This window comes from Herbaspirillum sp. GCM10030257 (assembly GCF_042666555.1).
Lineage (GTDB): Bacteria > Pseudomonadota > Gammaproteobacteria > Burkholderiales > Burkholderiaceae_D > Noviherbaspirillum.
The window spans coordinates 341,133-393,860 of record NZ_JBHTDH010000004.1 but is presented as its reverse complement, the minus strand read 5'-3'; the positions used below and the strand labels follow the sequence as shown (position 1 = coordinate 393,860).

General features: G+C 54.9%; 73 protein-coding genes and 1 pseudogene (1 of these 74 cut by a window edge). 22 read left to right on the top strand and 52 right to left on the bottom strand.

Annotated elements, in window-relative coordinates; translation table 11 throughout:
• Positions 1-1,187, bottom strand: partial view of an acetate--CoA ligase gene (acs, locus tag ACFQUU_RS08905; protein WP_382245705.1) — the 5' portion only. 796 nt of this gene lie to the left of the window's left edge; only the first 1,187 of its 1,983 coding nucleotides appear in the window; the start codon lies at positions 1,185-1,187; its stop codon lies off the left edge, out of view.
• 302 nt (positions 1,188-1,489) lie between these two features.
• On the opposite strand from acs, the gene ACFQUU_RS08900 reads away from it, so the two are divergent.
• The 7 genes from ACFQUU_RS08900 to ACFQUU_RS08870 all read left to right on the top strand — a co-directional run bounded on the left by ACFQUU_RS08900 (position 1,490) and on the right by ACFQUU_RS08870 (position 7,467).
• Positions 1,490-2,110, top strand: a complete 621-nt coding sequence (locus ACFQUU_RS08900) for a TIGR00645 family protein (protein ID WP_382245702.1) — start codon at positions 1,490-1,492, stop codon at positions 2,108-2,110.
• Between the two features lie 17 nt (positions 2,111-2,127).
• On the top strand, positions 2,128-3,666 hold the full coding sequence (locus tag ACFQUU_RS08895) for a fumarate hydratase (protein WP_382245699.1): 1,539 nt from the start codon (positions 2,128-2,130) through the stop codon (positions 3,664-3,666).
• 49 nt (positions 3,667-3,715) lie between these two features.
• Entirely contained in the window at positions 3,716-4,534 is an 819-nt protein-coding gene (gene murI / locus ACFQUU_RS08890; protein WP_382245760.1) for a glutamate racemase, read from the top strand.
• A gap of 655 nt (positions 4,535-5,189) precedes the next feature.
• Positions 5,190-5,645, top strand: a complete 456-nt coding sequence (locus ACFQUU_RS08885) for a hypothetical protein (RefSeq protein ID WP_382245696.1) — start codon at positions 5,190-5,192, stop codon at positions 5,643-5,645.
• Between the two features lie 410 nt (positions 5,646-6,055).
• Positions 6,056-6,490 carry a hypothetical protein gene (locus ACFQUU_RS08880; protein ID WP_382245693.1) on the top strand — a complete coding sequence of 145 codons (435 nt, stop codon included), beginning with the start codon at positions 6,056-6,058 and terminating at the stop codon, positions 6,488-6,490.
• A gap of 41 nt (positions 6,491-6,531) precedes the next feature.
• Complete coding sequence (locus ACFQUU_RS08875; protein ID WP_382245690.1) at positions 6,532-7,053, top strand: HD domain-containing protein; 522 nt, start codon at positions 6,532-6,534, stop codon at positions 7,051-7,053.
• An 18-nt stretch (positions 7,054-7,071) separates the two neighbouring features.
• The gene (locus ACFQUU_RS08870; protein WP_382245687.1) at positions 7,072-7,467 is read left to right on the top strand and encodes a hypothetical protein; all 396 of its coding nucleotides are present in this window, start codon (positions 7,072-7,074) and stop codon (positions 7,465-7,467) included.
• A gap of 36 nt (positions 7,468-7,503) precedes the next feature.
• On the opposite strand, the gene ACFQUU_RS08865 is transcribed toward ACFQUU_RS08870, so the two are convergent.
• Both ACFQUU_RS08865 and ACFQUU_RS08860 read right to left on the bottom strand, forming a co-directional pair.
• On the bottom strand, positions 7,504-7,854 hold the full coding sequence (locus ACFQUU_RS08865) for a hypothetical protein (protein ID WP_382245684.1): 351 nt from the start codon (positions 7,852-7,854) through the stop codon (positions 7,504-7,506).
• Between the two features lie 97 nt (positions 7,855-7,951).
• Positions 7,952-8,347, bottom strand: a complete 396-nt coding sequence (locus ACFQUU_RS08860; RefSeq protein ID WP_382245681.1) for a hypothetical protein — start codon at positions 8,345-8,347, stop codon at positions 7,952-7,954.
• 80 nt (positions 8,348-8,427) lie between these two features.
• Between ACFQUU_RS08860 and ACFQUU_RS08855 the strand changes: the two genes are divergently transcribed.
• Positions 8,428-8,739, top strand: a complete 312-nt coding sequence (locus ACFQUU_RS08855) for a DUF2471 family protein (protein ID WP_382245678.1) — start codon at positions 8,428-8,430, stop codon at positions 8,737-8,739.
• A gap of 12 nt (positions 8,740-8,751) precedes the next feature.
• On the top strand, positions 8,752-9,015 hold the full coding sequence (locus ACFQUU_RS08850; protein ID WP_382245675.1) for a hypothetical protein: 264 nt from the start codon (positions 8,752-8,754) through the stop codon (positions 9,013-9,015).
• 76 nt (positions 9,016-9,091) lie between these two features.
• Here the strand turns inward: ACFQUU_RS08850 and ACFQUU_RS08845 are convergent, their stop codons facing one another.
• The 47 genes and pseudogenes from ACFQUU_RS08845 to ACFQUU_RS08615 form a co-directional block, all read right to left on the bottom strand.
• Entirely contained in the window at positions 9,092-9,361 is a 270-nt protein-coding gene (locus tag ACFQUU_RS08845; protein WP_382245672.1) for a hypothetical protein, read from the bottom strand.
• A 645-nt stretch (positions 9,362-10,006) separates the two neighbouring features.
• Positions 10,007-10,411, bottom strand: coding sequence for a DUF1353 domain-containing protein (locus ACFQUU_RS08840; protein WP_382245669.1), 405 nt, complete (start codon positions 10,409-10,411; stop codon positions 10,007-10,009).
• A complete protein-coding gene (locus ACFQUU_RS08835; protein WP_382245666.1) occupies positions 10,408-10,551 on the bottom strand; it encodes a hypothetical protein in 144 nt (47 codons plus the stop codon). The genes ACFQUU_RS08840 and ACFQUU_RS08835 overlap by 4 nt, the downstream gene beginning before the upstream one ends.
• Complete coding sequence (locus ACFQUU_RS08830) at positions 10,551-10,973, bottom strand: glycoside hydrolase family protein (protein ID WP_382245663.1); 423 nt, start codon at positions 10,971-10,973, stop codon at positions 10,551-10,553. Before ACFQUU_RS08830 ends, ACFQUU_RS08835 begins: the two co-directional genes overlap by 1 nt.
• Positions 10,970-11,140, bottom strand: a complete 171-nt coding sequence (locus ACFQUU_RS08825) for a hypothetical protein (RefSeq protein ID WP_382245660.1) — start codon at positions 11,138-11,140, stop codon at positions 10,970-10,972. Before ACFQUU_RS08825 ends, ACFQUU_RS08830 begins: the two co-directional genes overlap by 4 nt.
• 54 nt (positions 11,141-11,194) lie before the next feature.
• Positions 11,195-11,818, bottom strand: a complete 624-nt coding sequence (locus tag ACFQUU_RS08820; RefSeq protein WP_382245657.1) for a hypothetical protein — start codon at positions 11,816-11,818, stop codon at positions 11,195-11,197.
• Between the two features lie 12 nt (positions 11,819-11,830).
• On the bottom strand, positions 11,831-13,063 hold the full coding sequence (locus tag ACFQUU_RS08815; protein WP_382245654.1) for a hypothetical protein: 1,233 nt from the start codon (positions 13,061-13,063) through the stop codon (positions 11,831-11,833).
• Complete coding sequence (locus tag ACFQUU_RS08810) at positions 13,063-13,557, bottom strand: hypothetical protein (protein ID WP_382245651.1); 495 nt, start codon at positions 13,555-13,557, stop codon at positions 13,063-13,065. Before ACFQUU_RS08810 ends, ACFQUU_RS08815 begins: the two co-directional genes overlap by 1 nt.
• 10 nt (positions 13,558-13,567) lie before the next feature.
• Positions 13,568-14,017 (bottom strand): hypothetical protein, encoded by a 450-nt coding sequence (locus ACFQUU_RS08805; protein WP_382245648.1) that lies wholly within the window; start codon positions 14,015-14,017, stop codon positions 13,568-13,570.
• Entirely contained in the window at positions 14,017-14,874 is an 858-nt protein-coding gene (locus tag ACFQUU_RS08800; protein WP_382245645.1) for a hypothetical protein, read from the bottom strand. The genes ACFQUU_RS08805 and ACFQUU_RS08800 overlap by 1 nt, the downstream gene beginning before the upstream one ends.
• Before the next feature lie 16 nt (positions 14,875-14,890).
• Positions 14,891-16,411, bottom strand: coding sequence for a hypothetical protein (locus ACFQUU_RS08795; protein WP_382245643.1), 1,521 nt, complete (start codon positions 16,409-16,411; stop codon positions 14,891-14,893).
• Positions 16,408-20,703: a hypothetical protein gene (locus ACFQUU_RS08790; protein WP_382245640.1), complete on the bottom strand. Its 4,296-nt coding sequence runs from the start codon at positions 20,701-20,703 to the stop codon at positions 16,408-16,410. Before ACFQUU_RS08790 ends, ACFQUU_RS08795 begins: the two co-directional genes overlap by 4 nt.
• Before the next feature lie 37 nt (positions 20,704-20,740).
• Complete coding sequence (locus tag ACFQUU_RS08785; RefSeq protein ID WP_382245637.1) at positions 20,741-21,052, bottom strand: hypothetical protein; 312 nt, start codon at positions 21,050-21,052, stop codon at positions 20,741-20,743.
• Positions 21,053-21,129: 77 nt separating this feature from the next.
• A complete protein-coding gene (locus ACFQUU_RS08780) occupies positions 21,130-21,363 on the bottom strand; it encodes a hypothetical protein (protein WP_382245634.1) in 234 nt (77 codons plus the stop codon).
• 168 nt (positions 21,364-21,531) lie between these two features.
• The gene (locus ACFQUU_RS08775; RefSeq protein WP_382245630.1) at positions 21,532-22,464 is read right to left on the bottom strand and encodes a phage tail tube protein; all 933 of its coding nucleotides are present in this window, start codon (positions 22,462-22,464) and stop codon (positions 21,532-21,534) included.
• Positions 22,465-22,469: 5 nt separating this feature from the next.
• Positions 22,470-22,643 (bottom strand): hypothetical protein, encoded by a 174-nt coding sequence (locus ACFQUU_RS08770; protein WP_382245627.1) that lies wholly within the window; start codon positions 22,641-22,643, stop codon positions 22,470-22,472.
• Positions 22,644-22,699: 56 nt separating this feature from the next.
• Complete coding sequence (locus ACFQUU_RS08765) at positions 22,700-23,047, bottom strand: hypothetical protein (RefSeq protein ID WP_382245624.1); 348 nt, start codon at positions 23,045-23,047, stop codon at positions 22,700-22,702.
• On the bottom strand, positions 23,044-23,607 hold the full coding sequence (locus tag ACFQUU_RS08760; protein ID WP_382245621.1) for an HK97-gp10 family putative phage morphogenesis protein: 564 nt from the start codon (positions 23,605-23,607) through the stop codon (positions 23,044-23,046). The genes ACFQUU_RS08765 and ACFQUU_RS08760 overlap by 4 nt, the downstream gene beginning before the upstream one ends.
• Positions 23,600-23,935, bottom strand: a complete 336-nt coding sequence (locus ACFQUU_RS08755) for a phage head closure protein (protein WP_382245618.1) — start codon at positions 23,933-23,935, stop codon at positions 23,600-23,602. The genes ACFQUU_RS08760 and ACFQUU_RS08755 overlap by 8 nt, the downstream gene beginning before the upstream one ends.
• Entirely contained in the window at positions 23,936-24,490 is a 555-nt protein-coding gene (locus ACFQUU_RS08750; RefSeq protein WP_382245615.1) for a hypothetical protein, read from the bottom strand.
• 3 nt (positions 24,491-24,493) lie between these two features.
• Complete coding sequence (locus ACFQUU_RS08745) at positions 24,494-24,712, bottom strand: hypothetical protein (RefSeq protein WP_382245612.1); 219 nt, start codon at positions 24,710-24,712, stop codon at positions 24,494-24,496.
• Positions 24,713-24,791: 79 nt separating this feature from the next.
• On the bottom strand, positions 24,792-26,111 hold the full coding sequence (locus ACFQUU_RS08740; protein WP_382245609.1) for a phage major capsid protein: 1,320 nt from the start codon (positions 26,109-26,111) through the stop codon (positions 24,792-24,794).
• A gap of 62 nt (positions 26,112-26,173) precedes the next feature.
• Positions 26,174-27,133, bottom strand: a complete 960-nt coding sequence (locus ACFQUU_RS08735; protein ID WP_382245606.1) for a S49 family peptidase — start codon at positions 27,131-27,133, stop codon at positions 26,174-26,176.
• On the bottom strand, positions 27,130-28,365 hold the full coding sequence (locus ACFQUU_RS08730) for a phage portal protein (protein ID WP_382245603.1): 1,236 nt from the start codon (positions 28,363-28,365) through the stop codon (positions 27,130-27,132). Before ACFQUU_RS08730 ends, ACFQUU_RS08735 begins: the two co-directional genes overlap by 4 nt.
• A 3-nt stretch (positions 28,366-28,368) precedes the next feature.
• Positions 28,369-28,530: a hypothetical protein gene (locus ACFQUU_RS08725; protein WP_199724753.1), complete on the bottom strand. Its 162-nt coding sequence runs from the start codon at positions 28,528-28,530 to the stop codon at positions 28,369-28,371.
• Entirely contained in the window at positions 28,527-30,242 is a 1,716-nt protein-coding gene (locus tag ACFQUU_RS08720; RefSeq protein WP_382245599.1) for a terminase large subunit, read from the bottom strand. Before ACFQUU_RS08720 ends, ACFQUU_RS08725 begins: the two co-directional genes overlap by 4 nt.
• Positions 30,235-30,714: a phage terminase small subunit P27 family gene (locus tag ACFQUU_RS08715; RefSeq protein ID WP_382245596.1), complete on the bottom strand. Its 480-nt coding sequence runs from the start codon at positions 30,712-30,714 to the stop codon at positions 30,235-30,237. Before ACFQUU_RS08715 ends, ACFQUU_RS08720 begins: the two co-directional genes overlap by 8 nt.
• Positions 30,715-31,766: 1,052 nt before the next feature.
• Positions 31,767-32,342 (bottom strand): hypothetical protein, encoded by a 576-nt coding sequence (locus tag ACFQUU_RS08710; protein WP_382245593.1) that lies wholly within the window; start codon positions 32,340-32,342, stop codon positions 31,767-31,769.
• A 79-nt stretch (positions 32,343-32,421) separates the two neighbouring features.
• Positions 32,422-32,613, bottom strand: a complete 192-nt coding sequence (locus ACFQUU_RS08705; protein WP_382245590.1) for a hypothetical protein — start codon at positions 32,611-32,613, stop codon at positions 32,422-32,424.
• Positions 32,614-32,694: 81 nt separating this feature from the next.
• Positions 32,695-32,898: a hypothetical protein gene (locus ACFQUU_RS08700; RefSeq protein WP_382245587.1), complete on the bottom strand. Its 204-nt coding sequence runs from the start codon at positions 32,896-32,898 to the stop codon at positions 32,695-32,697.
• Positions 32,899-33,450 (bottom strand): YfbR-like 5'-deoxynucleotidase, encoded by a 552-nt coding sequence (locus ACFQUU_RS08695; protein WP_382245584.1) that lies wholly within the window; start codon positions 33,448-33,450, stop codon positions 32,899-32,901.
• On the bottom strand, positions 33,450-33,830 hold the full coding sequence (locus ACFQUU_RS08690) for a VRR-NUC domain-containing protein (RefSeq protein ID WP_382245581.1): 381 nt from the start codon (positions 33,828-33,830) through the stop codon (positions 33,450-33,452). Before ACFQUU_RS08690 ends, ACFQUU_RS08695 begins: the two co-directional genes overlap by 1 nt.
• 422 nt (positions 33,831-34,252) lie before the next feature.
• Positions 34,253-34,555: a hypothetical protein gene (locus tag ACFQUU_RS08685; protein ID WP_382245578.1), complete on the bottom strand. Its 303-nt coding sequence runs from the start codon at positions 34,553-34,555 to the stop codon at positions 34,253-34,255.
• 39 nt (positions 34,556-34,594) lie between these two features.
• Positions 34,595-34,822 (bottom strand): hypothetical protein, encoded by a 228-nt coding sequence (locus tag ACFQUU_RS08680; RefSeq protein ID WP_382245575.1) that lies wholly within the window; start codon positions 34,820-34,822, stop codon positions 34,595-34,597.
• Positions 34,823-34,895: 73 nt separating this feature from the next.
• Complete coding sequence (locus ACFQUU_RS08675; protein WP_382245766.1) at positions 34,896-35,579, bottom strand: hypothetical protein; 684 nt, start codon at positions 35,577-35,579, stop codon at positions 34,896-34,898.
• 84 nt (positions 35,580-35,663) lie between these two features.
• A pseudogene (locus ACFQUU_RS08670) lies at positions 35,664-35,897 on the bottom strand (YdaU family protein); the annotation flags it as partial.
• Between the two features lie 136 nt (positions 35,898-36,033).
• A complete protein-coding gene (locus tag ACFQUU_RS08665) occupies positions 36,034-36,594 on the bottom strand; it encodes an HNH endonuclease (RefSeq protein ID WP_382245572.1) in 561 nt (186 codons plus the stop codon).
• Positions 36,582-37,046: a nuclease domain-containing protein gene (locus ACFQUU_RS08660; protein WP_382245569.1), complete on the bottom strand. Its 465-nt coding sequence runs from the start codon at positions 37,044-37,046 to the stop codon at positions 36,582-36,584. Before ACFQUU_RS08660 ends, ACFQUU_RS08665 begins: the two co-directional genes overlap by 13 nt.
• Positions 37,043-39,640, bottom strand: coding sequence for a DNA methyltransferase (locus ACFQUU_RS08655; protein ID WP_382245566.1), 2,598 nt, complete (start codon positions 39,638-39,640; stop codon positions 37,043-37,045). Before ACFQUU_RS08655 ends, ACFQUU_RS08660 begins: the two co-directional genes overlap by 4 nt.
• 147 nt (positions 39,641-39,787) lie before the next feature.
• Entirely contained in the window at positions 39,788-40,087 is a 300-nt protein-coding gene (locus tag ACFQUU_RS08650) for a hypothetical protein (protein ID WP_382245563.1), read from the bottom strand.
• Positions 40,088-40,089: 2 nt separating this feature from the next.
• The gene (locus ACFQUU_RS08645; protein ID WP_382245560.1) at positions 40,090-41,139 is read right to left on the bottom strand and encodes a hypothetical protein; all 1,050 of its coding nucleotides are present in this window, start codon (positions 41,137-41,139) and stop codon (positions 40,090-40,092) included.
• An 18-nt stretch (positions 41,140-41,157) separates the two neighbouring features.
• Entirely contained in the window at positions 41,158-41,499 is a 342-nt protein-coding gene (locus tag ACFQUU_RS08640) for a hypothetical protein (protein ID WP_382245557.1), read from the bottom strand.
• On the bottom strand, positions 41,496-41,789 hold the full coding sequence (locus ACFQUU_RS08635; protein ID WP_382245554.1) for a hypothetical protein: 294 nt from the start codon (positions 41,787-41,789) through the stop codon (positions 41,496-41,498). The genes ACFQUU_RS08640 and ACFQUU_RS08635 overlap by 4 nt, the downstream gene beginning before the upstream one ends.
• A complete protein-coding gene (locus tag ACFQUU_RS08630) occupies positions 41,786-42,193 on the bottom strand; it encodes a hypothetical protein (protein WP_382245551.1) in 408 nt (135 codons plus the stop codon). The genes ACFQUU_RS08635 and ACFQUU_RS08630 overlap by 4 nt, the downstream gene beginning before the upstream one ends.
• Entirely contained in the window at positions 42,190-42,390 is a 201-nt protein-coding gene (locus ACFQUU_RS08625) for a hypothetical protein (protein ID WP_382245548.1), read from the bottom strand. Before ACFQUU_RS08625 ends, ACFQUU_RS08630 begins: the two co-directional genes overlap by 4 nt.
• Positions 42,391-42,742: 352 nt before the next feature.
• The gene (locus ACFQUU_RS08620) at positions 42,743-43,186 is read right to left on the bottom strand and encodes a phage regulatory CII family protein (protein ID WP_382245545.1); all 444 of its coding nucleotides are present in this window, start codon (positions 43,184-43,186) and stop codon (positions 42,743-42,745) included.
• A 207-nt stretch (positions 43,187-43,393) separates the two neighbouring features.
• The gene (locus ACFQUU_RS08615) at positions 43,394-43,696 is read right to left on the bottom strand and encodes a helix-turn-helix domain-containing protein (RefSeq protein ID WP_382245542.1); all 303 of its coding nucleotides are present in this window, start codon (positions 43,694-43,696) and stop codon (positions 43,394-43,396) included.
• Positions 43,697-43,767: 71 nt separating this feature from the next.
• Between ACFQUU_RS08615 and ACFQUU_RS08610 the strand changes: the two genes are divergently transcribed.
• The 4 genes from ACFQUU_RS08610 to ACFQUU_RS08595 all read left to right on the top strand — a co-directional run bounded on the left by ACFQUU_RS08610 (position 43,768) and on the right by ACFQUU_RS08595 (position 46,537).
• Complete coding sequence (locus ACFQUU_RS08610) at positions 43,768-44,196, top strand: helix-turn-helix transcriptional regulator (protein ID WP_382245540.1); 429 nt, start codon at positions 43,768-43,770, stop codon at positions 44,194-44,196.
• 506 nt (positions 44,197-44,702) lie between these two features.
• Positions 44,703-45,131: a PH domain-containing protein gene (locus tag ACFQUU_RS08605; protein WP_382245537.1), complete on the top strand. Its 429-nt coding sequence runs from the start codon at positions 44,703-44,705 to the stop codon at positions 45,129-45,131.
• Positions 45,132-45,259: 128 nt separating this feature from the next.
• The gene (locus ACFQUU_RS08600; protein ID WP_382245534.1) at positions 45,260-45,574 is read left to right on the top strand and encodes a hypothetical protein; all 315 of its coding nucleotides are present in this window, start codon (positions 45,260-45,262) and stop codon (positions 45,572-45,574) included.
• Positions 45,575-45,646: 72 nt separating this feature from the next.
• Entirely contained in the window at positions 45,647-46,537 is an 891-nt protein-coding gene (locus ACFQUU_RS08595; RefSeq protein ID WP_382245531.1) for a hypothetical protein, read from the top strand.
• A 58-nt stretch (positions 46,538-46,595) separates the two neighbouring features.
• Here the strand turns inward: ACFQUU_RS08595 and ACFQUU_RS08590 are convergent, their stop codons facing one another.
• Positions 46,596-46,847, bottom strand: coding sequence for a hypothetical protein (locus tag ACFQUU_RS08590; protein ID WP_382245528.1), 252 nt, complete (start codon positions 46,845-46,847; stop codon positions 46,596-46,598).
• A 412-nt stretch (positions 46,848-47,259) separates the two neighbouring features.
• Here ACFQUU_RS08590 and ACFQUU_RS08585 point away from each other — a divergent pair, with 412 nt between their 5' ends.
• The gene (locus ACFQUU_RS08585) at positions 47,260-47,490 is read left to right on the top strand and encodes a hypothetical protein (RefSeq protein ID WP_382245525.1); all 231 of its coding nucleotides are present in this window, start codon (positions 47,260-47,262) and stop codon (positions 47,488-47,490) included.
• On the opposite strand, the gene ACFQUU_RS08580 is transcribed toward ACFQUU_RS08585, so the two are convergent.
• The gene (locus ACFQUU_RS08580; RefSeq protein WP_382245523.1) at positions 47,468-47,722 is read right to left on the bottom strand and encodes a hypothetical protein; all 255 of its coding nucleotides are present in this window, start codon (positions 47,720-47,722) and stop codon (positions 47,468-47,470) included. The two genes, ACFQUU_RS08585 and ACFQUU_RS08580, sit on opposite strands and share 23 nt — an antisense overlap.
• 231 nt (positions 47,723-47,953) lie before the next feature.
• Here ACFQUU_RS08580 and ACFQUU_RS08575 point away from each other — a divergent pair, with 231 nt between their 5' ends.
• The 8 genes from ACFQUU_RS08575 to ACFQUU_RS08540 all read left to right on the top strand — a co-directional run bounded on the left by ACFQUU_RS08575 (position 47,954) and on the right by ACFQUU_RS08540 (position 52,727).
• The gene (locus ACFQUU_RS08575) at positions 47,954-48,202 is read left to right on the top strand and encodes a hypothetical protein (RefSeq protein WP_382245520.1); all 249 of its coding nucleotides are present in this window, start codon (positions 47,954-47,956) and stop codon (positions 48,200-48,202) included.
• Positions 48,203-48,316: 114 nt separating this feature from the next.
• Positions 48,317-48,454, top strand: coding sequence for a hypothetical protein (locus ACFQUU_RS08570; protein ID WP_382245517.1), 138 nt, complete (start codon positions 48,317-48,319; stop codon positions 48,452-48,454).
• Positions 48,451-48,675: a hypothetical protein gene (locus ACFQUU_RS08565; RefSeq protein ID WP_382245515.1), complete on the top strand. Its 225-nt coding sequence runs from the start codon at positions 48,451-48,453 to the stop codon at positions 48,673-48,675. Before ACFQUU_RS08570 ends, ACFQUU_RS08565 begins: the two co-directional genes overlap by 4 nt.
• Before the next feature lie 93 nt (positions 48,676-48,768).
• Positions 48,769-49,035: a hypothetical protein gene (locus ACFQUU_RS08560; protein WP_382245512.1), complete on the top strand. Its 267-nt coding sequence runs from the start codon at positions 48,769-48,771 to the stop codon at positions 49,033-49,035.
• A gap of 12 nt (positions 49,036-49,047) precedes the next feature.
• A complete protein-coding gene (locus ACFQUU_RS08555; protein ID WP_382245510.1) occupies positions 49,048-49,953 on the top strand; it encodes a recombination-associated protein RdgC in 906 nt (301 codons plus the stop codon).
• Positions 49,954-49,984: 31 nt separating this feature from the next.
• The gene (locus ACFQUU_RS08550) at positions 49,985-51,901 is read left to right on the top strand and encodes a DNA cytosine methyltransferase (protein ID WP_382245507.1); all 1,917 of its coding nucleotides are present in this window, start codon (positions 49,985-49,987) and stop codon (positions 51,899-51,901) included.
• Positions 51,898-52,563, top strand: coding sequence for a hypothetical protein (locus ACFQUU_RS08545; protein ID WP_382245504.1), 666 nt, complete (start codon positions 51,898-51,900; stop codon positions 52,561-52,563). Before ACFQUU_RS08550 ends, ACFQUU_RS08545 begins: the two co-directional genes overlap by 4 nt.
• On the top strand, positions 52,560-52,727 hold the full coding sequence (locus tag ACFQUU_RS08540) for a hypothetical protein (protein WP_382245501.1): 168 nt from the start codon (positions 52,560-52,562) through the stop codon (positions 52,725-52,727). Before ACFQUU_RS08545 ends, ACFQUU_RS08540 begins: the two co-directional genes overlap by 4 nt.
• The last annotated feature ends 1 nt before the right edge of the window (position 52,728 follow it).

Sequence of the window (52,728 nt, the reverse complement as noted above, 5' to 3'; positions counted from 1 at the left end):
ACCGAGCCGAGCAGGCGCAGCGAGGACAAGTCGTATCGCTTCGGATGCACATCGGCATCGGCGTCAGCCGCCTTGATCAGCGATCGGATCGCCGTTGGGGCCGTATAGAAGATGGTGACCCGGTGTTTCTGGATCATGTCCCAGAAGCGGCCGGCGTTCGGGTAAGTCGGCACCCCTTCGAATACAATTTGCGTGGCGCCGACGGCCAGCGGACCATAGGTAATGTAGGTGTGGCCGGTGACCCAGCCGATGTCGGCGGTACACCAGAAAATGTCGGTGGGCTTGATGTCGAAAGTCCACTTCATGGTCAGCATGGCCCACAACAGGTAGCCGCCGGAGGCGTGCTGGACACCTTTGGGCTTGCCGGTGGAACCGGAGGTATAAAGGATGAACAGCGGATGCTCGGCATCGACCCATTCGGGCTCGCAGTCGCTAGCCTGATTGGAAATGACGTCATGCAACCAGAGATCGCGACCTGCGACGACATTGATGTTGGCGCCGGTACGTTTGTAAATCACAACGTTTTTCAGGTGCTCGCAGCCGCCCATGCCGATCGCTTCATCAACGATGGACTTCAGCGGAAGTTGTTTACCCCCGCGTACCTGTTCGTCGGCGGTAATCACCGCGATGGCGCCGGCGTCGATGATGCGTTCCTGCAGTGACTTCGCGGAGAAGCCGCCGAAGACCACGGAATGTGTTGCACCAATACGTGCGCACGCTTGCATGGCAACGATGCCCTCAATGGACATCGGCATGTAAATCACAACGCGATCGCCCTTTTTGATGCCCAACGATTTCAAACCATTGGCAAACTGGCAGACGCGCTCGTGCAGTTCCTTATAAGTAACCTTGGTGATCTGGCCGCCGTCCGCTTCGAAGATAATCGCTGTCTTGCCCGCATTGCCGTTTTGCAAATTGCGGTCGAGGCAGTTGTAGGAGACGTTGAGTTCTCCGTCTTCAAACCATTTATAGAACGGGGCATTGGTCTCGTTTAACGTCTTGGTGAAAGGCTTATGCCACTGGAGGTTTTCGTTTGCCAACTTCGCCCAAAAGCCTTCATAGTCTTTTTCTGCAGCGGCGCACATGGCCCGATAGGCATCCATCCCGGAGATGTTGGCGTTCTTAACAAACTCTGCGGGAGGGTTGAAAATGCGATTTTCTACTTTGAGGGTTTCGATGTCTGCCATGGAGGTCTCCCGCGTGATGTTAGTTTGTTACGAAGGTAAGCTGCTACGCTTACTTAAGCCTTACACTGAGTATTCAGCCTGGTTTCAGGCCTGCGCGGCTTTGGTGGAATGGCATCTCTGCCGACCAAACACCGGGCTCGGCAAAAGCGCGCACAGGGCACTGATTGACAAGCTATACATCATTTTTTCAATCATGCCATAGCCAGCCGCCTTGTCATAGTTGCATCGAAGGATAGCGAGAGCGGAATCGTTGACGCGTGTAAAATGCTGGGGTTTTGTTTCATTTAAAAATCATCGGAAACATGAACCACCTCGACCAAGAAACTTCAAAAGCGTCTCGTCCCATCCGCCCCCTGCCCAACCTGATTTTCATGAGCCGGTGGCTGCAACTGCCACTCTATCTTGGACTGATCCTGGCCCAAGGTGTTTATGTCTATCACTTCTGGGTCGAACTGGTTGACCTGATCGGTGCCGCAATGGGTAATCAGGCAGCACTTGAACATATTCTGAACGCGGTTGCCATTGACGGCGCCGTGCGCCCGACCAAGCTGAACGAAAGCACCATCATGCTGGTGGTGCTGGGATTGATCGATGTCGTCATGATTTCCAACTTGCTGATCATGGTAATCGTCGGCGGTTATGAAACCTTTGTGTCACGGATGAACCTGGAAAGTCACCCGGACCAGCCGGAATGGCTGTCGCACGTGAATGCCTCGGTGCTGAAGGTCAAGCTCGCTACCGCCATCATCGGTATCTCGTCGATCCATTTGCTGAAAACATTTATCAATGCCGGAGCGTATGACCCCAAGACGCTGCTTGCGCAGACCGGTATTCATATTACGTTCCTGCTGTCGGCTATAGCCATTGCCTACAGCGACCGCATCATGGCCGGCACCACTACCCATCATAAGAATTCACACTGACCTTAGCTCACACCATCATGACTACCATCAAGCAAGAAGACCTGATCGAGTCGGTTGCCGCCGCGCTCCAGTACATCAGCTATTACCATCCCGTGGATTACATCCAGCACCTGGCGCGCGCTTATGAAAGCGAGCAAAGCGCGGCAGCGAAGGATGCGATCGCTCAGATCCTGACCAACTCGCGCATGTGCGCGGAAGGTCGTCGTCCGCTGTGCCAGGATACCGGTATCGTCAACGTCTTCCTGAAGATCGGCATGGACGTACGCTTCGAAGGCTTCAAGGGCTCGATCACCGATGCCGTCAATGAAGGCGTGCGCCGCGGTTACAACCATCCGGATAACGTACTGCGCGCTTCGGTTGTCGCGGACCCGCAGTTCGAACGCAAGAACACCAAGGACAACACTCCGGCCGTCGTGCACATGGAACTGGTGCCCGGCAATACCGTCGACGTGCAGGTCGCGGCCAAGGGCGGCGGCTCGGAGAACAAATCCAAATTCGTCATGCTCAATCCCTCCGACTCGATTGTCGACTGGGTACTCAAGACCGTGCCGACCATGGGCGCCGGCTGGTGCCCGCCGGGCATGCTTGGCATCGGTATCGGCGGTACCGCCGAGCGTGCAATGCTGATGGCAAAGCAGGTGTTGATGGAAGACATCGACATGTACGAACTGAAGAAGCGCGGTCCGCAGAACAAGACCGAAGAATTGCGTATCGAACTGTGCGACAAGATCAACGCGCTCGGCATCGGTGCACAAGGTCTCGGCGGCCTGACCACTGTGCTGGACGTCAAGATCATGATGCATCCGACGCACGCAGCATCCAAGCCGGTTGCCATGATTCCAAACTGCGCGGCGACCCGTCATGCCCATTTTGTACTCGACGGTTCCGGCCCCGCATACATTGAACCACCGTCACTTTCCGAGTGGCCGAACGTCCAGTGGACACCGGACGCAGAGCAGTCCAAAATCGTCAACCTCGACACGCTGACCAAGGAAGAAGTCGCGTCCTGGAAACCTGGCCAGACCCTGCTCCTGAACGGCAAGATGCTGACCGGCCGCGATGCGGCGCATAAGCGTATTCAGGACATGCTGGCCAAGGGCGAACCACTGCCTGTCGACTTCACCAACCGCGTGATCTACTACGTCGGCCCGGTCGATCCGGTACGCGACGAAGTAGTTGGTCCGGCAGGCCCGACTACCGCGACCCGCATGGACAAGTTCACAGACATGATGCTCGAGAAAACCGGTCTGATCTCCATGATCGGCAAGGCCGAGCGTGGTCCTGTAGCGATCGAGTCGATCAAAAACCACAAGTCGGCTTACCTGATGGCGGTCGGTGGCGCTGCCTACCTTGTGTCGAAAGCGATCAGGGGCGCCAAGGTCGTGGGCTTCGCCGATCTCGGCATGGAAGCGATCTACGAGTTTGAAGTGAAAGACATGCCAGTCACAGTGGCTGTCGACTCCAACGGCATTTCGGTGCACAACACTGGCCCGAAGGAATGGCAGGAGCGTATTTCGACCGGCAAGCTCGCCAGCATCCCGGTCACGGTGGCGTAAGCAAACCGGTATCAAACCAGTGAACGTCACTTCTCAAGCGACGAACCTGATGGGGGCCGATGCCCCCATCGGCGTTTTTGATTCAGGTATCGGTGGCTTGTCGGTCCTGAAATATATTCACGCCAGTCTGCCCAACGAACAGCTTTTGTATTTTGCCGATTCCGGATTTGCACCCTATGGTGGCCGGCCGGAATCCGAAATCGTTGCGCGCTCGCTGGCGATTGCGGAATTCCTCATGCAGTACGGCGCCAAGGCGCTCGTGGTGGCGTGCAACACCGCGACCGCAGCGGCAATCAAGGCGATCCGTGAGCTCTACCCTTCCTTGCCTGTTGTGGGCGTCGAACCCGGACTCAAACCTGCCGCCGCGCTGACCAGGACAGGCACCGTCGGCGTCATGGCTACTAAAGGCACACTGTCGAGCACCAAGTTCAACCTGCTGCGCGAGCAGATCACCGCCGCGACCAACGTCGCATTCCTGCCCCAGGCGTGTATCGGGCTGGCGGATCAGGTCGAAAAAGGTGAATTGCACTCAGCGGCGACCGCCGCACTGGTACGCGGCTATCTGCAACCCCTGCTTGAGCAAGGTGCAGATACGCTGGTGCTTGGCTGTACCCACTATCCTTTTGTGCAGCCCTTGATCGAAGAATTGATTGCCCATATCACGTCAAAGCCCGTCACCATTGTCGATACCGGCGAACCGGTCGCCCGGCAACTGGTGCGTTTGCTGACTGAGAAAGGCTTGTTGCGGCAAGAAGGCGTCGGGACGATCACCGGATTTACGACTGGTAGCCAGACAGCGCTGGAAAGTGCATTTGCCAAACTGTTGGGATTGCATCCGCCGGTGACGCCGATTGCGGCAAGTGCCTAGAAACTAGCCTGAATCAAGGATTTGCGGTAATACAGAAGGCAAAAAGCCCGGCTTCAACTCATCTACAAGGGCTCCCTCTGCATACGGAAGCCAACAGCATGAGAGAGCGATGCTTCGCAATCCCTCATGGCTTACTCTTTCCAGAGTGGACCTGTGAGGCTGCGATGCAGGATGACTGCCTGGCTGCAGTGATCAACTGGGCCAGTCTGCGGGTGCTGTCATGACCTACGTAAGGATGGCGAGCAGCACCATGAATAACCCTACATCCGCTAAGCCCCACTTACCGCATTCGAATTCATGTCCAACCAAACGAGCCACCTCTTGGTTTGTAACGCTAACTTAAGTGTTCGTCATTTCTTCAGGAACGTTAGGTAACGCATGCCTAGTTGAATAACCAATTCGATATGGATTAGGCATGGTTACAACACGCCAAAAACTTTTTGAGTATCAATATTTTATTTATTCATGAGCTAGCCATAACGCCAAGCTAAGATTCGACCGCTCTAAATCAGAATGACTGGGTAGGTGTGCGACGTTGGCACATCAAGTAAGGTCTTGCGACTGGCGCGCTGGCTGCCGACACCTCCGAGCTAAAACTGTCGAGCTTGTCACATAGGGATGAATGCCCCTGGCTCCATCATTAATATCAATTGAAATGAAAAATAAACTTATCCTTATCGCGCTGGTAACAGCCTTGTCCGCATGTGGCGGCGGAGGCGGCGGCGATGACGCAACAGCATCCTCAAGATCCCAACCTGCGCCGATTGTAGCTGCACCTGGTGACATGACCAAGTACGCTGGCACATGGACATCAACGTGCATCGTCGAGGGCCAAGGTTCGGCACGAATGACACTCATACTTGGAGTCAACGACAAATCAGCAACTGGTCGCCTGGTGACGGACGGCTACAACGGGTCAGTCTGCGGCGGGCAATCCGCACAGCTGAGCATTCCCTTTAGTGCAACCTACGTAGAAATGGTTGGCGCCGCTGAAAAGCTGGCAGTGGCAGAAAGTGGCGGCACGTCTACTATGCTTGCCACCTTCTCCGCAGATGGACGCGCCCTCACGATTTACGATGGTGCCGACACCTTCACATTTACCAAGCAGTAATTGCAATGCGGGCAGGCAGGGGCTACGGCTGGAGGCATCTCTTCAGAGAGTCCCAGCCACTTTAGCCAGGACCATTCAAGCGGAACTAGAACGCCCATCTTGATCAATTGACCACCAGAAAGCAAAAAGCCCAGTCGCATGAACTGGGCTAAGTGCTTGAATTCTTTGGGGTGGCTGACGGGACTCGAACCCGCGACAACAGGAATCACAATCCCAGCCTCAACTCGCCGCTAGGCCGCATCACTCCTACATTTCACGTTCCTGATTTTCCAACGAAGCAATAGTTATCCACAACGGATTACGGTGCTTTCAGACGAGCCGTTGGAAAATTCTAGCACCATACGAGGCACCTCAAGAGGCACTCCGACCTGCCTTATATTGGCATTTCCGAATCAATAAATGGATGGGAAATGAGCACAGGAACCTGCGACACAGACCTCGACGAACTTGCGCGCCTGGCTGACGCGGCCACGCCCGGACCGTGGAAATGGTGGACAAGCAACAGCGTAGTTCGCCTCTCTGGCGCCGACGGCAAAGACGGGGGAGTACTGTCGGCCGTAATGCTCACGAACGGCCCGGCTATTCTATGTAGCCCAGCCAATCAGGCCTTCATCGCCGCGGCCGATCCGCTCGTGGTCGGCTCCCTGGTGGAGCGCATCCAAGATCTGCAGCGGCTGCTCGACGGTGAGCGATTGGAAAATTCACGCCTTGAAAGCGAACTGGCCAGCCTTCGGCCTGCGGAGCCAGCAGATTCTCCTTCCGGCGGCTATTTCATGATCCCGCCCAAAGCACATAGCTGGGATGGATCCGGAGAGCGTTGCGCTGACTGCGGCGACAAAGATTAGATGGCCGGCCCAGTATGCACCCCTCCGAACGAGGATTGGGCATGAATTCACCTTCCGCAATAGCATTTGCCGCCATGGCATTCGCCCGCGAGGTGCACAAGAAACAGGTGCGCAAGTACACTGGCAATCCCTATGCGGACCACCTTGCGGAAGTGGCCGGCATCGTAGCCACAGTTACGGACGCGTTCACCAGCGAGGATGCACAGATCGTAATTGCCACTGCGTGGCTGCATGACTGCATCGAGGACCAGGACGTAAAGCCAGATTTACTGTGGCAGCAATTTGGCCATAAGGTTGGGCTGGGCGTGCAAGCGCTGTCGGACCTTGAGGAAGGCAATCGCGCCACGCGTAAGCGCCTGTCACGCGAACGCCTGGCGCTAGCTCCTGATTGGATACAGACCATCAAATGCGCTGACCTTATCAGCAACACCTCCAGCATCGTGATGCACGACCCAAAGTTCGCAGAAACCTACCTGCAGGAAAAGCGCGATCTGCTTGCAGTGATGACAAAAGCCGATAGGCGGATCTGGAATCTCGCAGTGAAACAGGTCTCAGAGCATTGACTACTTAAGGGGATAGGAATGGACATCAAACACTGGATTTACTTTGGCTGCCATCGCCAAGTCGGGCACTATCTGTTCCTGCCCGGCATGCGGCCTCGTTATGATCGCCAGTTGGACAAGCTCACTCACTTCGATGGCAAGTTGCCTCCACAGGGAGACGCGACTCCGTACGTTGCGGCAGTCTCCCGACTGGGCGGATGGGGATTGTCTGCTCTGGCGTTCTGGGATTACTCGGTCGACAACCGAGGAGGCAGCAATAGCGTGTTCTACGCACCGTCGTTGACAATCACGCCTGAAGAACTGATGGCCGGCGCAAAGCAGCACTTCCCAGAAGTGTGGGCGCGACTGCCAGAAGTCCGCCTTGCCGTTGCTCCCCCGCTCGCAGGAAATCCGCCCTCCGCATTAGGAGCGTGAGCCGTTTCAGCTAAGGGCGGAGGAATATAAGCACGCTTATGTGCAACCTTTGACAAGATTTTGCACCGCCATCGTTGGCGCTATCTTGGCCATTCCGGCGAGATAGAAATCTGCTTTAGAGCCGTTCTCAGTAGATTTAAGTTTGACTACCGCATATCGCGAATCCTCGCCCATAACCTCTACTTCAACATCGTGAGCATCAAATTCGGTTACCTTGCTCTTTAGCGTCAGTACCGTATTGTCATTGGCATTTCGAGCTATACAAACGGCAGCTCTTTTAACTGCCTGTGAACTTTGAACCGTTTGCGCCGGGGCTTTTGAAACAATGTCTTGATAACTTGCACAACCTGTAAGCAATACCAAGGCACCGAACATTAATGCTCTCATTTCGATAATCCGATAATTGACAAATGGAAAGGTTATCAACAGCTCAATAGGACGTCAAACGTATTGCTCTCGATTTTGGCTTCAGAATAAAAGCCGTTTATTCTGAAGGCGCAATATCAGTCCCTCGATAGCCCGTATGCCCAGGCTGCCCTGTGTGAATATGCGCTCCGCTTGATCGAGCACCGTCGACCATAGTGGGTCGCAGTATCCAGCTCTGCACGTAGAAACCATCATCCGTTCGCTCGTAGCCGTGCACTTCCATGTATCCAGTGGATGCGTGCACGATGACCGGGTCGAATAGCTCAACCACGTCTTTGTGGTCACCCATGGGAATGAAGAACTTGGCCACCCTGGCGAATCTGAGAATGCCGGATGACGGATTAGGCTCACATGCCTGCACCAGCATGTCGCCCCGCTCCGGATCGGTTTTTAAAACGCGGTCCTTGGAAAGTGGCTTACCCCTGCTGAAGGCTAGATTGAGGAAGAATTCCATACAACCAAATATTTAAACGTTGCAACACGTTTACGGTATCATCGAATACTGTTTATATATACAGTATTTTTAAGGTTTCTATGGAAGACTTCTCTTGGGCGGAAATAAACGCCATACGGAGCCGACTGAAACTCATCATTGATGACATCGTGCTGGAACACCGCGTCGCCGGCGACATCCTTACGTGGAATTTGATGCATGAGATCGAGGAAAAGGCATTCGAACACATCAAGGCCTCTAGAGATCTCGACGCAAGCTACGCAGGGATGCTTAAGTCCTCGCGGCTGAGAGTGTATAAGCGAACAGACGACCCGGTGGATTTTGGCGAATCAAACGCCATACCAACAGCGTTTATGCTCATCCACCAGGCCTTTACACGGGTTGATGCATGAACTGGAATCTGGATGATGGACGACATTGAAAAATTTATAGCGGCTCAGCGCGAAGCCCAGTTTCTTGATGCGATGTCGAGACTTCCTGTCGAAGAGCAGGTTGCTTTTCAACAGCTGATGGAATGGATCGTGCAACGCCCGAAGGATGCCGAGCCATTGACATTTGAATTGATGGGCGAGCTGCTCGAGGATATAAAGCGAGAGAACACGCGGCGCCGACTCGGGGGCAAGGTTGGCAAGATCATCCCTTTCAAACGGCCATCGCAGAAAGCGTGACGTCGATCTCATGCAATACCGAGACCGACGTCAAAGCCTAGAAATCGCCAAGTCGAAGCGAGGCGACCTTCAAACGTTAATGCGCTCCCCTTGTGACGATCGGCCAAAGGGCTTTGATGGTATCAACCAGATCGGACTGAATCCACGCAAGCTTAGCCTGGGTATTCGGACTGGCATATGCTAGAACTTCTGGATTCGCGATGAAGTCGGTCAGTCCAGAAAGTTGGTCCAAGCTTTTACTGGCAAGATCTTTTGCAGTTAAACGACTGTCGAGCCCGACACAGACGCCAGCTTGAATACTGAACTTGTATGCTCGTGAACACCTGCACATGTTATGATTTTCCATGAGTTTCTACCTAAATTGACTTGGGTTAGGGACTAAACCCCGCGGCTGCCTGGACGCTCCGTGGGGTTTTTCTTTGTGCATTGATTGCACGCAATCAATATACATGGTCGCTTATCTACGCATCAACCCCAGTACGGAAGTCACTTTAGGCGTCCAAAATGGGCTATTTAGTACCTAAAAGTATTCATTCGCAGTCCTAAAAGGTATTTTTCCGTACTCACGATATATATCATCTTGCGATCACAAAACTATCATCTTGCAATTGCAAAACAACTGAATTGCGATTCGAGGGGCGGCAAAAAAACAGAACTATCCTTTTAAAATCAATAGGATGATTAAAGAAGGCGGAAAAGTTTCATCTGATGCAACAATGGTTTGCAATATATCTTAAAAACCACTGTATAAACAGTCAGTTACGATGAGTATAGCTACCGTAGCTACCATGCAAAGTTGCGATCAATACAACAAAAGAGGTAAAAATATTTTGGTCTAGGGGCGACTTTGTTGTTTATAAACAACGTTTCTGTGGCTAAGGATTCGTCCCTTGTATCGTTATAAACTCCTGACACGCCGTTCCCGCCGCAAATGCTACCTCAACACGCAGTTTCAGCGCGCCACGATCTCGCCCAGTGTTTTTACGACCGGTCAGCCGACGTAGAAGTCTTCCGAATCCAGCTGTAAAGGCTTAGGTTTTTTCCAGTGCAGCCAGCCGAACATACGCACCCCGAACCACATCGGGCCACGGCGCCAGCCGGCGACCCCTGACACCTTCATGGCTTCGGCCAGCACGTTATCCGCCATCTTTCGGCTGACCTTCTGCGTGGTGTAAAGATAGTCATGCACAACCGCGGCGGCATCGCCCACGCCACCAAACAGCATGTAGGCAAGTGGCAACCTGGGGACCGACGCAAGGTCGGTCTCGAACCCAGCAGGCACGACGAAAATGCGCTTGGCCACGTCAGATTCGTATTCCAGTGGCGCATCAAGCCTCTTGCGCTCACCATCTGCACTGTAGCCCAAGTGCAAATCCGTCAAGAAGCGGGCCGTCATTTTGCAGACTCGACGGGTTTATTTGCGCGCTCCAGGTCGGCGAGCACGTTATCGGTGGCGTAGCTGGCTGCCCATTGAAATCGGAGATTGGCGCAGCCCGCGAGCAGCAGGACGAGTGCAAGTGTGATTAGCTTTTTCATCAACCTTCCTCCATCATTTTTGCCAGACGTTCGGACCTTGCGCCAACCTGCTTTGCCCACGCCGAATCGCGCATTCCCTTTGCCGCAGCCTTGTAGTCGCCGCGCTGCATTGACGCCAAGGTGTTTCGGAACGACAGCAGGCCACGTGTCGAATTACCGATACCCATGTTGAAGCACATATTTGCCAATACGCGCTGCCGTCGCTCGGACATCGTCCGCCACCAAGGAAGCGCCGCGTCCAGCTGAGTGCAGACGCGATCAATATCATTCTTGAGTAGGTAGCGGGCCTCGTCCGCACTGATGCCGACGTCATCAAGGTTTCTGCCGATGCCGATGGTTAGCTTGCCAGCGGTGCAGTGATACGGCTTCAGCTTCAATGCTTCGTCGACAATTAATTCCGACGTGAGATTTTCTATATTCATTTGTGCCAACCTTGCGAAGTCAGCATCCAATAGGCCAACGCTGCCAACCCAGCCGAGCAGATGCCGCCCAGCGTCCATTTGCCCAGAGTGGCGAATTGTTTATCCAGCCACTCTGAAATTGCCTCTTTCAGGATTTCCTTCTGAAGGTCTTTGTCGATGTTTGGCATTCCAGGCCTTATTGTTGAGGGCATAAAAAAACCCGCCGAAGCGGGTTGGATGGGTTACAGCGGGTCTTGCGTCGGTGGATGTGGCAGCTCAGCGAGCAGCTCGGCTTCGGTAGGCACTCCTCGTTCGCCGGCCTTGACCGCATTAAGGATGCCGGCAGCGGCCACCCATACAAGCGAGCGCCATGCACGCAGCGCCCTGCCCTCATTCATGAACCGCTCGACGGCCGGCTCCTCTGCGTACGAGATAGCGTGCAGGATCGGCGACACCTCCGGACGGTTGGGATCACCGTAGCCAAAGGACTTGGCGACGGCGTCGAGATGACGCTGCACGATACCGTCGTATTGTCTGATCAAGGCCGCCTCCTGTTGCGCACGCTCAGCAGCTCGCTGGGCAAGCTCGTCCTCGGTCAGAGGGCGGAGGCCTTGGGTGAACCGCACGAAATATTCGTCGGTGTTGATTTCAAGGATTTGGTCGATGCCGTCTGGTGCTTGCGTCGACGGGTCGAATGCCGGCACCTCGAACCGCTCGTCGCTATACCAGGCGAAGCCCATCGTAAGTTCGTTTTGCCCCTCGTATTGCGTCAACGTCTTGAGTACGTCGGGGTCGGTATTTACGCCGGGCGGTACCGGCTCGCGGTCGGCCGTCGGTGGGTCAGTGAGAAAACAGATTCTGAACATGGTTTGCCCTCGTTAGGTTTCGACGGTGACGCCGCCGTACAGGTTTTGAACGCTCAATTTTTGCCCAACTGTCGAGGCCGAAACCGCCGAGGCGATCGAGGTCGCCGTTTTGGCGGGGGTGCCTTTCGTACCAGTACGAGACATTGAGCCATAGGACCCGAACGACTTTGAGCCCGCCGACGGGTCGGCCGCAAGGAACCCGAACGATACGTACGCGCCCATGCAATGAATCATGCCAGTTACTGGGTCGTAATCTATGCCGTTCGCGTAGGCGTACCCGCCGTTACTAAAGGAAATCGAATAGACTTGCTCCCAACCGTCTTTGGTAAGCTTGTAAACGTACCCGCCGCCCGGACTGGGGGCGTTACTCGACCCGTACGCGGAAAATGACCATGCGTTTTTACCGTCCGAGCATAAATGCGAATAATTACTCGTGGGCGATACGTTCGCGTTCGAAGTCCACCACGTTGTTAAGTCCAAGTCGTACACATAGAAAAATAGCGTTGCGCTATCCATGTACGTAATAAACAAAGCCTCGGCAGTTGCAAACATGCGCGTCGTGTAGCTACTCGCGGCGCGATGCGTGCCAATTTGCTTAAGAATATTGCCGTTCGCGGGGTCAATCTCAAGCAAATAGCTATCGAATAGCAGGTAAAGGCGGCCTGCAGGGGTACAGACGATTTTGTTTATAGAACTCCCGCCGCTGTATTGCTTTGTCCATTTCAGTACCGGCGACGCGCCGCCCGGCGTCGGTAACTCAAACGCGTCAACGGTAAACGTCGAGTAGTTATCCGCAATGAACGCCACGCCATTGTAATACGCGGCCGTAACGTTGGTATCCGCGTACGACGGATCGCGTTTGACCCCTCGACGCAATACCGTATCCTCAATGACAAAAGAACCGGTATAACTTCCGCTATTCCCGTTCGTCAAGGCAATTAACGCGCCGTTTTCGTTGCGCAACTCTCTTGGAGTGCCCTCAAGCTTATACGGCTTTGCAGAACCGCCAACGAGTGACGATACCCCGCAAAGCGTCAAACCGCTCGTCCAACTTTGGTTACTAACAAAGCCGATTAGGCCAGTGCCGGAAAACGCGCAACCGCAGTTCGATTGGACATATGTGCTTAACGCGACGTTGTGATTTGCGAAGTAAAACTTCATTGCCGACGCGACGGCCGCCGCGGCCGCCGTAGCGGGTTTGCGCCGTAGCGTATTGGCGACGGTTTCAAGGTCTTGATTCGCCATTATGCGAACCTCTTGTACTCTTGCAATTCGCCGGTAACGACAACGCTAGTCGCGGTCGCAACGCCGATGTAAATCTGCGTACCTGGTGCAAGACGTCGCGGATCATCGACAGTCGCCCAGGTCGCACCAGCTGACTGGAATTTCGCAGGGACTGGCGCGGTGGTCGTGTTGATCGTTTGCGCTTTAATGGTAGCTGTCGCACGCAAGCGCTTTGTCGCACCACCGTCGTTAGACGTGAACAGATATACGATAACGTCCGACGCAATGGTGGCAATGACCGCTGCCTGGATGTCATTAAGGACCGCACCCTCGGCGCCGACCGTATAGTTCAGAAGGGCATTGGCGGCTACCCCGGCCGAGTAATCGCGGGATTGCAGTTGGTACACGGTCGCCGGGGTTGACGCACTGAGCGTACAGGCGACCGCACCAGCGATGACCTCAAGGTTCACGATTTCTTGTAACTGTGGCCGTGTATAAAGTTTTGCTGCTGGCATAGTGCCTCCCTTAGTAGAAATTAGCTGTGTGCAGATCGGCGAGTGCCTGTTCCGCCGTGTAAAGCGTTCCGTTTGCCGCTGGAGCAGTAAGGACAACTGTTGATGCAGTAGGAACATTCGTATCGACCTCGATACGGACCTGCTTCGTCGCGTCGGCACTTCCCTTCACGATCGGGTTCGTATCGATGAAAGCCGCAGCTCCGCCGGCAGTCGACGCAGCAGCCTGTGCGGCGTTCTTGAACGTTTCCGCCTGATCGCGCAAGGCCTGCGTTTGATCGCGATAGCCCAGAGCTTCAGCAGCTTTGTTCTTCAGGAAGATGGCAATCGCGACGATCTGAGCAAGTGCCGGCACTAGGCGTGTGCGGTATCCGCCATTGCCCAAGCCGATGTTCGGATCACTTGTATCGGCTACCGTGGAGCCATCGCCACCGACCGCTGGGTCAAAGGTCACTTGGGACATTACTGAATCTCCTTTATCTGAAAGGATGTGGAATTGACGTTGTGATACGGGTTTTCAATCGGGCTCAGTTCACGCAAGCGACCGATGAACCGGCGCCGGATGGCATGCACGGTGTCATCCGGGTCGTGGATCCAGAGGACTTCCTTGTCAATGCCGGCCCGCCGCAGCAGCTCGAACGCGATCGCAAGGCCCTCGTCCTCGTCCATCCAGTTGAGGGAGAAGCGCGCCACTCGGAACGGCTTCCTGGCATCGAAGACCTCGCCTCCCGAATACAGATCCTGTACCTGCGTCTTGGTCTCCCACCCGACGGAACCATTGCGTGACATGTTGTTGACCGGCTGCCATACCGGGCCGATAAACAAGCGGCCGAACTCGGCATAGCCGGCAGGATTGGTCTGATCGTCAATCTCGATATGCCACCGACGCACAGCGAGATTGATTGGCAACAGGTGCACCAGGGTGCGCGTATAGCCTTCAATTTCCTCTGGCGTGTACTTGCCGGACCAGAAAGAATCCTCTTCCCATTCTTTGGTGCCGTATGGATAGACTTCTGGCCAGACGTCCGACCAGCCCGAGTCATAGGCTAGTGCTCCAGGCGCATAGGAGCCGCCGGGATCGTTGGTGCCGCGGATCCGGTACTTGGCGTCCAGCGAGAAGTTATGGTTGACGAAGGCCAGCGCACGCGTATTGACCGCGGTGCCCTGGTCGATGTCGAACTGGGTATTGGCCGGGAGCAGGTTCGTTGAACGCGCCACCTTGCCAAGCGTCCGGTCCTTGATATTTGTGATCGGCAGTGTTGCAACCCATCCGCCACCGGAAAGCGCCGCCGAGTCCGCACGGTTCGGAAATCCGATCATGCAATTTGCCATGCCATCAGCCCCATAAAGTCAGAAGTGCCTGCTTGTTGCCCAGCTCAATCCGGATCCCGAGCACGCGGAACAGTCGGCCAGCGGCCATGCCGAAGCGCGGCATCTTCATTTGCACCAAATCCATGATCCGTAACGGGTTTGCCGACAAGTAGGAAATTGGTACCGGCACCTCAAAAATGTCCCGGCGCACCTTGTAGAGCGCCAGCAAGCGTGCCGCCTCGGCCTGCGCATCGGCTGCCGAGGTTAGAAGCGTCTCGAATTCGGCCTCTCCGGCGAGTGTCCATTGCGTCTTGATTGCTGCGTCTTCCGTCTTTTCCGCCCGGGCTTCTTCCGCCAGGTAAGCGCGCCGGTCAGCTGCCACGCCTCCTGCCAAGTCAGAGCCCTGAACGTTCCATATCCGGGAATGTCTGACCGTCGCGCGCCATATCGGCACGCCGTTGTCACGCGGGGCCTGCCGCTGGACATCGCGCTTATAGTCGTACAGCTCCAATGTCGCCACCGGTGCGCCCGCAGGAGTTGATAACCGCCCCATCCGGAGCAGTCCGGTCGAGTCGAACGCATAGTAGGCACCAATGCTCGCCGCAACCTGGTCCATTGCTTCACGAAACGTGGTCTCGCCGTCTAGCCAGATCCCGACCACCGCCGAATTCAAGGCATCCAGCGCGGTTACATCCGCAGCGGATACCTCACCGGCCGTCAAGCCAGCCGACAAAGCAAGCTGCTGCAGGATCTGCCCTGCAGTCCGCGCCGCTGCGGTGGCGCCCTGCGTCAGGTCTGCGGTGATCAGGCCCGCCGGGTTGGAGCCAAGACGGATGTAGCCGCCTGCCGCCCATGCTCGATACTGGCCAGCCGCCGGTGCGTTCGCTTCCATGTCAGCCTGCGATGCGTACGCCGCTCCTGCAGTCAGCACCAAGCCACGGTCATACACTGCGTCGACAGTCGCCGCAACGCCGACTTCATAGATCAGTCGTAACGTGTTGACCAACGGTGGCGCAACGTTGAACACCTTTCCGTATGCGCGTGGCTTACGGCGCCCTTTCAGGTCCGTGGCCAGGCCTTCCAAACCGTTCGGAAGCGCATTGTTCCCAGCGTACTGGTTTGAGAGGACAGGTTTGTCGAGAATGAATTGCTTGTCCCTCAGGCGAACGATGATGGTTTCGAACGAGGCATCGATCGATTCCACTGTCCCGGAAAGAATCAGGGCAAAGCCAGCCGGATATGCCGCACCGGGCTCGCCTGAGCGGATCTTCACTGGCCGCCCGTCGAACGAATAGTTGATCCAGTCATCGAGCACGCCATCTGCATTGGCAATGACAATCTCGCCCGTTTCCAGCTTGGTACCACCACCGGTCCGACCATCGGAGAACGCATTGACGCCAAGCCGGCCCGCATCAATCAGGCGCGGAACAAATGCCTGATTTGCCGGTGTATCGGTTGGCGTCGTAGCAAGATCCGTGTCTGACAGATAAAACGTCTGCAACGTGCCTGCAGCGTCGATTGCTGCTGTCAATTCGATTCGAATCATGCTCCTACCTTTGCGAGTTGGCGCGAGACGGTATCCAGCTTCGTCTTTACGTCGTCCAGTTTGCCGGCTTCCAGCTGGGCCACAGCACTGCGCTGAGAATTGGCAGCCTGCAGCTCGGTTTTTACTTCGGTCATGGTCTTGTTCAATTGCGCCAAGGCCAAGGCCTGCCGCTGCTTGTTAGCCACGGAGACAACTTCTTCTCCCCTGTGCAGTTCAGACACGAATCCATCGAACGGAACACTGTCGATGCCGCCATAGTTGCTTCCATGAAGCCGGTTGTAGTCGGTTACGGAATTCGAGAAGGTCTGCTCGACTTCCGCATAGCTTTTCGTTGCCAGTTGTCCTGCCCAAAATGAACGCCCTTCGTCATCGATCTGACTGCCGGTCTTCCCTGCAAGTGTTGCGTACAGGTTTTCGACAATCGAATTAATGGCCGATGCGGGCGATCCGCCAGCTACGGTGCCGCCTGCATTAATAACGCCCTGGCTTGCCGCCGCCTTGGAATTGAGAGCCGTAAGATACTGACCTACCGCATCCTTCACCGACAACACGGACGTGTTCAGCACACCAAGCGCGGCAAGCTGGTTCCTCATCTCTGTGAGCTGGTCACGCGCAGTTTGTGCCTGGTCTTCAGCAGAGTCTGCAGCGTTTCCGATTGCGGCTTGCACCAGCGCGAAATCGGCGACGTACTGTTCCGAACTCGCGTAATACTCCCGAGAGATCTCAAGAAAATCTTGCGAAGCACCCTGCAGCTCTGCCATCGCCTCTTCGTCGCCCTGCTTTGCACGCGCCGCTACAGACTGGAAGTTCTCCTTCGCAGCCTGGTAACGCTGCTCCGGCGATAACGTCGTCAGGTTGCCAATAAGAAGCTGGGCCTTGAATACTTTTAGCGACTTGGCAAAGCCGTCGAACTTGTCGGCAGTCTGCTCAAGCACACCAGATTCGCGATCGTAGGCCGAAAGCAGGTTGTCTCGCGACTTGTCCAGATTCTCGATTGCCAACGCTTCGGCATCTTTGGCGTCCTGAAGCTTATTGATGCGCTCCTGAATCGGACGCAGCGATGCCTCCATTGCATCGATCTCAAGATTGCGTTCGATCTTCGTCGCTTCTGCCGCGTTTCCGGACAGACGCAACCATTGAGCCTCTTTGGAAGAAGTGGCGCGTGCCTTTGCTATTGCGTCGTCGGCATTTTTCTTTGCCTGCGCCGCCGCATCCTTCGAACCCGCTTCCCAGAAATCGAACAGCTGGTCTGCATAGCCTTCGATGCTGAGCAGTTGACGAAGCCGTTCTTTCCCGGACTCACTCGGATCCTTCATCGCGTCACGAACCGATTGCGTGAACTGTTCGCGCGTCGTATCGCCCGACATGCCAAGTCCTGCATATACGCCCGAGACCTTATTGGAAACTGGCACCAGGCGCTCGGCATCTGTCAGGTAGTTATTCGCGAACGAACTTAGCGAACCGAGCAGGTTTTGCGCGCCGCCGACCGACTTAATCAGTAAGGCGATCGATTCATCGGAAACGTCCGCGAATTCGGTGAACAACTCGCCAAGCATTTCGATTGCCGATTGCGTGCCGTTAATTTGCTCGACGACCGAAGCAATGTTCTCGATCGCCGGTGTGTCGCCAATCGCATCAAGCATCGATTGCGCCCACGCTGGCAGATCCATTGCGTCAAGCGCGCCCATGATCGATGACCCAAGGTCTTTCAAGTATGCTTTGCGGCCCTCTTCGCCATCGCCATACTCACGCGGCGCCCAGCGGCTTTGTCGGTCGGAATCCCAATCAAGAACGGTATTCCCGTTTAATGCGATCTTTAACGCACCCCATGCGCCATCCTTCGAAGTATCGTCAGCGAATGCAGTCGCGGCGGAATAGCCGACTTGCTTGCCGAAAGACTTCGCCGTGCCATCCAGAACCGCGACGATGTTCTTCGCGATCGATGTCGAAGCATCATTCGCCGCTTCAGTCGTATCGATACGCATGAAGCCAAGCCCCCGCGCGTCGACCGTCGAAGCTCCGGACGATGCCGAATAAGAGCCGGCGCCGCCAGTGTGAATCGTGCCGGAATCATCCAGCGCGCTAACAATCGCCATGATCGCACCGACGCCCAGCGCAATGGGGCCAAGCGCACCGGCAATCATGCCCAGGCCGGACGCGAAGCCAGCGGCGGTTCCGGTTCCGATCAGCGAAGCGCCCGCCGACAGCGCACCAGTGAATGTCGTTGCGCCAGTGACCCAGCCGGCACCACCCATGACGGCGCCAGCCAAGCCGCCAGAACCGAACAAGCCAGCAGCACTTGCGCCCGACGAGAGAAGACTTCCAGCGCCGCCAGCAGCAGATCCTCCGCCTCCAGTTGCGGCGGAAGCGCCGCTAGCCAGGGTGCCTGCAATCGGCATCATAAGACCCTGAATCGTCGGACGAAGAATCGTCGTCTTGAACATGTTGATAAGGGTGTCGCGGAAGTTCTCGGCGATACTTTTTCCGGACTCGAAGCCGCGCATCAGCGCATCGGTCAATGACTGTTCAATTTTGTCGGCAGCTTTTTGATACTCCTTCGCCGCTTCGTCCGCTTCCTTTTTCGTCGCCGCTTGAACCTGCTTCCGTTCCTGCGAGTCGCGCAGTTCTTTATTCTTCAGTATTAGCGCTTCGACATGTTGAATTTCATAATCGTACGCACCAGCCAGTTCAAGTGCGGCTTTCCGCCCTTCCAGCTTGGCGATGGTGGTCGCCGTAATTTCAGAAGGCAGCTTTTGGAAGGCGGCGGTTTCCTCGTTCGTTTTATCGATCTGTGCCTGAATGGCGACAATATCTTTTTCACGCGATGCCAGCGTTTCGGCGTCAATCCTTTCTTGTTCTTTTCGCGATTCCGCACGACGGTCCGTCAGGATCATTTCTTCCATACGAACAGCAAGCGCTTGCCTTTCTGCGGTCGTAAGTTTCAGCTTCCCATCGCGCAATTCGACAAGCGTTTTCGTCGCGAATTTCTCGCTTTCTGTCAATTTTGTGACTGACGCATCTTCAGCGGAGATCGCGGCGATGCGTTCATTAATAGCAATGGTCAGTTTCTGGAAATCGGATAGCTGCTCCTTTGCGGCCTTCGCTGCACTTCCGCCGGAAATGTTTGGCGCATCATTGTCACCGCCGTTTCTTCCGTTTTTAACTTGTTCAGCCTTTTCGGCAAGCGTCTTTTTTACTTCAGCAAGCTTCGCTTCGAAGCGCGATGAAAACAACTCACGATCAAGCAAATCTTCCATATCTTTCGACCAGGCCTCACCGATCGCCTTCGCGCCAGCTAGGTCGCCGGAGAGAATTGCTGCGACTTGAGCGGCAGCAGCGCCAATGGTTTTTCCGATACCTTCGAACAGGCGAGAAACGCCCATTGCGCCATCCATGACGAACGCCAGGAATCGCCCAGCACCTTCCGCCCAGGAGGCAATAGATCCATCCTTATTCAGATTTTGCGCGGCTTGATTCAGGGAATCAGTCGACGTCAGCGAATCGATCATCGCGCCGGTAAGCGCGTTCAATGTCGGAAGCGCGGCTTCGGACAATTGGTTAAAAGTGCCTTCGACGATCGACCCAAGCCGATCCAAGTTATCGCCAAAGTCAGCAGCGGCAATGATCGCTTCGTCCGAAACTACCAGGCCGAATTTGCGGGCTTCTTCCGCAGCTTCGCGCATAGCCTTGCCGCCGCCGTTCAGCATCGGAATCAAATCGGCTCCAGACTTGCCAAAAAGCTCTATCGCCAGCGCAGTTTTTCCCGCACCATTTTTCATTCCCTCGAACTTGTCGGCAATATCCGCCATCACTTCGCCGGAATCGCGCAGCTTGCCGTTTGAATCGGTTGCCGAAACGCCGATTCCCTTAAACTTTTTTTGCGCTTCCTCGGATCCACCCGCAGCTTCAGCCATCAAAACGGATAACTTCTTCGCGCCGGTCGCCAAGCCATCAAGGCTGGAATCCGACATTTTCGCCATATACGAAAATTCTTGAAGCTTATCGCGGGCGATGCCTAACCTTTGCGATAGGTTCTCAATCGCATCCATGCGCTGGATCGATTGATTAACCTGATCGATTGCCGATCCTATGGTCAGGTATGCAGCAGCGGCAGACGCGGCGCCAGTGACGACGCCGCCGACGAATCCGCCGACCGCCGATGTCACCATGTCAAAGTGCTTTTGCGCGTTCTGGGCGAATTTCAACGCTTCCTGATCCGCCTTGTTCAGGCCCTGCGTGTATTGCGCATACTCGAGAGCAAGCTTAACAACGAGAGAACCAAGAGCCGACATATCAGTACCTAAAAAAATGGCCCGCCGAAGCGAGCCGTCATCGCGCTTGACTGAAAACGTCTAGCGCCTCTAATTCCATCATCAAAAGGTCATCCCACAAGGCTGTTCGATCCTTCCTGGGAAGGTGGCGGATCTTCATCAAGCGCTCGGCTTCCGACCATTGCAGACCGACTCGCTTAACTCGTCCGCTTGGCAAAACGACCAAGTCCCACTTCGTGCGCAGATCCCGGAAGAAGAGGAATGTCCGCCAGTTTTCTTCGAAGACACCGAAATCCTCATCTTCTGCCGGCTTATCAGCATTCTTTTCTGCCGCCTGTATTACTTCCTCTGGTGCACCAAGCTGCCTCAACCCGTCGACAACATTCGCATCGACCTTGGCGACCGAGGCCGGCTGCCTTTCGCCCGCCCAGATTCGAACAGCCTGTTTCAGTTTCCCCGCTTCGCACCGTAGATCGATTCCCAGAAGCCCTTGACCAGCGCCTCAAACGCTTGAGGAATGACGTACAAGGCTTTCTTCGTCGCTACGTTGAATGGAACCTGGTCACCGTTCTCGTCGATCAGGTCATTCCACCCGGCCAACACTCGCTCCATTACTTCCTTGTGTGTTTTCCCGCGCAGTTCGTCCAACTCGTCCAGATCGACATAATTGAATTCGGCCATGAACGATTCGTTGGTCCGCTTACCGTTTGGGCCCGGCATGTCGAACTTGATCAGATGTTTGTATGTTGGTTTAACGGCAATGCAAAAGGCCATGGTTTTATTCCCTGAAGAACGTTGGAGATACGGAAGCGCCCGCCGAAGCGAGCTCCTTCCATGAGTTTTAGGCGCTTACTTCGCGACGATAATTAACTCGTCGTTGCCGACATTGGGATTGAATGCCAGCGTCGTATTGAGCATCAGGATGCCTTCGCTGTCCTGATACTGCGGATTGCTGATCTGCACTTTTGGTCCGCTGATCTCGATGATGCGACCAGGTGTTGCGCCGATCGTCATCGCTAACGGTGCCTCGGTGCCTGCAATCGTCGTTTGGAACCAGTTCTTCGCTGCGAGCGACGGCATTTCAAACGACGCGCTGCCGGACGGTTTGCGATCGGTGATATAGACGCCTTCCTGATTGACCAGGCTGCGGAAGATCACTTGGTTGGCAATGTCGATGTCAAACGATTGCATTGCCGCTGATACGCCGTGCAAGGTCCATGTCGGCACATTGGTCTTGTTGATCGCGAGCGGCATGGTGAAGCCGGAATAATCAGCATCCGTCGGCATTGGTGAGTCCGCGCCGTTGGAATACAGACCGACGAATTTGAACTTAAATGCCGGGATGCCCTTCGCCGACAGTGCCAATGCAACAGAACCGCGCGCCCCTGTCAGCTTGTGCAGGATGCCGTCGACATAGGCCCAGATCGTCGCCGACTCCTGTCCTGCAGTGATCGGGGCATAGGTCACTGATTCATCAGCGACAATGGTTTCGCTAAACGCGCAGGCGCGCAGCAAGGGGCCCCATTTTGGCGCATCGCCGGGAGTGCCTGAGCTGGCGATTTCCACTTCGAGTTCGATTTCCGAGTGGTTTGCAACGTTAATGCTTCCACTATTGCCTAGGAAGGGGCGTACGAGTGAGCGCTCGACGAATTCGCCAACCAGCGGTTGCGGCGTGATGCCGCGGCACAGAATGGCATTGGCTGCAGCCGTCGGGCCTGCATCAGTACCGTAGACAGTCTCGGGCTTGATTACGACCAGCATGTTGCGCATGAGTTTTGACATGATGACTATTCCTTTTCAGTCGGGGTTTCTTCAGGTTGCGGGACGGGAGTACGCTTGCCGGTTGCCGGGTCCAGGATGTAGCTCCCGCCCTTCCCGGCGAATTCGTCTGTCGCGATGACCTCGGACACGTGCTTTTTCGGCTTTGGCTCGGCTCGCTGTTCTGTGGCTTTTTTACTCATAGCTCTGAAAATGAAAAAGGCCAGCGCGTGGCTGGCCATGGTTTAGCGGAATTGGATCACTCTCGGCGCATCCGGATCCGGAAGTCTTGGTAATACACGTAAACGTTCGGATCACCTTCATAATCCGAGTCGCCTTCGCCTTCGGCGGCCATGTAGCCAGGCAGCGCCTCGATAGCCGCCATGATCTGCGGACGTAGCAAATCCAGTTCTTCGACGGTCTTGGCAAGGCTAAAAACGCTCACCACATGCTGGTCGTACCCTGCGCCTGCGCACCAGCCTTTTTCTTCTTCGGTCGCCACTTCGAACACAATCGCTGGCCATGTCGGTCGCTTTGGCAGTTCCACCGCCCATGAATTCGCCAACACCGGGGTTAAAGCTGCGGTGATCAGTTCTTTGATCGTCATTCCTTGTTCGCCCTCTTGATTACCGCTGCGAGCGGCTTGCCCATGGCCGTCAGTGCCGCATCTTTATTTCTTTCCAAAGCCGGCGCCAGAAAAGGCGTGGCATGCGTTCCCGGATGGCTCACCTTGCGCGCAAACTGTGTCGGCCGCGGGACCTGCGTCCATGCCAGCAACTTGCCACCCTTCGTCGGCGTGATGACGTGGGGCTTTGCGCCCACCTCGAGGATGACCCAGTACCAAGGGTCATTCACATAGCGCGTTTGTACACGACCATTCGATCCAACAACCAGCTTCTTTTCCGCTTTTCTTCCTAGTGCACGGCCGTGGCGGACACCCAAGTTGTATTGTTCGATACCTTCCGGAGTCCGCTCGCGCTTCATAACGATGTTATTCAGGAGCGCACCGGTGCGCCGCAGGCCAGCCGCAGCTGCGATCCGCTTTGCATCTTCGCGTACGACTTTCGCGCCAGCGGCAGTCATACGGCGGGCAGTGCGCTTTTGCATGTCGTCGCGAAGCTCCCCGAAAGCAGCCGAGAGCTTCGAGGCGTCGATGCGGTCAGCCATCGTTAGCACCGGTGTCGCAGGTCAGAACCAAAATGTCATGGTCATCATTCAGGTCCTTGACATGCTTGATGTTGTAAAACTTGCCTTTGTACAGGACCCGCATCGTCTCATCGACGCCGGGGCGGTACCGAATAATAAATTCGGTGCGGGCCTCTGCCACTTCGCCGCCATGTTCGGTTCCGCGGCGCTCGGTTCCAGACAGTGGCGTAACCTTCGCCCAGATGTCTTTTTTCCAATCCATCCAAGTGTCAACAGCGCCACCTCTACTGCCACGGCTGACGGCCGGCTGCTGGATCGTTATCCGTCGGTTGAATTTGCCGGCATCCATTCAGAACCTCGGCGGCGTGCAGATGGGTTCAAGAAGAGCATCGACATAGGACCGCGGCATTTCCTCGACCTTTTGACCGACGAGGAGCAGTCCGCGCTGGCTGTAAGCCCAGGCGCACGCCATAAGAATCCACTGTTTCACGCTTGGGTACTTTGCAAGGTCAATGCCTGCGTCGTACTCAATTTCGACCATTCCAGAAGCTGGCCAGGATGACGACGGCGACAGGAGCGTTTCTTTGCCAAGATTGATCACTTGGTAGGTATCCGGATTGACGACCGTGCCGCCACATTTCAGCGAAGTGACCGCCGACGCCTGCCCCAGGGACAAAGGGAATTCATCCTCTGGAAAGAATCTGAGGATTTCGCGGTACGTACCCTTCCTGATCGCGGCGCCAGAACGGGTTTCAGCGAGCTGGCGAGCACCCGGAATGATCAGCTTTTCGATCAAATCCTTTTCCGCTTCAGCAGTATCAGCGTCGATGCGGCACTGAGCGGCCACGTCTGCAAGCGTGACCGGCTCATTCTCATCGGCCCAAGAAACCAGCACCGCTGTCATGACTTACTTCCCGGCTTTTTGATCAGCGGCTTTGTCGTCAGTTGGCTTGTCATCGCCCGTCTTTTGGTCAGCCGTTTTCCCGGCTGCAGGCTTGACGGCCTCTTTATGAGACTGTGCAATCTCTCCTTTGATCAGAAGATCAGCGCGTTCAGAGTCAAAACCGGCAACGTCGCCAGGGCTGTAGATAGACCAAGGCTTGGCAAACTTCACAATAGTTTTCATTTTTACTCCACTGCTAGATTAAAGGCTGCCGGCCCGTTATGGGCCGGCATCGGAACTACCGGTCTTAAACTGATCGGTATTAAGCGCCCCAGGCGACGCCGGTCAGAATCGCAATCGATTCAACGTGGCGCGGACCGAAGTCATGCTTGGAGATAACTCGGATCAGTGTCTGGTCACGCTGGAAGGCGCTGATAACGTTGCCCTCACTATCCTTGTAGGTCGCCTCCTTGGAGTAGTCGATCATCAGTTCTTCGTCTTCGCCGATGAAGCAGTCACCGAAGTCAACGAAGTAGATTTCCGATGCGTTGGCACCGACGCCAAGGTTGTTCGGGATCTGAGTTGTGAGACCAACCGGATAGCCTTTCAGTAACTTCTGAGCCATTTCCGGATAGACCTTGTTGCCATTGCCGTCACGCAGGCCTTCGAGAAAGCGGAACGTACGCGGAGACATTAGCCAGCCTGGCTCTGTCATATTCGCGTCAACGCCCTCCAATGCCAGGATCAGCTTGTTCAGGTCGGTTTCGATCTTCTGAAGCGTGGCACCATCCGAAGCGGCAATCTTATTACCCGCCAGAGCCCAGCTCAGCAGCCCCTTCGGAGTATTGCCGGTGCCGTCATCACGGATGAATGCCTTATCTTCGCGAGAGGCCAGCGCGCCGGTCAAGTCATTCACGACAATACGGTCGACGTTGGGATTGGCTCCAGAATATCCGAGCAGGTCATTGGAAATTGGAACCAACGCAGCCAGCTTTTTTGCTGACAACTTGAGGTCATCGAACTGTTGCTGCGTCGCCGGCACGTCGGAATCAGATCCGATATAACCGACTACCGCACCACCCTTCAGGCGAGGCATGGTGACGTTGCCGTTATTCAGAGGCAGAGCACGCGCGCCAAGGCGGCGAACGACAGCTTTCGGGCGCATCAGCTCGATGATTTCGCTCGACAGGTTGGTCGGCACCAGGATACCGCCGGCGCTCGAGGTCAGGGTATTGAGTGACATGGCGACTTCTTCACCAAAGCCTCGGTCAATTGCAATTTTTGCTGCCATTTGCGTGTTGCCTTGTGCGGCTGCCAGCGCGCGGACCATACGGGCCACCTTGGCGCCCGGCACTTCGGGAATGCGCGGAGTTGCATGAGCAGAGGTTGCAGGAGGCGCATTCGGCTGGTTGGCTTCGGTACCGGTTTTGTCCACCGGTACTGCGGCCATTGCTGCCAGACGCTCTGCCGCAATGGCACGGTCGATCTGTGCTGTCAGGTCAGCAAATTGAGCCTGCAGATCGGTGAACTGCTGGGTCTGCTCAGCGGAGAGCTGGCCACCGTCAGATTCGATCTTGGCCAGTGCTTGAACGGCGGTATTAATCTTTGCGCGTTCGCTGCGGAGTTCGTTAATTGTTGGCATGTAATGCTCCTAAAAGTAAAAAACCGCCCGAAGGCGGCCGGTTGCTTATTCCGCGAACGCGGTCAAAGTTGGTTCTGGATTGCCATCGCTTGAGCTCGAGCAGCAATCTTCGTTGGTTTGGGATTGCGCTCTGCGCGGCGCTGCTGCACCTCGGCTGCGATCCGGTTGACGGCCATTTGCGGCGTTTCGATGCGGTCAGCCAATTGCAGGTCAATACCTTTCTGCCCGAAATAGACGTTTGCTTCGGTGGCGCGCACAGCATCGGCGGTCAATCCTCGATATAGCGCCACGGCGCCGACAAACTGCTCGTAGTAGCCCTGCACCATGTCGTTCAGGAATTGCAGCGACTGGTCAGAAAGAGGCTCATGCGGCGTCAAATCGTTCTTGTGCGCACCGGCGTAGACGGTCGTTACCTTTACGCCCTGCTGCTCGTTTCGCTTCGATATGTCCATATGCTTGGCGATCACACCGATCGAGCCAACACCTGACGTCCGGCTCACTGAAATATCGGTGGCCGCCGATGCCAACAGATAGCCGGCCGAGAATGCACTGAAATTCACGATTGCGGTGATAGGTTTGATTGCACGCGCAGCATGAATGTCGTCAGCCAGTTCGAATGCGCCGTTGGTGCTGCCACCAGGGCTATCAATGTCCAGAACAATATGCTCGACGGCCGGATCGGAGAGTGCCGTGTTCAACTGACTGCGCAACTGTTCGTAGCTCGTCATTGTTTCGCACATGTTCAACTGCGTGCTACGGCTCACCAGAACGCCATGAACCGGAATCACAGCCACACCAGTATCCGCGATGGCCTGCCGGCGCTGATCGTCCCCTCGCGCAGCTTGCGCAGATGGATAGTCATCGTCTTCCATCATCTTCGCGCCTGTAGCACTAACGCTGAGGTTCAGGATATTCAGACTCAGCTGTTGATTTGCCCAATGCGCCGCCTGGTCGAGCATCGCGTCAGTGACCATCAACGGCTGGTTGAAGATCATCCCGGCAATCCGGAAAAAGTTTTTCATTGCACTATCCCTTCGATTTCAGCAATCTGTTCGGCCGTGGGCTTCACAGATGTTGGCGGCATCGCCGCATTGATCATATTCAACGGTTGCAGATATACGTCTCCGCCGGCGATGGGTGGAAGGTTTTCAAGGCGTCGGATGTCATTGACGGACAGCCATCCCCACTGCCGAGCAACCGCGTATGCAGCGAAACGCGATGACTGATCCCCGCGCAGCAGGCCTGAAACGTTAAATTCGATGTAATACTCGGCCCGCTCGGATGGCAGCAGGAAATCACGCATCATTGCCTGCTCGTGCCGCTTGATCCATGGCAGGAGCGTATAGATGACAAATTGGATAGCCTGGTGCTCGATGTTGGAAAACGTTGCCTTGTCGAGCTCACCAATCATGTGTGGCGGCACCTTGTAGATGCGCGCAATCTCCAGCGAGGTCAGCTTCAACGCTGCGATCAGGTCCGCGTCGACGTTTGTCATCGACAGCGGCTTGAAGGTCATGCCCTCCTGCAGCAGGGCGACTTTCTTGGCATTTTCGCTACCGCCATACTTCCTTTGCCACTCGTCCACCAGCTTATCGATAGCAGACTGGTCCTTAATCGGCGAGCTTTCACGCGGGCGTTCGATCACGCCAGACAGCGCGGTGCCGTTCAGGAACGACTTGCCGGCGTACTGCCTAATTGCTTGAGCATGCCCAATTGCATTCGCATGCAGAACAATTGGCGACAAGCCAAAATAGCTGTTCAGGCTTATCCAGCGTACGTGGTGCACCATGCGCTGTGGTATCGGCTCTGCACCATTAATGCGGTAATACGGCTTTCGGTCATTGCCGCGCAAGACCTGCACCGGATCCGTTACCGGGTACAGCGCCGTGACGGTGCCGTCCGGATCTCGATCGATCAAACTGATGGCATTGCCGCGCAGGCCCGCCGCAATCTGACCTTGCTCCCGGTATTCGAATGGGGTTTGCCATTCATTCGGCTCCCAAGCGAGTACGCGATACAGCGGGTGCTCACGCGCCACTGCTCGCTGGCCATCACCTGTGCGTTGATACAGTTCAAGCGGGAGCTGCGCGATGCTCTCGGCCAGCAAAGTGACACAGTTTTGCAGCGCGGTCAGCGCCAGCGCGGTGTCAGGCGTAACGATCTGTCCAGCCTCCGAACGCGCTCCGCCTATACCGGAGAGCCATCCACCGCTACCAGGCGTGGACTGACTGCCAAAGAGCTGACTAAAAAACATCGGTTACCCCTTGCGACCAGCGCGCGCGACGGCGTACGACCAGCCAAGGAGGCCGGCGCCAAGCGTTATCAGCCCTGCTGGAAAGTAGACCATGCCAGCACCGACCGACAACAGCAGCAAGCCGACCACGCCTGCAATAAAAGTTGCCCAGTCCAGTTTTGTCATATACCTACACCTTGGTCGTAAATTGATCCGCCGGTATCGCTGGCCATGGCGCGTCCGACGCCCATGATTAGCGACACTGCTCCGTCGATTTTGTTGTCATTTCCCTGCTTCACCGGCCGGACAATATCGTCGCTGCCGGGCAGATTCTTCCCAATCACGTTGCCGATACACCAGGTCATGATCGGGTTGCCGTCATGGTGGAAGCGGCCAGACATGATCGCCGCCTCGACCTCCTTCATCGGATCGCTCATGTTGGTGTAGTTCTGAGTCACCGTGACCGGGTTCAGACCTTCATCGTCCAGTTCGTGAGCCAGCGCAGCCGCACCGGTAGGGTCCAATGGGCACGACTGCACCGGTGTGAGCCGGTTAGCCTCGAGCGCTTCAGCCTTTACCTCTCGGTAATCAATCTCAGCGCCATCGATTTCGGTCAAGTGTCCCGAGTTCACCCAGGCCTGGTATCGCTCAGCCATCCGCTTGTTGTCGGAATTTTTGACCGTGTCTTCTGGCACCCAGAATCGCGGAGCCACGCTGTAGTAATGTTTTTTCCCCTCGATTTCACGCCAGAAAAGGCGAGCCATCGCGGTCAAATCCAGCTTTTTCGACAAGTCGAAGGCTAGAACGCATTCCTGCCCTTCGAACTGCTCGAGCGTGAGCGTCTTGTCTTCACACGCATGCCAGCGCTCGATGTTGAAATAGCCTGCTTTCGCTGACGTCCAGACGTTCAAATGCTTGGTTTTGAACGTATTGGTAAATCGCGCGCTGCGTATAGCCCGCTGCTGCTGGCTTTCCAAATAGTCCTGGAACACCGAAACACCGATATTGGGGTTGGCTTTCGCCAAAACCTTTGGATCCGTCCAATCGTCACCTTCGTCGATGGTGAAAATCACACCAAACAGTTCATCGTCGGGGACAGTGCCCTCAAGCATTTCGATGACCTGTCGCCGCTTGTCGTAGCAAGGCCCTTCAATGTTCGCACCGGCGGTCGTGATAATGAACATTAGTGCCTGCCGGCGCGCACCCATACCGGTAAGCATAGTTTCGTAGAGCACCGCAGTGTCATGCTCGTGATACTCGTCGACGATCGCGCAGGATGGCGACGCACCGTCACCTGGGTTTCCGATTAGCGGCTCGAACCGACTGCCGTCTTCCGGCTTGTTCATGTTCTGTGCATTAACCTCGATGCCAGCAGCCTCGATCAACATCGGGGACCGCTTGACCATCAGGCGCGCTGGCCGGAACACCTCCCAAGCTTGCTTCTCGGTGGTTGCGCCCGCATAGACTTCGGCGCCGAACTCATCGTCCAGAATGAACATCGAGATTCCAACGCCGGCGGCGATGACACTTTTGCCGTTCTTCCGGGGGACTTCCCAATAACTTTCGCGGAAACGGCGAAGCCCATCCTTTTTCCGCTTCCAGCCGAACGTACACGCAAGGCCGAACTTCTGCCAAGGCTCAAGCGTGACTAGCTGCCTCTTGAAAGCCCACTCGCCCTTGGTATGGGGCATGAGCTCGATCAGCTTCAGCTTGCGCTCTGCCGCCGCAGGATCGAATCGGTACTTAAATCCCTTCGACCGGCTGGCCGCCATGTCGTCGAAGTGGCGCTGACATGCCAGCTTGGTATAGCGGCACGCCGGAACCTTCCCGGCTATGACGTCACGTGCCCACTTCAGCCCAGCATCTACGCGCGGGTACAGCTCTTTGCGCTTAGTCATTGAGAAGTGCTGCGAATGGGTTGTCCGACTTCGTCTTGCCGCCGCCCATCAGTCGTGTCCGGCTGGACGGATCCAGACCGAGCAACGCACCAAACGTGGCCAGCTGCCGCGACGCTTCATTGAAAACCGTTGCCGCCGGATTCTTGACCGGCCCGCCCTGAGCACCGGAGACCACAAGACCGTTACGTGCCATGTCCACCGCGGCGTTGCGAAAGTTCGCGTACGCCAGGCAGAACACCTCGACGTTGTGCAAGTCCGTCATCTGCAGGACCTTCTGCTTGCAGAGCAGCGGAACGACTCGCTCCCACATCTCCCGGGCCAAACCATCGATCCATTCGGGCGGATCGATGTTGGTTACCGCCCCAAAATTGGGCTCTTCCTTGTTTAGCGCCCGCTTGCCGGGGTTACCTGCTGCCACCTTCCGCGACGTCGGCTTGGGTTTGCGGCCGGAGCGCCCGGCGACACCAGGCATGTTGAACTCCTATCTCTGTTGCAGCCAAGCACCACCCCAGCGGGAGGCCCGCCGGCCAAACTTTAAATTTTATTTTTCGCGGGTACAAAAATTCGATGAGGCGGACGGTATTAGTCTGAAAAGCCCTAGATTTCAGATACCCCCTACCCCGTGACCGCTCGCCGACCGAACCCGCCGTCCTCGGTCGCCGTCTTGATGTCATGGTGTGTCTTGCAAAGCGCCTGCCAGTTGCAGCTATCCCAGAACAAAGCCCGAGCTGCAGCAATGCGCACTGGGTCACCACTATCAAGCGCCTGCTTGAGACGGTGAGGCTTGATGTGATCAACCACTGTCGCTGCTACCGCTCGCCCGTCTCGCGTGCAATGAACACAGAGAGGATGCGACACCAGGTAACCAGCTCGAGCCTTCGTCCAAGCGCTGGTGTATCCACGCTCGTAAGCGGTACCGCGAGCCTTTACGTCGGCCTGCTGCTTATCCTTCCGATGCCTGTCACAGTGACCTGGCGCCTCAATCAAGGCACCGCAACCGGGCTGCCTGCAGATACTCTTCGATCTCCGCGCCATATATAGTGTGTCGCCGCCCACGCCGGTGAACGACCGCGATGCACTGCGGGAGGAGTCCCAGCCTTCGATATGTCAACGACTGCGGCCGTTACCAATCCCGCCACTAGTGCCGCAACGGCGGGGCACGCGTGAACTTTCAAAATAAAAAGACCCGCAGACCGAATGGAGTGCGGGCGGAAAACCAACCTCTCGGCTGGCAGAGACATTCGTTGGTAGTGCTAGCGGAAGCGCTTACTCAGTTGCATCTCGATGAGATCCCATCCGAGCTGACGTCGAATCTCTTTCAAAGGTGGCTGCGGCTTACGTAGTTGACGTTGCTGATGCGTCGCTTGGTCACGTACTACGTTCTTCGCTGGCTCAGACATATCGGCTCCAGAAAGCAAAAGCCCCGCAAACGAGTGCTTGCGGGGCTTAGTGACAGTAATCCTGTGTATCAGAATCTGCACTTTACCGCACAGTTTTGTGCAGCGTCAAATTATCACGAACACGTTACGCTTCGGCGTATCCGCACATGCTGCCAAGGTATTCATCGATCTTTGTCCTAGCAGTCTTGTCATGGTCAACTAGAGCCGCATCAATCTTGGCCTTCATGTCATACGCGGTACGTCGCGCCACCTTAAGTCGATCAGCGGCTTGTCCGATAGATAGGCGATCAGCACCCTTCTTAGGCTCAAAGTAGTTTCGAATGATTGCATGGCGCATTTGGCGATGAGTAAAACCGCTCAATGCAACGAGCGCCACAGCCTCATCGAGAAGAAGGATTGCGTTGCGGTACTCGTCCAAGATGGTTGAGCCACTACAGCAAATCTTTTTGCATTGGCATTCTGTGAAGCGCCTGGAGTATCTACCCACAATGCATGCCTGCTGGATTGGGGTCAAGCGACGAACATTTGAGAGGATTAGTCCAACTTGCGCTGCTCCGTCCAATGAAACCAAGCCACGGCCGCTGCCGACAATGCCAGTCTTCATCATCTTTGCGGTCGGCGATATTGCATATTGCTCGTCTGAAAAGCGGAAGGCAAAGGTCAATGCCTCGTTGTGGCTTTTAAATAGTGCGTCGGTCATTGTGTCCACCCTGTATGAAGCCTGTCTGGAAGCGTGGCTTATTCTATTGCTGCTTCACATGCATATTGAGGCACGAGTGTCACGCGTAGAATGTGGCGAGATCTTCCCGGACCTGCCGTGCGTCCGCATTCTGGTCGTAGACGCCCACCAGCAAATTTGCGTGTAGCGCTGTCTTTTTCTCAAACGCATCAGAGCTCTTCTTCGTGCCAGTTACCTGGCCGGCGACCATGAAGATGGCAACTGTGCAGCCGTACCCGTCAATTATTTTCATCGCCCGCTCGAGTGCGTCGCGTAGCGGAACGACAGGTGATTTACACTCGCCTTTACGTGCCATTTGGTTTGTCGCGCCTGGTTATGCCGTTTGTACTGGAGCAGCGTTGATTTCGGCGATTAGGCGGTCGCGCGTCGTGTATCCACTTCGGTCGCCATAGTCATTGCTTGCCGAATGTCTAACGCCATCCTTGGTACGCACGGTGATATTTCCATAGTCATTTACGGTGACTTCTGCAATATGCTCGGCGGCCACATGGCAACCATCGCTCAATTGGATCATCATTTAATTTGCTCCTGACAAACCGAGCAGCTCGAGGTACCGACTGACGAACATTTGATATGCCGCTTCGTGGCCGACTGGCTCAATTTTTGTGGCAAGCGGCGATATGGTTTCCAGTCCTCGCCAAAGTTCACCGTCATCCGGCATCAGGTCCCGGCGTTCGGTCGCCAGCATGACCAAATCAGCGTGTTTGACTGCATCGGGCAGCGGGTTGCTTACATGGAATCGAGTGAACACAACCTCTTCCACGCGCTTCTCGATCGCTTTGAAATCAGGGAGCAGTTGCTTCAGTGGACGGGAGACATCGCCAGTGAAAGCCTCCGCCGCATCGTGCATCAGTGCGTCGTAGGCGTACTCCGGTGCAACTACGTAGCTGGTTAGGACGGAATGCTGAGCGACGGAGTAAAACTCCCGCGTGTGTCCGACAAAGCGGCATTGCTTGGACAAGCTGCGAGCTATGTCGTCGATGCTGAACTCATTCCGATGCGGATCTTCGAAGTTGAAGTAATGGCCAGACTGGATCTGGATGTCCGATTGTGCGCTTCGCTGCTGCATTACTTCATCCTCAGATAATCTTGAACGGTGCGAACGGCAGCATCCGAATCAGTACAAATCACAACCAGCCAGCCAGCATCAACCAACAACGCGATGTAGTCATCCTGCTTTTCGGATGTCTTTTCGCCCGGACGCTTAAACTCGATGGCCAGCCCGACGAATGGGCCATTCGGAAACGGGAGCATGATGTCTGGAACACCGGCCCTCAATCCTTCCGCAAGCATCCATGCCGCTTCTGCTCGGGTCCGCTTGCCGGCGTTCGGCACTGCAAACAACAGCTTGAGACGCCAGTCCGTCTTTTCAGCCAGCCTCACCCAACAGATGAACGTCGCCTGAATCTCGTGTTCTTTGGGTGGCGGCATGCAGTCGTGTCGCTTCATTGCCTAATCGCTTGAAGAACAGCTGCTACTGTCCGACGAGCTCGCAGAACTATCGCCACTGCCGCCGCTATAACCTGAGTCACAAGACGATCCGGATGACCCGCGATCCGACCTATCACTGCCCACAATGGAGCTGCAGATCGCATTGGAATGATCCGTTGTTCGAACTGGCGGCACGTAGACTGTGGATTGCAAAGTCGGCTGCATTAACATCGTAGAAGACAAAGAATCGTCGCCCAAGCTATTGCGTAATGAGGTCGAAGCAGAGACGGGAGCCGTTTGGAGGCGCGGAACCGGACGCGCTGGCGGCGATGGCGCCGGTGCTGGCGGCGTGTGGCTTACGGCAGGCCGCGCGGATTGCTTCTTATCCCGCCCTTCCCGCTTGCGCCCGCGAGCCGCAAACAGCTTTTTCAGTGCGGAAATCACGAACCGCTCACTGGGCTTTGTGATGTTGGCACCGGAATGCCAGCCAGTGTACGTAGTTCGTTCAGTTGCAGGCCGGTCATGTCGTGCATACGCACCAGCAGCGATGCTCCGATAGGCAGGCGACGGTGGCGGATCTTGCTGAGGACAGGCGGGGCAACCTCGAGCGTGCGCGACAGTGCTGCGTCGTTCTTCAGGTTAAGGCGCTCGATCAATCCATCGAGCAGGTTGTCAGGCGCGTATGTCGGGCTGCTCAGGTGGTCTTCGGTCAGTGGCTTTACGGTGGCTATGCTTTTTTGCATTTTTATGCTCCCTTGGTAGTGCAGCGATGCTGCGAGTTTCTACTTGAAAATGTCTTTCATCATGTCATCGAATACGCTTCGCAGCGGGCCATTACCAGCCGACTTCCCGATGTTCGCGAATGCCGCAGCGGCTTCTGCCTGGCGCATCTGCTGAACGAGTTGCAGAAGTTTTTGCGCATTGCGGGCATCAATTTCGCTAGGGCGCTTGAAGCCGTTGATCACGTCGTTGCAGCGTGTTTCGATGTTCTTGAGCTGTTGTGCGTCCATGTTTTCTGCCCTGTGCGTTTTTGCCTGTTGCCAATTATGCGGCCGGTCCAAAGTGGTTTTGAGGTGGTCCCGACTAGCCTGCGACGACGTCGCCGACCTTTCGCATTTCGTGGACGGTTGGCGCGGTCCTGGTCTTTTCGCTCCATGGCCCGTGACCAGCTTTCGCGAAAACGCGGTCACGGTAGTAGGCAAAGATTTCCTTTTCTGGCCCTGCTGGCTCCAGGTCAAGCTCCCTACCCTTCGCCTCAATACCGGCCTTGGACTCCCACCAAGGCTTTGCTTCGATCGCAGCAGTTGACCGCGCCGGTACCGGGTTTTGCATGCTGGCCAGCACGGTTGCGAGGTAATTCGGGTTGATCGGGCCAGATTCCTTCCCGGGCCGCATGCGAACCAGTTGAACGGCTTCCGTCAAGACCTGCAGGGTGACGCCCTTCGCGACCCACTCGAGCAAGGTCGGATGGACAGCGGTCACGCTTACGTGCAGCTTCCGCAAGGCCACTGCCATGACCACGGCCGGGTTGTTCGGTTTTTCGGGTTCTTCGCCTTCCGGCAGCGGCGCGGTTTTCCACCAATCCTCGGGCGCAACTACGGTTGAATCTACAACCGCACTGCTTGGGTTTTGTATTGAAGGTGATGGTGAAGGTGAAGGGCATTGCCCAAGCATTGCCTGAGCACTGCTTGGAGGACTGCCAGGAGGATTGCTTGGAGCAATGCTTGTAGCATTGCTTGGAGCATCGTCGTCGGAATCCTTAGGCATGTCCTTTTTCCATCTGGCGTCAGCGCCACGCTTAGCTTTGTGAGACGCCTTTTCCTTACTTTCTTTGGCATTGGCGATTTCGAACTCAATGCGGTCATGAGTCCATTTCCCATCAACCACAACGAAAAAGCGGCTAAGTGTTGGCTTCAATCGCTTCCACACTGCTGCAGACGACTTAGTTATGCTGGCCAGAACATCGTCGTCGTCAGGGGGTGAACCGTTCCTCCAGTAGTCCATAATGAGCAAAAGGTAAGCTCCGTGCTGCTCAGTTGTCAGGCGCGTTGTATCGGCCAAATAATCACCGATAAAAAGTGGCATCCAGACATCCGCTTTTTCCTTAATTTTCGACTTGGCCATTGCTGCAAAATCCCTGTGTGTTTTTTTTGATTCGGTGGCACGTTCAGTGCCTGATGATGCATGTGATGCATGCCGATGACGGCCGTACCCATCCTTCTCAAGGATGGGCAAATTCTCCAAACATCTGCTTGGCGGCTTTTTGGTGAGCGGCTGACGCAGCTTCCACGGTGTCGAAGTAGCCGAGGTGATAACGCTTTCCAAGGTGCTTTATGTACGCCTGATAGCGGCCGGCATTCTTATTGAAATGGACACCCTTCGCGCCGGATTTATTGTTCTTTTGAAGTCCACGATTCGCCATGTTCTGGGCGTTAGTGGCCAGTCGTAAGTTGTTGATGCGGTTATCCGCCTTTATGGTATTCCGATGGTCAATCTGGTCTTCGGGCCAAGCGCCATAATGCATTGCCCAAATAACGCGATGTACAAAGAACGTCCCAGTGCGACCTCTAATGCTAATTCGGACACGTATGTGGCCATGCGCGTCAGGACTCCCAGCTATCGTTCCAAAATGCTGCGATTCATAGACATGACGTGCCAAGTCAGATTGAAAGTGCCCCTCGGGACGGATACCCCATATCAACGCACCACTCTCAAAGTCAGGGACGAAACACTCAAATAGTTCTTTTATTGAAACGTCTCTTTCACCAATTACAGGTCGCATATCAAACCTTTATTTCTTAAAATCTGACGGCTTTCTTTTCTTGCATTGGAAAATACTTCGTCCACTAGATCTCGCGTGACACCTCGCCACATTTCTTGGACCCAGCCTCCGTCCAGATAGCAATGGCATTCATAACAGCCATAGCAGCCTTCTTCGTCTGGAGCCTTTAGACCCATGCCTTTGCCGTCCACTAAAGAATTGGAATGACACCAGACAGTTGTATCTGTGCGATTCCTGCAGATACCAGGGAATCGCAAGGTGCAATTCTCATCTTTGGCACTCTGCCGGATTGGCGTGCTCTTCTGCGAACTCTTTCTGGATCGAAGCCGCTTAGTGCCCTGCTTCAGCCCTTCCTTATGCTCTTCCCGCTTCTTCGGCTGGAACGATGAGCGCTTCAGCGTCGAGGTACCGCGGCTCATCGGGGTCTTTCGCTTTAACGGAGTCTGCTTCATGCCGCGGCTTCCAACTCCTCGAAGGAAAACAGAGTAGGCATCATCGCATCCTGCTCAGCCGATTTGAGGTAGTGCACCTGGTCGAGGAAATACTGCGCATTCAACTCAGAGCCGCCGCCGGTGCGTCCGGCTTTGATGGCCATGTAAGGTACCGTGCCAAGACCGCAGAATGGGTCATAGACGAATTCGTCGGGGTTCGAGTACCGTTCAATCAGACGGGCAACTAAATCCTGCTGCAGCGGGCATACATGCTGTTCGACGTTCCGCTTCGCCTGCTGGCCATTCAAGGTAAGCATTCGGTTGATGTCATGCCATACGCCGTCATTGGTGCTTCCCGGCGCCAGAGACATGAATGTCGAAGGCAGCGCACCGCGTACGTCAAGCTCCTCGCCGATCCGAACGTGAAATTCGTAGTCGTATATGTTCTGCATGGAATACTCGGTGAAGACCTTGGCGAGCTTGTCCGGTCCGTAGCTGGCCATCTCCTCGGCTGTCAGAAGACGATTGCCGCTCGAGCGCCAGAATGCGTGTGCGTCGACCTGCCAGCGTGCCCTGGTGTACTCTGCCTTGTCTTTTTTGACGGGAACGTCGGCATAGCCACGGGTGCGGTCAGATTGCGGCTTGCGGAACAGGAGGACGTACTCCGGAGAGCCAACTCCCATCTTCGTGCCGTCTTTGCACTGCTCCGACCAGCCAAGACGGTAGGTCTGATTGTTTTCCCGTACGACGTCCGTGACGACCGTAATCATCCCCATGTAGTCGAAGCCATGCTTCCTGGCATGAAAGATGGCTTCAGCGTGGAACGGGCTGACCGTAGGTGCGCCGGCGCCAGTCACATTGCCAAACAGGATCCGGTCCTTCACGTGGCAGCAGTACATGCGACCAGGTTTAAGGATGCGAAGCAGCTCCGGGGTCAGGAAGTCCATCTGCTTCCAGAAGTGATCGTTATTCTCAGTGTGGCCGAAGTCGTTGTAGCTCGGGGTGTATTCGTAGTGATTCGCAAATGGAATGGAAGTGACAATCAGGTCGACGTGGTTCTCGGGTTGCATACGAGCCTCGAGCACACAGTCATTGTTTGCCACCGTGAACTTCTCACCCTTTACCTCGAGGCGTTCCACGCCGATGGTCCGCGACAAGACATCAGACATGCTGAGGTCGCTCAGGCCATGCTCTTTGATAATTTCGGTCATATTTGCCACCATGTGATCGTGCTGATGCCACTTCTCCTGCAGTGCGCGCAGTATCTCGCGTTCAGCCTCTGAATAAATAATGTGGATTTCGCAACGGTTTGTTTGCAGAAACCGGTGAATCCGGTGGATCGCCTGGATGAAGTCGTTGAACTTGTACCCAATGCCCAAGAAGATGGCCTTATTGCAGTGGCGCTGGAAATTGCAGCCAGATCCGGCAATCACAGGCTTCGCTGAGAGGTACTGGAACTTGCCGTCGCTGAAATCAACGATGCACTGCTCCCGCTCGTCCAAATCCTGAGAGCCGTAGACACTGACCGCTGCCGGCAAGGCCTGTGCGATCGCGTGACGCTCGGCCTCGAGATCGTGCCAAATGATGTAATGGCTTTTTGGGTCGGCGCCGATGATTTCCTGCATCTTGGCGATCCGCCTCGGCAAGCTGTCTCGTTTTTCGGCGCTCGCCGCCTGCAAACCGATAGCGGCATCCTTCATGAGGTACTGCCGGCCATCGCGGTCGGTGCCAGCAGTCGCGTGATCGGTGTCGACCTCGTGATAGATGACGTCCAGCGGCGGCAGGTCATATCCCTTATCGGAGAAGCCGAGGTCTGACGGCCGTTGGAGGAAGATTGCCCAGGAGTTCAGCCAAAGCCAGAATTCGTGCTCTTTATGTGGGTAGAGCGTCAGGTTGTTCGCCTGAGTGCTATCACGCTTGAAGAAGCGGGTAAGCGCCTGGCCAGTGTCCATGATTCCAAGAAAGCCGGCATAGTGAATCAGCTCCTTGTACCGGTTCGGGCTCGGGGTAGCAGTCGCAACGAACTTGTATTGCACCTTATTGAAAAGAGGCAAGAACTCCTGATATGTCTTGCTGCCGAAACTGCGCAAAATGCTGGCCTCGTCCAGACTGACAACGGTGAACAGGTTCGGGTCCAGTTTGCCGTCACGGATCGATTCATAGTTGGTCAGGTAAAAGCCGCTGTCGCCCTCTTCCATCTCCTCCGGTGTCCGGATGAACTTGAAATCGATGCCAAGCTTTGCGCCATCGCGCTTGAACTCTTGACGCACGCCGAGAGGCAGGACGATCAGCGCCAGACCGCCGGCATGCTTCTTGACCAGACGAATGATTTCGCACTGCTGGACCGTCTTACCCAAGCCGAAGCTCTCGAACAGCGCGCGGTTGCCGCCCTTGACCGCCCATTTCACACATGCCCGCTGGTGCGGCAGCAGCATCGGATGGATTTCGTTGTCGTCGATGTCAAATCCGCTGAACGGGGCAAGCCGGATTTTCTCCTGAAGGAACTGCAGGTATGTGTCGATTACGTTCTCTGTTGTCATTTCTAGGCTTCTCCGGCCGTTTTTTGCTTTGTGGCTTTTGGGGTGTTGATGCCGCGACGGGTGCAGATCAGGCAATAGTCCGTATCAGTGGACTGAAACTGGCCAGCGCTGCGCCGGCGGGCGCAACCGAGACACTTTCGAGAGGCATGGTTCAGAAAGAGCTGGTTGCGCGTTGCAGCTTTGTAAGCTTCCGTTGCAGATGGATTCACTACTCCACGCACCTCAAGCCTCAGCCTTCAACTTCTCGAGTTCGCCTTCCAGTTCGTTGACCGTGTCCTTAAGAGCATCACGTTCAGTCTCTAGGGTAGACATGTCGTCCTCCAGCTCGTTGACCTCTTTTTCCAAGTCAGATATTCGATCTTCGAGGCGGCTGATTTCGGATTCCTTTTCCTCGACCTCATCTTTGCGCCCGTCCATGCGCTCGATAAGAGCCTTTTCACGCGTGGTGGAGTTCGGGTCCAGATCGATGATGTTGATCAGTTCAGCAAGGGACAGATTGGATTGAATGTATGTATTGGACATGATTAGATAGTCACCGGCATAGCAACGATTACTCGGCCGGCATTTGTCAGCCGGATGGGGGTCTTGTTCATGTCCGCTGTATCGAACTCGATCTTCAGCTTGTCCGATTCGACCGACTTCAGAAACGCGGAGAACTCGTCAGGGAATGCGCCGAACGCGAGCGGCGCACCGCTGTAGTCGAAAGGCGCAGTCGCCTCGTTTTCGGTGCTGATCAGCTTGACTATGTTGGAATCGCCGGAGTGAATCTCCACGCGGCTGCGAATTTTTCCAGCGTCAGCGAACGAGCCGACGAATGTAATCGCCTCGAGCAGGCTTTTTCGCGTGATCTCGCCCTGGCTGGGAAATTCGCGAGTGATGAACTTGTCGATCTTGACGGGCTTGTAAGGAGCTGTCTTGAACAGTGCAATGGCGTTGTCGCTGCGCAGTTCAATTTGCTCTTCCCGGACGATCATGGACACGAATGAGCCGACCATATGGCGCGCTGTCTCGTTTGGCACACATACGCCAAATTCGGTAGCGATATGGGGCACAGATTCAAAGCCTATCTTCTTCGTGTCGGTGCCGAAAATCTCCAGACGCTCACTGGTCGAATTTATCTGCACGCAGTTCAACTGTGGCATCGACGGATTCATGCCACAGAACTGCACTGCAAATGCGATCTTGTCTTCTACCAGCTTCCATTCAATTTCAGTAAGGACCTTCTCAGCCGTCTTCATCATCGGAAAGGTATCCGCTTCAAGCGTATTGAGACGGGTCTTCTTGTCGCCACATTCCAGAACCGCCTTCTTACCTTTGACGGTCAGACTTACATCAGCGTCGCATATCGATGCAAATTTCTTTAGCGCAGCGGCCTCGATGCAGATTGCAAACTTTTCGCCAGTGACGTCAACCCAGTGCTCAATCTGGGAGTCGATATGCGATGCGGTGAAAGTGATGCGCTTCCCGGTTGACTCCACCTTTACATGGGTCAGGATCTGCAACGGGCTTTTGTTTCGGGCAAACGGGGTTACAGCGTCTACGGCTCCCCGAAAGTCAGATTTCGACAGAATCATGATGCGTTCCTCTCTGGTTTATTCGACTTGAATGTCGAGACTGTTTTGTAGTGGCGGCTTAAACACTGGGTGGATGTCCACGCCGGAAAACTTGCAAGGTCTAACGGTTTCACGGCGCTGCAGCCGGCCGGCCGTGATCAGCTGATTTACTGCACGGGAAACAGTATTCGCCTCGATGCGTTTGTCTTCGGGCACGTCACGCTGGAACATGCCGCGGTAGACAATCTTGATTTCACCAAGCGACATATCGCCATCGGAGGCGGTGACGATCGCTTCAATGCGGTCGTTCTGCGTTTTAAGCTTGTCGCACGGGATCGCGTGCCAGGCGGCTATAGAGGTGTCTAGAACTGCGGTCTTCATGCCGGCTCCATCGAGGTGCGTTCCACAGGAGACGAGTTAAACATGCGCATAATGCGCAGCTCTCCCTCAAATTGTTGCGGCGGGCGCTTCTTTCGCAGGTGATATGACGCTGCGTTATAAAGGTCACCGTCAACACAACGGATCAGATACTTGTACGTAATGCCATTAATACGGAACGGTCGACCCCATACCTCTATAACCTCGCATTCCGTTCCATTGAGATGCTCGCAGGGTCCAGTCGCGGCATGCTGAACTATGGCAATCTCGCCCACTTCGAATGTCTCATTCACGATTTCAACTCCTCAAGTGCCCAGTCTTTGAATTCCGAAAGTCTGGTGGTAGGTCCACTTGCCGTTCTTTCAGGTGTCGAGTTCCAGATCACTGTCCAGCTCTCAAGCCGGGGAACGACGGCAAATACGTATCGGACATCGCCATTCACGTCGCGGTAGACCCTGCCAGCCTCGATGTCCAGTCCGCCCTTGGGTCTTGCCATTCGCTTAAAGGCGAAGTGCACCAGGGCTTCCATTTCGTCGCGCATGCTGTAAAGCTTGCGCGGCACCAGATCCGCGACAGCTTGGTATTTGCGCGGCTTTCCGGCCAGCTGAAACATTCGTTCGAAGGTCCTACCTTCGAACTGGCAATTGATCGACTTGCACCGCTTGTCGCAGTAGTCGATAAGTTCCTGATCCGTCACGCTGCCAATTCCTGTTGCTGGTGGCGCCATGCCAATTTCTGGATGTAGCACTCCCGACCGGAGCTCAGGTAGCGCCAAACCTTGCCGTCCCAAGTCGCCTCGCTCACCATCTCAACCGTCTGGAAGGGGCTGACTTCATACCGTCCAGCAGTCGTCGGCGGTTCGTCACGGATCCATGAGCTGGACGTCGCGGTCATGCGAAGCTCCCTTGGCCATACTGCAAAAAGAATTCGATCCCGTTCTTGCAGGCCTTCCCAATGAAGCGTGGAGCCTGGTCGGCTGGGAGGCGTTTAATTACTTGAGGCTCGTGATCTACGTTGTCGTCAGGCGTGTCATTCCATGAATAGGTCTGAAAGCCGATTCGACCCTCTGTTCTGAGAAAGCCGTCTTCAGCTGCGGCCAGTAGTGCACGATCAACGGTTGCACGATGGCAGTCAGCGACCTTCGCGACGTAAGCAATGATTTCCCTGCGGCGCAAACCTGGTTGGCGCATAAGCAGGTCGCGGAGTATCGTGTTGGCGCGATTGAGTGGAGATAATGGGCGGCAGCTCATTTTTCAGCCATCCCTTCCAGCCGCTTTGTCAGCGTGCCCAGCATCTGCTCGAGGCGATAGACGGCTTCCTTTACCTTCTCGACTTCGGACTTCTCGACCTTGCCGTCGGCGAGTGTTTGGCTGACCTGCGCGCCGACTTCTCCCTCGGCTTTCCAGATCATTCCAACGACCTCTACGACCGACATGTCCGACGCGATCACGCCGTCTTCTTTGCGATGCAGTACGAAGCCGTGGTTTCGAGCAAGTGCATCGAGGATCCGGTAATCACCGGTCAGACCCATGGCCTTGTCCGCGTCTACCAGCAGCGGCTTGTTGTGTTCTTTGGTCTGGTCCGCCTTGTTGCGCAAGATCGCGGCGGACATGCCCATACGAGGTGCGAGCGACTCAGCGCCGCCTGGATAGTCGTGTACGGTGTTGAAGAAGGCGTCGAGGAGATTCATACGTTTCCCTGAAAATCTGATGTATTTTTGTAATATTTCTTTGCGTACACTTCGCTTTACACAATCAACAAGCCGCTTAAGTGGCTGTCAGGGAGTAGCGATGAACCGCAAATCTTTGTTGCAACTGCGTTTGATAAATCTCAAAAAACCAAATTTGGGCGAAAGAAAAGCCGGTCAGGCTTCCCTGACCGGCGCAGGTCGATGGTCTTATCCCTTGGGGGCTGTTGTGCGACGACCGCGCAGCGTCTTTACAGTCGCCGCAGAATCCCTGACGTACTCCCAATCAGGGTCATCATTTAGTTCTTCACACAAGACTTGGCGCTCGCAAACCTTCTCGATGGTGGGGCAGTATTCGGCCGGAACTGACTTATCACGATTCAACCAATTCCAAATATGCTGAGGCGTCACCGGCTTAGCCGATGGCTTCAGGCTTTCAGTTATGCGCTTTGCCAAGTTCGCTTGACTCCCGCAAATGTCGATTGCTTTTTGTAGGCTTTCCATGAAGAACATTATAAACACCTGTTTATCGAAGTCAACAGACGTTTATGGACTTCATACACAATTGTTTATAGAGTGACGGGATGGCACTCGGAAAGAATGTTGAGCACCTGCGCAAGCTGGCCGGCCTTACAAGGCAGGCGGTTGCGAAAGGTATAGGTATTGAAGGGGACCAAGCGATTTATGCGCTGGAGTCCAGGGACAGTGCACGCTCAGAATTCGCACCAGCACTGGCGAAATTCTTTTCGGTCGACCTGGACGCTCTTATTACAAGAGACTTCACAGAGCTGTCGGCAGAGGAAATCCGGATGTTAGCCCCTTCCTCTGTATCTGTGGTTAGCAACGATCCCGATGAAAGCAACATTACAGCCTTTAGTGAGCAGGCCGCTGAATTGCTTCGACTGTTTGGACTGGCATCGGCGGCTGGCAGAAGGACAATATTAACGTCCGCTAGAAACGCGGCCACCAGCAATGCCAGACTGGCCGCGCCCACTATCAGAAACAAGCTGTAGTCTGTTCCGTGTTTTGCGTCGTTCTAGTGCCGAGTCAACAATGCTATTGGCATAGATTTCCTGCTCCTCCCCGACCAGGTCGAAAAAATGTTGATTAATCATCTCCAGTAGCTGTACGGCGCGGCTTTTCGTCATATTCCCTCCATCCGACGTGCGGATAAGACAGTCTTACCAACACGAAGGTTTACTAATCAATGTAAGGGTTCCGAGCTGTGGTTCTGGGTCGGCGGTCGGCTTTTGGGAACACCGGGCTCTGCGGGGAACAGCGGGAACATCCAAATAATACTGTACAAAAACACAGTATATACCGACTCTTTTAGCGAACAGGCGTGCGATTTCGCTATCCCGACTGTTTACCTCAGGCAACGTAGAAAACACTTGAGTACCAATCCCATAGTTATGGGATATGCCATGTTTATGGGTAGACCTGCCGACCTTTTTACGGTCTAATTGCCGATTAGCAACTTAATATAACGGCATCCGCCGGGCCAACTCGAGGAGCACAAATGGCAAGCTATGTAGAAAGTATTTTGTCGAAAAATGAAAAAATCACTTATGAGGGTCGCATCAGCCTTTGGTCGCTGGCCCCTAATATTATTCTTGGCGTTTTATTGCTTCCAGCTATGGGAGCCGGACTAATTTTTCTAGTCCTAGCATGGCTCAAGTACATATCGACGGAATTGGCAATCACCAATAAGCGGGTTGTTGCAAAGTTTGGGTTTATTCGTAGGCGCACCGTCGAAATCAATCTCGCGAAAATCGAGAGCATCCAGGTCGATCAAGGAATACTCGGCCGAGTGTTTGGTTATGGCTCGCTGATCGTTGCCGGAGCCGGCACGCCACAAGCACCGATCCCTGGGATTTCTGATCCGATCGCGTTTCGTAAAGCATTCATGGCGACACAAGAAGAACATTTGCCAGCACTAACTGCATAGCGGCCCCGCTTGCAAGGTGATTAACAAAATAACTATTAGGCCTGACGATAATTTCCTGCCAAAGAAAAAGCTTCAAAGCTGCTACGTTGATGTAGCCTTGGTGGGAAACTTGTCCAAAGTTTTGAATAATGAATAATTGGCACTCTGTAGATTTTACGTGCGATGACGACCCGTTCCCGATCACAAGCAGGCTTACAGAAGCTTGGCTGGAGATTCGTCAGTATTCACCAAGGCCGAATGACCTCGGAATCTTCGTCAGATACAATCCTTTTGCCAAGACCATTACAGCCTATTTCCCTCCAGGCGCTGAAGAAATTGCCGAAGAGTTCAATGCAAAACCGTGCGAGAAACCATTAACTGATGATCTTGGCCTCCTAGTCGGACATCCAGACATTTGGAAGATCCATTTCTTCGATATGGATCTGGGCGCAACGACGCACTGACCGAACGCCGTATAGATTGAAAAATTCGGTGGGCAATAATGGGCTAGACGGGGCAAATACGCACAACATCTAATGAATCAGAATACTCAAAACATTGCGGCTGAAATTGACGCCGAGATAGAACTGTCGTCATTTGCTGAGAACCTTGCACACCTTAACTCTTTGATACTTCAGTTACGCAGGGAATACCTTAGTGAAAAGCTGAACGATAAGCGGGTTGGAGTTCTAGTCAATGAACTAATGGGTTTGCAAGAAAGCTTAGATAAGCAAAGCAAACGTGTCATTCAGATTAGCGGGGCCGATTCTCCGAGTATTCTGTACTTGAGAAAGCTACTTCTCAAAATTGATGAGCTCGGCGACCTGGGTCAAGAAAAAATAAGATCGCTAGAGCAGCAAAAGGCAGAGCTTGAACAGAATTACCATCGACAGATGCGGGAGTTGGATGAACAAGAAAAAGAAATTGAAACCCGCAAAAATGCCGTGCTGCAATGGCTCAACGAAGGGCAAAATGCCAAGAAACTAGAAGAGTTTCGTAATGGTCGAACGCTCAGCGTTGAGGACATTGAGAGTTTTATCAAGCAGGCGGATACCCCGCCGCCACCGCCTGTTGACAACAATGCATCCACAAAGGATGATGAAGAAATGGAAAAGCGAGTTTCTAAACTAGAAGAGCTTGCTCATGAAGCTCGAGAGCGCCTTATCAAGATCGAAACACGTCTTGAGGGAATGGATGCTCGCATGGCGACTAGAACCGATTTGAGCGAAATGCGAGTTGAAGTCCATAAAATGGATTCAAGTATAAAAACTTGGTTCATAGCAACAATGGTAGGGCTAATATTTGGGTTTGTTGGGCTCTTTTTCACAATGACCAACTTCGTCAAGAGTTCAGCTCCTACACCATCTCAAACTGAGCAAGGCGCGAAGCAGATCCAGCCCAGCCCCAGTAGTCCACCCACAAAATAATAGTCGCTAAAACCTTCCACTAGCGGAGGGTTTTTCATTTCTGAATTCCGCAAGCCTTTTAGTTTATATCCCTATTTCCACGCCAAGATGGGCTGGACTGATCAGTGCCTTTCCCTTGTTCCGCAACGCGCTCAGTTGAGCCGTGAGTATTGATATATGCGCCGCAAAGCAGCAATCTCCTCATTTCGTCGTCTGTAAGCCTATCCACCACTCTTGCAAGGATCTCGGCATACATCTGGATGACTGTTGCCTTGTCTACTGGCTCAACTTCGATTCGCCCCATTAAGGCAAATATCTGGTACTCGTCCATTGCCTCTTTTGCTCGCCTACAAAACGATAGAGAGGTGAGATCAAAATGTCGAGTCCTTAGTTCATTACATTATTTTCATCACTCTTTTGACGTGTTGAGCCGGCCTAGAGCCGGTTTTTCTTCCCTTCCTCTCGCACGACGAGTTGATCAATGTCATGGCTCTGTAATGCCACTCTGGCAATCTATCTGTATTCGAGCTATTCCGAGTGAGCACTGCCTCAGAAGAATAAGCAGTTTGTACCGGGGCCGGCGGTATGCAAACATTCCGGCACCAGCTTCCAAGCCCTCCTCCATGGAGGGCTTTTTATTTCACAACGTTGTGAAAGTTGTTCCATCTGTTGCTAGAATGCAAAACGCCCCTATGTCTGCTTGGCGGCCGCATAGGGGCGTACTTCAACTACAGAAAGAATGTATGAAGAAAAGCACAGTAATAGCAACGTGCCTAGTCAATCTGCACACCGGGATCGATATGTCGCAAGGCGAGTTTATCGTCCGTAATACTTTCATCGACTATTATCCGTCGGATGACTTCGATGCTTGGAACAGCGAACTGCCAGATCAGGTCGCAAAGAACATTATCTCAAACGTAGGCAACGCTTCTCAAATCAAAGTTGCGAAGTTCATTGAGGATCTTTGGGGATAACAAGTGTCACGAGTTCAGCTGCTCCTTTTAAGGGCAACGCTCCTACTGAATCGGCTAATGGGTGCTCAAACGTCCTTCCCTCCTTCCTCGCCAGACGCTCCAATCCGATAGCGTCAATAACCTGCGGCAAAAAACTCAGCACATCGAGTGCTGTGGCATTTGCCGAACTGAAGATCGATACCGGAACACCGCCCTTGATGATCCGGATCTCTACCGTTTGATCGCCTTCCATTAATCCTCCATGTTTATCCATAGCCCCGCAAGTCGGGGCTTTTTTACACCCGCAAAAAACGGCATGGGAATATTCTACGCCAAATATAAACTGTTGTTGACTTTAATAAACACCTGTTTATAATGAAATCCATCGAGCAACAAATTCCACGAGGCATCAGGAACATGTGATGGAAGCGAAAAATAGCGTACCGGGTCGCGATATTGCCCGTCATTTAATGGCAGGTGCCGTATGAACTCGCGCCACATCATCAGTGACGACGACATCGAGCAGCTACGACAGGAAGAAGTCGAGATGCAGGTCTGCCATGCGGAGTCTCAGTATTACCGCCTCCTTCGTCGCGTGTTTATAAGCCAAGCCAACGGCGACTTCGAACTCGGGAACAAGCTTCAGGAAATCATGCGCGACGTCGAGGAGCCGCTGACAGAGACGGAATTCGACGCGTGCATGGAGCACGCCTCCAAGCAAATCACCCTTTAGCAAAGCATGCCGGCTGGGGTGCGCGATAAATCCCCCCATTCTTTCCGCGATGGCGCAGTTATTAAAGCGGGACGCATACCGAATTCTTTTGGATATGACGTACAGGGACAGATCATGAATAAATTTGAACTGATCATCAGCAGGCCTGAAGGCGTGATTTCAATCACTGCCATCGGTGACGTAGGCGCGCATATGGATGCGGCTTGCGAGACTTACGGCGTATGTGGAATCACCGTGCGGTGGCCACAATGATCGCCCGTCAAGAATACAAGCTGGGCGATCTTATCGCCATTGCACTGCAGCCGATCAACAGCCGGCTTCGTGTCCACAGATTAAAGCGTCAGCTTGCGCAAAGCGTTCTTGATATTGCCTTGGCTGAAAAGAACATCGAAAACGAGCGCGGCGTCATTAGTGAGCGCCAGAAGCAGCAGGTAACGATACAGGCTGAGCTGCGGGACTATGGAGTGCTCTGACATGGGATTTGTTCGCTTATTCCGTCATTACTACGGCCGCTGCGGATTCCGCTTTGTACCTGCCATACGGCGCTCGATAAAGGCGTGCCGGAAATGATGGGCCTCTCAAGAAAAGGCGGCATGAACGCTCGTTGGATCGCGATGCGCTGCAAGGAACAACCCTTCTGGACCTTTCTTGCCAACACATTCGGCACAACGGTTCGAAATGAAGAAGAAGCCGTCGCAACCGTGTACCTCTTTGGCTGTGTCGATTCCCGAGCCGAGTTCGATACCAAGCCTGAAGCGGCAAATCGCTTCCACCAACTGTTCCGCCGGCCGTACGCCGATTTCGTCGATCGCACGACAACGCAGCACGCATAAGGATAAAAAGCCATGTGGTTTAAGAATCTCCAGATTTACCGACTTACCGCGCCTTGGATAATGACTACGGACGCATTAGAGCTCGCATTGTCCGCGCAGATCTTCCAGCCGTGCGCGAACACAGAACTGTTTTCCACTGGCTGGTCGTCGCCACGCGATAACGGTCGCCTCGTGCATGCCGTTGGTGGCCAACTGCTCCTGCAGCTCAGCACTGAAAAGAAGCTTCTGCCAGCAAAGGTAATCAACCAGGTGGCGAAGGAGCGCGCCGCTGAAGTCGAGGAACAACAGGGTTTCCGGCCGGGCCGCAAGCAACTGAAGGAAATTAAGGAGCAAGTCGCTGACGAGTTGCTGCCGCGAGCGTTCAGCGTTCAAAGCGCAACCCGCGTCTGGATTGATCCTGTGAACGGTTGGCTTGTGGTGGACGCCGCTACGCCGTCCCGCGCCGATGACATCTTCAAAATGTTGCTCAAGTCGCTTGAGACATTGCCATTCGCATCGCTGCGTACGCAACGATCCGCACTGTCAGCAATGACTGACTGGTTGGCTGCAGACGAAGCCCCGTCCGGATTCACGGTGGATCAGGATACTGAACTCCGCGCCAGCGGTAGCGGCAAGGCGACAGTCCGTTATGTACGTCACACGCTGGAGGTGGAAGACATCACTCGCCATATCTCTTCGGGCAAGCAGTGCACAAGGCTGGCCATGACATGGAACGATCGTGTCTCCTTCGTGCTTACCGAGAGTCTGGCAATCAAGCGCATCACTCCACTCGATGTCCTGAAAGAAAACGCCGCTGAAATAGGCAATGAGGACGAGCGATTCGATGCTGACTTCATCCTCATGGCAAGCGAACTAGCCCGCCTTATGTCCAGCCTAGTCGATGCATTGGGCGGCTACGAACAAGCCAAAGCGGCTTAACCAAACCTATAAGAACACATCAGGGACTTACATGTTCACCAAAGAGATTCGGCACTTCCATTTTTGCTGCGGTATTGGGGGCGCCGCAAAAGGCTTCAACAAGGCAAATCCGCGCGTCGGCTCAATGCAGGGACGATTTCGCTGCATCGGAGGGGTAGACGTGGACGCATCTGCAATTCGGGACTTCAATCGCCTTGCCGGCGTGCCCGGTACCGTGATGGACCTTTTCACTCGCGGTCAGTATGTCGCGTTCCATGGAAAGGAGCCGCCTAAGGAATGGCGCGAAATGGGCCCTGCGGACATACGCCGTGCCGCCGGCAACGAGCGCCCGCACATTGTCTTCATCAGCTCACCGTGCAAGGGAGCGTCCGGACTGCTGTCCGAAAAGATGAGCCAGACAGCGAAGTACCAGGCGCTGAATGAATTGACGCTGCGTTGCATCTGGCTAATGTCAGAGGCATGGTCCGATGATCCGGTCGACCTGATCGTGTTCGAAAATGTCCCTCGCTTGGCAACGCGCGGACGCCATCTTCTAGATCAGATCAACCAGCTCCTGCAGCGCTACGGCTACGCTGTAGCAGAGACGACACATGACTGTGGCGAGCTGGGCGGACTGGCGCAATCGCGCAAACGCTTTCTGCTGGTGGCGCGCCATATCGAGAAGGTTCCGCCATTCCTGTACGAGCCGGAAAAGAAGCGCCTGCGTGCTGTCGGCGACGTTCTCGGTCGCATGCCTTTCCCGGGTGACGAAACAGGCGGGCCAATGCACAGAATCCCGCGCTTGCAGTGGAAAACATGGGTTCGCCTGGCATTCGTCGAAGCAGGAAGCGACTGGCGCAGCCTCAACAAGCTGGCCGTCGAAAATGGCCATCTGAGTGACTATCTCATTATTCCTGAATATCGACCGGACTATCTGGGTGTTAATAAGTGGGAAAAACCTGTCGGCGCCGTATCCGGCCGTGCTGGCCCTAGCAATGGGGCGTATTCAGTTGCTGATCCGCGTTTTGATCAATCCAGCAAGTGGAACGACGGGCAGGCATATGGAGTGCGTCAGTGGGACCAACCCAGCGGGACCATTGCAGGCCAACAGAACCCCGGACAAGGCGTCTACTCCGTTGCAGACCCGCGCGCCCGCGGTGAACGCCACGCTAATGTGTATCGCATAGTTCGCTGGGACCAGTCTGCCGGCACCGTTACCGCTGACTTTAAGGCAACAAGTGGTGGCGGCGTCGCCGATCCGCGCACAGGAAAGTCGAGTCATTCCGGGTTCGGTGTGACGAATTGGAGCGAGTCTGCCGGGACGGTGGCTGGCGAGTCCCTGCCGTCCAACGGATCCTTTGCCGTGGCCGACCCTAGACCAGGCTGGGACCGCCATGGCGGCAATCTGTCTGTCATGGATTGGGAACGGCCAGCGAACACGGTTATTGCCGGCGGCAAGGGTGTGCAAGGCGGCTGGATGTCAGTCGCTGACCCACGCACCGGCATGAGCCGCAGCAAAGGTGACAACTACCTCACGGCCGGTCATTACGGCGTTATTCCGTGGGAATCATCCAGTGGAGCAGTCAGCGCAGCAGCTGGACATGACAACGGTAGGTGGTCAGTCGCAGATCCTCGAATTGACGTCCTGCCGGCACTTGACCAAAAGACCGTCGCCATAATTCGCGCGATCGATGGCACCTGGCACCGGCCGTTCACCACGCTTGAGCTGGCAGCGCTGCAGTCTCTCATCGAACCCGAGGAGCATCTCATCCTCGATGGTATGAGCGACAGCGTCTGGCGCGAGCATATCGGCAATCTGGTGCCGCCAGATGCTGCAGAAGCCATTGCGGGCGTTATGGGCACGACGTTGCTTCTGGCATGGTCCGGTGAAACGTTTGTCCTGAGCCGTATGCCGGTTTGGGTCCGGGATGTTGCGGTCGCAATCTCTCTATCGAGAGAGCAGCAATGATCGCCGCATATCCATTGCAATGGCCAGCCGGGTGGCCGCGCACGCCGGCGCAGGCGCGCCAGAGCGCCCGATTTAATAAAAAGACGACGACCAGACACAAATGGAGCGATGGCAGCACGTCGACATTCCGTGGCAAGCAAGGCCTGAGCGTTGCCGATGGCGTTGAGCGAGTGCTGTCTGAACTGCAGCGGTTTGGCGTTGATCGCCAAGACATCGTCATTTCGACAAACGTTCGAACCCGTTTGGACGGCCTCCCCCGCTCTGGTGAAAGGGAGCCTGACGACACCGGCGCCGCGGCTTACTGGCAGACCCGTGCCGGCGAGCGCCGTGTCATGGCCATTGACCAGTACGAAACTGTTGCCGACAACCTGGCCGCCATTGCAGCGACCTTGGAAGCTATGCGCTCGATCGAGCGTCACGGCGGTGCGCAGATTCTTGACCGCGCATTTACAGGATTCGCCGCGCTGTCGGCACCAGGCACGGTCCGGACTTGGCGCGAAGTGTTCGGTTTCATCACCGATGCCGCAGTGTCGATGGACAGATTAAAGGCCGAATACCGCACGCTGGCGTCTTCTAGGCATCCGGACAAAGGTGGCTCCCATGAAGCAATGACCGAATTGAATATTGCTTATGAACAGGCAAAACAGGAGATCAAAGCATGATTGACTTTGACCCATCTGACTACGACGCGATGCCTCGCAAACGCCGCCTGAGCTGCCAGTGCGGCCCGGATCTGCCAGGCACTTGCCCAGGTGTGGAGAATTGCCCTCACTCTGGATATGGCGAAGATGAAGGCGATAACGAAACAACTGAAGGCGACCAGTAGA

Excerpts from the sequence above, each read along its gene's own strand:
- ACFQUU_RS08820 (WP_382245657.1), bottom strand. The coding sequence starts at position 11,818 with ATGTTCAGAATCTGTTTTCTCACTGACCCACCGACGGCCGACCGCGAG.
- ACFQUU_RS08590 (WP_382245528.1), bottom strand. The coding sequence starts at position 46,847 with ATGGACGAGTACCAGATATTTGCCTTAATGGGGCGAATCGAAGTTGAG.
- ACFQUU_RS08565 (WP_382245515.1), top strand. The coding sequence starts at position 48,451 with ATGATCGCCCGTCAAGAATACAAGCTGGGCGATCTTATCGCCATTGCA.
- ACFQUU_RS08640 (WP_382245557.1), bottom strand. The coding sequence starts at position 41,499 with ATGAAGACCGCAGTTCTAGACACCTCTATAGCCGCCTGGCACGCGATC.
- ACFQUU_RS08805 (WP_382245648.1), bottom strand. The coding sequence starts at position 14,017 with ATGTCCCAAGTGACCTTTGACCCAGCGGTCGGTGGCGATGGCTCCACG.
- ACFQUU_RS08765 (WP_382245624.1), bottom strand. The coding sequence starts at position 23,047 with ATGACGATCAAAGAACTGATCACCGCAGCTTTAACCCCGGTGTTGGCG.
- ACFQUU_RS08695 (WP_382245584.1), bottom strand. The coding sequence starts at position 33,450 with ATGCAGCAGCGAAGCGCACAATCGGACATCCAGATCCAGTCTGGCCAT.
- ACFQUU_RS08775 (WP_382245630.1), bottom strand. The coding sequence starts at position 22,464 with ATGTCAAAACTCATGCGCAACATGCTGGTCGTAATCAAGCCCGAGACT.
- ACFQUU_RS08795 (WP_382245643.1), bottom strand. The coding sequence starts at position 16,411 with ATGATTCGAATCGAATTGACAGCAGCAATCGACGCTGCAGGCACGTTG.
- ACFQUU_RS08675 (WP_382245766.1), bottom strand. The coding sequence starts at position 35,579 with ATGCCTAAGGATTCCGACGACGATGCTCCAAGCAATGCTACAAGCATT.
- ACFQUU_RS08750 (WP_382245615.1), bottom strand. The coding sequence starts at position 24,490 with ATGACAGCGGTGCTGGTTTCTTGGGCCGATGAGAATGAGCCGGTCACG.
- ACFQUU_RS08725 (WP_199724753.1), bottom strand. The coding sequence starts at position 28,530 with ATGACAAAACTGGACTGGGCAACTTTTATTGCAGGCGTGGTCGGCTTG.
- ACFQUU_RS08885 (WP_382245696.1), top strand. The coding sequence starts at position 5,190 with ATGAAAAATAAACTTATCCTTATCGCGCTGGTAACAGCCTTGTCCGCA.
- ACFQUU_RS08825 (WP_382245660.1), bottom strand. The coding sequence starts at position 11,140 with ATGCCAAACATCGACAAAGACCTTCAGAAGGAAATCCTGAAAGAGGCA.
- ACFQUU_RS08645 (WP_382245560.1), bottom strand. The coding sequence starts at position 41,139 with ATGATTCTGTCGAAATCTGACTTTCGGGGAGCCGTAGACGCTGTAACC.
- ACFQUU_RS08760 (WP_382245621.1), bottom strand. The coding sequence starts at position 23,607 with ATGGCTGACCGCATCGACGCCTCGAAGCTCTCGGCTGCTTTCGGGGAG.
- ACFQUU_RS08755 (WP_382245618.1), bottom strand. The coding sequence starts at position 23,935 with ATGGATGCCGGCAAATTCAACCGACGGATAACGATCCAGCAGCCGGCC.
- ACFQUU_RS08735 (WP_382245606.1), bottom strand. The coding sequence starts at position 27,133 with ATGAAAAACTTTTTCCGGATTGCCGGGATGATCTTCAACCAGCCGTTG.
- ACFQUU_RS08720 (WP_382245599.1), bottom strand. The coding sequence starts at position 30,242 with ATGACTAAGCGCAAAGAGCTGTACCCGCGCGTAGATGCTGGGCTGAAG.
- ACFQUU_RS08715 (WP_382245596.1), bottom strand. The coding sequence starts at position 30,714 with ATGCCTGGTGTCGCCGGGCGCTCCGGCCGCAAACCCAAGCCGACGTCG.
- ACFQUU_RS08845 (WP_382245672.1), bottom strand. The coding sequence starts at position 9,361 with ATGGAAAATCATAACATGTGCAGGTGTTCACGAGCATACAAGTTCAGT.
- ACFQUU_RS08680 (WP_382245575.1), bottom strand. The coding sequence starts at position 34,822 with ATGGACGCACAACAGCTCAAGAACATCGAAACACGCTGCAACGACGTG.
- ACFQUU_RS08710 (WP_382245593.1), bottom strand. The coding sequence starts at position 32,342 with ATGACCGACGCACTATTTAAAAGCCACAACGAGGCATTGACCTTTGCC.
- ACFQUU_RS08705 (WP_382245590.1), bottom strand. The coding sequence starts at position 32,613 with ATGAAAATAATTGACGGGTACGGCTGCACAGTTGCCATCTTCATGGTC.
- ACFQUU_RS08815 (WP_382245654.1), bottom strand. The coding sequence starts at position 13,063 with ATGGCGAATCAAGACCTTGAAACCGTCGCCAATACGCTACGGCGCAAA.
- ACFQUU_RS08700 (WP_382245587.1), bottom strand. The coding sequence starts at position 32,898 with ATGATGATCCAATTGAGCGATGGTTGCCATGTGGCCGCCGAGCATATT.
- ACFQUU_RS08865 (WP_382245684.1), bottom strand. The coding sequence starts at position 7,854 with ATGAGAGCATTAATGTTCGGTGCCTTGGTATTGCTTACAGGTTGTGCA.
- ACFQUU_RS08580 (WP_382245523.1), bottom strand. The coding sequence starts at position 47,722 with ATGGAAGGCGATCAAACGGTAGAGATCCGGATCATCAAGGGCGGTGTT.
- ACFQUU_RS08665 (WP_382245572.1), bottom strand. The coding sequence starts at position 36,594 with ATGCGACCTGTAATTGGTGAAAGAGACGTTTCAATAAAAGAACTATTT.
- ACFQUU_RS08610 (WP_382245540.1), top strand. The coding sequence starts at position 43,768 with ATGGCACTCGGAAAGAATGTTGAGCACCTGCGCAAGCTGGCCGGCCTT.
- ACFQUU_RS08615 (WP_382245542.1), bottom strand. The coding sequence starts at position 43,696 with ATGTTCTTCATGGAAAGCCTACAAAAAGCAATCGACATTTGCGGGAGT.
- ACFQUU_RS08625 (WP_382245548.1), bottom strand. The coding sequence starts at position 42,390 with ATGACCGCGACGTCCAGCTCATGGATCCGTGACGAACCGCCGACGACT.
- ACFQUU_RS08605 (WP_382245537.1), top strand. The coding sequence starts at position 44,703 with ATGGCAAGCTATGTAGAAAGTATTTTGTCGAAAAATGAAAAAATCACT.
- ACFQUU_RS08840 (WP_382245669.1), bottom strand. The coding sequence starts at position 10,411 with ATGACGGCCCGCTTCTTGACGGATTTGCACTTGGGCTACAGTGCAGAT.
- ACFQUU_RS08830 (WP_382245663.1), bottom strand. The coding sequence starts at position 10,973 with ATGAATATAGAAAATCTCACGTCGGAATTAATTGTCGACGAAGCATTG.
- ACFQUU_RS08740 (WP_382245609.1), bottom strand. The coding sequence starts at position 26,111 with ATGCCAACAATTAACGAACTCCGCAGCGAACGCGCAAAGATTAATACC.
- ACFQUU_RS08555 (WP_382245510.1), top strand. The coding sequence starts at position 49,048 with ATGTGGTTTAAGAATCTCCAGATTTACCGACTTACCGCGCCTTGGATA.
- ACFQUU_RS08690 (WP_382245581.1), bottom strand. The coding sequence starts at position 33,830 with ATGAAGCGACACGACTGCATGCCGCCACCCAAAGAACACGAGATTCAG.
- ACFQUU_RS08900 (WP_382245702.1), top strand. The coding sequence starts at position 1,490 with ATGAACCACCTCGACCAAGAAACTTCAAAAGCGTCTCGTCCCATCCGC.
- ACFQUU_RS08835 (WP_382245666.1), bottom strand. The coding sequence starts at position 10,551 with ATGAAAAAGCTAATCACACTTGCACTCGTCCTGCTGCTCGCGGGCTGC.
- ACFQUU_RS08745 (WP_382245612.1), bottom strand. The coding sequence starts at position 24,712 with ATGAAAACTATTGTGAAGTTTGCCAAGCCTTGGTCTATCTACAGCCCT.
- ACFQUU_RS08870 (WP_382245687.1), top strand. The coding sequence starts at position 7,072 with ATGGACATCAAACACTGGATTTACTTTGGCTGCCATCGCCAAGTCGGG.
- ACFQUU_RS08595 (WP_382245531.1), top strand. The coding sequence starts at position 45,647 with ATGAATCAGAATACTCAAAACATTGCGGCTGAAATTGACGCCGAGATA.
- ACFQUU_RS08685 (WP_382245578.1), bottom strand. The coding sequence starts at position 34,555 with ATGCAAAAAAGCATAGCCACCGTAAAGCCACTGACCGAAGACCACCTG.
- ACFQUU_RS08770 (WP_382245627.1), bottom strand. The coding sequence starts at position 22,643 with ATGAGTAAAAAAGCCACAGAACAGCGAGCCGAGCCAAAGCCGAAAAAG.
- ACFQUU_RS08875 (WP_382245690.1), top strand. The coding sequence starts at position 6,532 with ATGAATTCACCTTCCGCAATAGCATTTGCCGCCATGGCATTCGCCCGC.
- ACFQUU_RS08585 (WP_382245525.1), top strand. The coding sequence starts at position 47,260 with ATGAAGAAAAGCACAGTAATAGCAACGTGCCTAGTCAATCTGCACACC.
- ACFQUU_RS08790 (WP_382245640.1), bottom strand. The coding sequence starts at position 20,703 with ATGTCGGCTCTTGGTTCTCTCGTTGTTAAGCTTGCTCTCGAGTATGCG.
- ACFQUU_RS08855 (WP_382245678.1), top strand. The coding sequence starts at position 8,428 with ATGGAAGACTTCTCTTGGGCGGAAATAAACGCCATACGGAGCCGACTG.
- ACFQUU_RS08600 (WP_382245534.1), top strand. The coding sequence starts at position 45,260 with ATGAATAATTGGCACTCTGTAGATTTTACGTGCGATGACGACCCGTTC.
- ACFQUU_RS08895 (WP_382245699.1), top strand. The coding sequence starts at position 2,128 with ATGACTACCATCAAGCAAGAAGACCTGATCGAGTCGGTTGCCGCCGCG.
- murI (WP_382245760.1), top strand. The coding sequence starts at position 3,716 with ATGGGGGCCGATGCCCCCATCGGCGTTTTTGATTCAGGTATCGGTGGC.
- ACFQUU_RS08850 (WP_382245675.1), top strand. The coding sequence starts at position 8,752 with ATGATGGACGACATTGAAAAATTTATAGCGGCTCAGCGCGAAGCCCAG.
- ACFQUU_RS08545 (WP_382245504.1), top strand. The coding sequence starts at position 51,898 with ATGATCGCCGCATATCCATTGCAATGGCCAGCCGGGTGGCCGCGCACG.
- ACFQUU_RS08575 (WP_382245520.1), top strand. The coding sequence starts at position 47,954 with ATGAACTCGCGCCACATCATCAGTGACGACGACATCGAGCAGCTACGA.
- ACFQUU_RS08800 (WP_382245645.1), bottom strand. The coding sequence starts at position 14,874 with ATGATCGGATTTCCGAACCGTGCGGACTCGGCGGCGCTTTCCGGTGGC.
- ACFQUU_RS08570 (WP_382245517.1), top strand. The coding sequence starts at position 48,317 with ATGAATAAATTTGAACTGATCATCAGCAGGCCTGAAGGCGTGATTTCA.
- ACFQUU_RS08810 (WP_382245651.1), bottom strand. The coding sequence starts at position 13,557 with ATGCCAGCAGCAAAACTTTATACACGGCCACAGTTACAAGAAATCGTG.
- ACFQUU_RS08860 (WP_382245681.1), bottom strand. The coding sequence starts at position 8,347 with ATGGAATTCTTCCTCAATCTAGCCTTCAGCAGGGGTAAGCCACTTTCC.
- ACFQUU_RS08880 (WP_382245693.1), top strand. The coding sequence starts at position 6,056 with ATGAGCACAGGAACCTGCGACACAGACCTCGACGAACTTGCGCGCCTG.
- ACFQUU_RS08540 (WP_382245501.1), top strand. The coding sequence starts at position 52,560 with ATGATTGACTTTGACCCATCTGACTACGACGCGATGCCTCGCAAACGC.
- ACFQUU_RS08730 (WP_382245603.1), bottom strand. The coding sequence starts at position 28,365 with ATGTTTTTTAGTCAGCTCTTTGGCAGTCAGTCCACGCCTGGTAGCGGT.
- ACFQUU_RS08550 (WP_382245507.1), top strand. The coding sequence starts at position 49,985 with ATGTTCACCAAAGAGATTCGGCACTTCCATTTTTGCTGCGGTATTGGG.
- ACFQUU_RS08560 (WP_382245512.1), top strand. The coding sequence starts at position 48,769 with ATGATGGGCCTCTCAAGAAAAGGCGGCATGAACGCTCGTTGGATCGCG.
- ACFQUU_RS08650 (WP_382245563.1), bottom strand. The coding sequence starts at position 40,087 with ATGTCCAATACATACATTCAATCCAATCTGTCCCTTGCTGAACTGATC.
- ACFQUU_RS08660 (WP_382245569.1), bottom strand. The coding sequence starts at position 37,046 with ATGAAGCAGACTCCGTTAAAGCGAAAGACCCCGATGAGCCGCGGTACC.
- ACFQUU_RS08620 (WP_382245545.1), bottom strand. The coding sequence starts at position 43,186 with ATGAATCTCCTCGACGCCTTCTTCAACACCGTACACGACTATCCAGGC.
- ACFQUU_RS08780 (WP_382245634.1), bottom strand. The coding sequence starts at position 21,363 with ATGGCCGAATTCAATTATGTCGATCTGGACGAGTTGGACGAACTGCGC.